This is a genomic window from Bradyrhizobium iriomotense (assembly GCF_018130765.1).
GTDB lineage: Bacteria > Pseudomonadota > Alphaproteobacteria > Rhizobiales > Xanthobacteraceae > Bradyrhizobium > Bradyrhizobium iriomotense_A.
The window spans coordinates 54288-110733 of sequence record NZ_JAFCJZ010000021.1 but is presented as its reverse complement, the minus strand read 5'-3'; the positions used below and the strand labels follow the sequence as shown (position 1 = coordinate 110733).

Annotated in this window: 51 protein-coding genes and 1 pseudogene (2 of these 52 only partly in view); 30 read left to right on the top strand and 22 right to left on the bottom strand. The window is 64.4% G+C overall.

Translation table 11 applies throughout. From position 1 onward, the window contains the following. Positions 1-132: the start of a glutaredoxin 3 gene (gene grxC / locus JQ635_RS29825; RefSeq protein WP_211413421.1), read on the bottom strand. 144 nt of this gene lie to the left of the window's left edge; only the first 132 of its 276 coding nucleotides appear in the window; its start codon is at positions 130-132; its stop codon lies beyond the left edge, outside the window. 47 nt (positions 133-179) lie between these two features. Continuing rightward, the gene (locus JQ635_RS29820; protein ID WP_211413376.1) at positions 180-977 is read right to left on the bottom strand and encodes a ComF family protein; all 798 of its coding nucleotides are present in this window, start codon (positions 975-977) and stop codon (positions 180-182) included. A 147-nt stretch (positions 978-1124) separates the two neighbouring features. Here JQ635_RS29820 and JQ635_RS29815 point away from each other — a divergent pair, with 147 nt between their 5' ends. Then, complete coding sequence (locus JQ635_RS29815) at positions 1125-1973, top strand: methyltransferase domain-containing protein (RefSeq protein ID WP_211413420.1); 849 nt, start codon at positions 1125-1127, stop codon at positions 1971-1973. A 130-nt stretch (positions 1974-2103) separates the two neighbouring features. Here the strand turns inward: JQ635_RS29815 and JQ635_RS29810 are convergent, their stop codons facing one another. Further along, a complete protein-coding gene (locus tag JQ635_RS29810) occupies positions 2104-2514 on the bottom strand; it encodes a (deoxy)nucleoside triphosphate pyrophosphohydrolase (RefSeq protein ID WP_027577055.1) in 411 nt (136 codons plus the stop codon). Positions 2515-2673: 159 nt separating this feature from the next. On the opposite strand from JQ635_RS29810, the gene JQ635_RS29805 reads away from it, so the two are divergent. Continuing rightward, entirely contained in the window at positions 2674-3984 is a 1311-nt protein-coding gene (locus JQ635_RS29805) for a TadE/TadG family type IV pilus assembly protein (protein ID WP_433996580.1), read from the top strand. A 199-nt stretch (positions 3985-4183) separates the two neighbouring features. Here JQ635_RS29805 and argJ read toward each other — a convergent pair whose 3' ends face one another. Both argJ and JQ635_RS29795 read right to left on the bottom strand, forming a co-directional pair. Next, complete coding sequence (gene argJ, locus JQ635_RS29800; protein WP_211413374.1) at positions 4184-5425, bottom strand: bifunctional glutamate N-acetyltransferase/amino-acid acetyltransferase ArgJ; 1242 nt, start codon at positions 5423-5425, stop codon at positions 4184-4186. 101 nt (positions 5426-5526) lie between these two features. After that, positions 5527-6441, bottom strand: coding sequence for a peptidylprolyl isomerase (locus JQ635_RS29795; protein WP_211413373.1), 915 nt, complete (start codon positions 6439-6441; stop codon positions 5527-5529). Positions 6442-6793: 352 nt separating this feature from the next. Between JQ635_RS29795 and secA the strand changes: the two genes are divergently transcribed. Then, complete coding sequence (gene secA, locus JQ635_RS29790; protein ID WP_211413372.1) at positions 6794-9634, top strand: preprotein translocase subunit SecA; 2841 nt, start codon at positions 6794-6796, stop codon at positions 9632-9634. Positions 9635-10038: 404 nt separating this feature from the next. Here secA and JQ635_RS29785 read toward each other — a convergent pair whose 3' ends face one another. Then, positions 10039-10482, bottom strand: coding sequence for a MarR family winged helix-turn-helix transcriptional regulator (locus JQ635_RS29785; protein WP_018643508.1), 444 nt, complete (start codon positions 10480-10482; stop codon positions 10039-10041). Between the two features lie 179 nt (positions 10483-10661). On the opposite strand from JQ635_RS29785, the gene JQ635_RS29780 reads away from it, so the two are divergent. From JQ635_RS29780 to JQ635_RS29750, 7 genes are all read left to right on the top strand, one after another. Continuing rightward, complete coding sequence (locus JQ635_RS29780) at positions 10662-11846, top strand: substrate-binding domain-containing protein (RefSeq protein ID WP_211413371.1); 1185 nt, start codon at positions 10662-10664, stop codon at positions 11844-11846. 165 nt (positions 11847-12011) lie between these two features. Then, positions 12012-13526: an amidase gene (locus JQ635_RS29775; RefSeq protein ID WP_211413370.1), complete on the top strand. Its 1515-nt coding sequence runs from the start codon at positions 12012-12014 to the stop codon at positions 13524-13526. Between the two features lie 36 nt (positions 13527-13562). After that, a complete protein-coding gene (locus JQ635_RS29770; protein WP_027577047.1) occupies positions 13563-14420 on the top strand; it encodes a branched-chain amino acid ABC transporter permease in 858 nt (285 codons plus the stop codon). Between the two features lie 4 nt (positions 14421-14424). Continuing rightward, positions 14425-15642 carry a substrate-binding protein gene (locus tag JQ635_RS29765; RefSeq protein WP_211413369.1) on the top strand — a complete coding sequence of 406 codons (1218 nt, stop codon included), beginning with the start codon at positions 14425-14427 and terminating at the stop codon, positions 15640-15642. A 6-nt stretch (positions 15643-15648) separates the two neighbouring features. Further along, complete coding sequence (locus tag JQ635_RS29760; RefSeq protein WP_211413368.1) at positions 15649-16752, top strand: branched-chain amino acid ABC transporter permease; 1104 nt, start codon at positions 15649-15651, stop codon at positions 16750-16752. Next, the gene (locus JQ635_RS29755) at positions 16742-17473 is read left to right on the top strand and encodes an ABC transporter ATP-binding protein (protein ID WP_211413367.1); all 732 of its coding nucleotides are present in this window, start codon (positions 16742-16744) and stop codon (positions 17471-17473) included. Before JQ635_RS29760 ends, JQ635_RS29755 begins: the two co-directional genes overlap by 11 nt. Continuing rightward, on the top strand, positions 17466-18161 hold the full coding sequence (locus JQ635_RS29750; RefSeq protein ID WP_211413366.1) for an ABC transporter ATP-binding protein: 696 nt from the start codon (positions 17466-17468) through the stop codon (positions 18159-18161). The genes JQ635_RS29755 and JQ635_RS29750 overlap by 8 nt, the downstream gene beginning before the upstream one ends. A gap of 27 nt (positions 18162-18188) precedes the next feature. On the opposite strand, the gene JQ635_RS29745 is transcribed toward JQ635_RS29750, so the two are convergent. From JQ635_RS29745 to JQ635_RS29720, 6 genes are all read right to left on the bottom strand, one after another. Next, positions 18189-18593 (bottom strand): PIN domain-containing protein, encoded by a 405-nt coding sequence (locus tag JQ635_RS29745; RefSeq protein WP_211413365.1) that lies wholly within the window; start codon positions 18591-18593, stop codon positions 18189-18191. Further along, a complete protein-coding gene (locus tag JQ635_RS29740) occupies positions 18590-18820 on the bottom strand; it encodes an AbrB/MazE/SpoVT family DNA-binding domain-containing protein (RefSeq protein ID WP_211413364.1) in 231 nt (76 codons plus the stop codon). The genes JQ635_RS29745 and JQ635_RS29740 overlap by 4 nt, the downstream gene beginning before the upstream one ends. A gap of 149 nt (positions 18821-18969) precedes the next feature. After that, positions 18970-20496, bottom strand: coding sequence for a L,D-transpeptidase family protein (locus JQ635_RS29735; RefSeq protein WP_246583850.1), 1527 nt, complete (start codon positions 20494-20496; stop codon positions 18970-18972). Between the two features lie 488 nt (positions 20497-20984). Beyond that, on the bottom strand, positions 20985-21947 hold the full coding sequence (locus JQ635_RS29730) for an acetyl-CoA carboxylase carboxyltransferase subunit alpha (protein WP_211413362.1): 963 nt from the start codon (positions 21945-21947) through the stop codon (positions 20985-20987). Positions 21948-22215: 268 nt separating this feature from the next. Next, a complete protein-coding gene (xerD, locus tag JQ635_RS29725; protein WP_211413361.1) occupies positions 22216-23175 on the bottom strand; it encodes a site-specific tyrosine recombinase XerD in 960 nt (319 codons plus the stop codon). Between the two features lie 17 nt (positions 23176-23192). Beyond that, complete coding sequence (locus JQ635_RS29720; protein WP_018643497.1) at positions 23193-23339, bottom strand: hypothetical protein; 147 nt, start codon at positions 23337-23339, stop codon at positions 23193-23195. Positions 23340-23532: 193 nt separating this feature from the next. Between JQ635_RS29720 and JQ635_RS29715 the strand changes: the two genes are divergently transcribed. The 3 genes from JQ635_RS29715 (at position 23533) to JQ635_RS29705 (ending at position 26687) form a co-directional block, all read left to right on the top strand. Beyond that, on the top strand, positions 23533-24156 hold the full coding sequence (locus tag JQ635_RS29715) for a shikimate kinase (protein ID WP_211413419.1): 624 nt from the start codon (positions 23533-23535) through the stop codon (positions 24154-24156). Continuing rightward, the gene (gene aroB, locus JQ635_RS29710; protein ID WP_211413360.1) at positions 24153-25301 is read left to right on the top strand and encodes a 3-dehydroquinate synthase; all 1149 of its coding nucleotides are present in this window, start codon (positions 24153-24155) and stop codon (positions 25299-25301) included. Before JQ635_RS29715 ends, aroB begins: the two co-directional genes overlap by 4 nt. Positions 25302-25382: 81 nt before the next feature. Continuing rightward, the gene (locus JQ635_RS29705; RefSeq protein WP_211413359.1) at positions 25383-26687 is read left to right on the top strand and encodes an HlyC/CorC family transporter; all 1305 of its coding nucleotides are present in this window, start codon (positions 25383-25385) and stop codon (positions 26685-26687) included. 136 nt (positions 26688-26823) lie between these two features. Here the strand turns inward: JQ635_RS29705 and JQ635_RS29700 are convergent, their stop codons facing one another. Next, complete coding sequence (locus tag JQ635_RS29700; protein ID WP_211413358.1) at positions 26824-27102, bottom strand: BolA family protein; 279 nt, start codon at positions 27100-27102, stop codon at positions 26824-26826. Positions 27103-27252: 150 nt separating this feature from the next. Here JQ635_RS29700 and JQ635_RS29695 point away from each other — a divergent pair, with 150 nt between their 5' ends. Continuing rightward, positions 27253-27885, top strand: a complete 633-nt coding sequence (locus JQ635_RS29695; protein WP_211413357.1) for a J domain-containing protein — start codon at positions 27253-27255, stop codon at positions 27883-27885. Positions 27886-28084: 199 nt separating this feature from the next. Here the strand turns inward: JQ635_RS29695 and JQ635_RS29690 are convergent, their stop codons facing one another. Then, on the bottom strand, positions 28085-29179 hold the full coding sequence (locus JQ635_RS29690) for a citrate synthase/methylcitrate synthase (protein ID WP_211413356.1): 1095 nt from the start codon (positions 29177-29179) through the stop codon (positions 28085-28087). A gap of 83 nt (positions 29180-29262) precedes the next feature. Here JQ635_RS29690 and JQ635_RS29685 point away from each other — a divergent pair, with 83 nt between their 5' ends. Next, complete coding sequence (locus JQ635_RS29685; RefSeq protein WP_211413355.1) at positions 29263-30483, top strand: citrate/2-methylcitrate synthase; 1221 nt, start codon at positions 29263-29265, stop codon at positions 30481-30483. Positions 30484-30638: 155 nt separating this feature from the next. Here JQ635_RS29685 and JQ635_RS29680 read toward each other — a convergent pair whose 3' ends face one another. Beyond that, entirely contained in the window at positions 30639-31298 is a 660-nt protein-coding gene (locus tag JQ635_RS29680; RefSeq protein ID WP_211413354.1) for a DedA family protein, read from the bottom strand. A 294-nt stretch (positions 31299-31592) separates the two neighbouring features. On the opposite strand from JQ635_RS29680, the gene cobS reads away from it, so the two are divergent. The 6 genes from cobS (at position 31593) to JQ635_RS29650 (ending at position 38572) form a co-directional block, all read left to right on the top strand. Then, positions 31593-32591 (top strand): cobaltochelatase subunit CobS, encoded by a 999-nt coding sequence (cobS, locus tag JQ635_RS29675; protein WP_018643488.1) that lies wholly within the window; start codon positions 31593-31595, stop codon positions 32589-32591. 142 nt (positions 32592-32733) lie between these two features. Then, on the top strand, positions 32734-34635 hold the full coding sequence (gene cobT, locus JQ635_RS29670) for a cobaltochelatase subunit CobT (RefSeq protein WP_211413353.1): 1902 nt from the start codon (positions 32734-32736) through the stop codon (positions 34633-34635). Beyond that, positions 34632-35702: an esterase-like activity of phytase family protein gene (locus tag JQ635_RS29665; protein ID WP_211413352.1), complete on the top strand. Its 1071-nt coding sequence runs from the start codon at positions 34632-34634 to the stop codon at positions 35700-35702. The genes cobT and JQ635_RS29665 overlap by 4 nt, the downstream gene beginning before the upstream one ends. A gap of 67 nt (positions 35703-35769) precedes the next feature. Then, positions 35770-36465, top strand: a complete 696-nt coding sequence (locus JQ635_RS29660) for a hypothetical protein (RefSeq protein ID WP_211413351.1) — start codon at positions 35770-35772, stop codon at positions 36463-36465. Positions 36466-36744: 279 nt separating this feature from the next. Then, positions 36745-37857, top strand: a complete 1113-nt coding sequence (locus JQ635_RS29655) for an NADH:flavin oxidoreductase/NADH oxidase (RefSeq protein ID WP_211413350.1) — start codon at positions 36745-36747, stop codon at positions 37855-37857. Between the two features lie 307 nt (positions 37858-38164). Continuing rightward, positions 38165-38572, top strand: coding sequence for a hypothetical protein (locus JQ635_RS29650; RefSeq protein ID WP_211413349.1), 408 nt, complete (start codon positions 38165-38167; stop codon positions 38570-38572). Between the two features lie 249 nt (positions 38573-38821). Here JQ635_RS29650 and JQ635_RS29645 read toward each other — a convergent pair whose 3' ends face one another. The 3 genes from JQ635_RS29645 to JQ635_RS39255 form a co-directional block, all read right to left on the bottom strand. Next, positions 38822-39067 (bottom strand): PilZ domain-containing protein, encoded by a 246-nt coding sequence (locus JQ635_RS29645; protein ID WP_026312067.1) that lies wholly within the window; start codon positions 39065-39067, stop codon positions 38822-38824. 368 nt (positions 39068-39435) lie between these two features. Beyond that, positions 39436-40782, bottom strand: coding sequence for a T6SS phospholipase effector Tle1-like catalytic domain-containing protein (locus tag JQ635_RS29640; protein WP_211413348.1), 1347 nt, complete (start codon positions 40780-40782; stop codon positions 39436-39438). A gap of 303 nt (positions 40783-41085) precedes the next feature. After that, positions 41086-41220, bottom strand: coding sequence for a hypothetical protein (locus JQ635_RS39255; protein ID WP_283826909.1), 135 nt, complete (start codon positions 41218-41220; stop codon positions 41086-41088). 247 nt (positions 41221-41467) lie between these two features. Here JQ635_RS39255 and JQ635_RS29635 point away from each other — a divergent pair, with 247 nt between their 5' ends. The 4 genes from JQ635_RS29635 (at position 41468) to JQ635_RS29620 (ending at position 43233) form a co-directional block, all read left to right on the top strand. Then, on the top strand, positions 41468-41737 hold the full coding sequence (locus tag JQ635_RS29635) for a hypothetical protein (protein WP_211413347.1): 270 nt from the start codon (positions 41468-41470) through the stop codon (positions 41735-41737). Next, positions 41730-42026 carry a hypothetical protein gene (locus JQ635_RS29630; RefSeq protein WP_211413346.1) on the top strand — a complete coding sequence of 99 codons (297 nt, stop codon included), beginning with the start codon at positions 41730-41732 and terminating at the stop codon, positions 42024-42026. The genes JQ635_RS29635 and JQ635_RS29630 overlap by 8 nt, the downstream gene beginning before the upstream one ends. A gap of 154 nt (positions 42027-42180) precedes the next feature. After that, positions 42181-42459, top strand: a complete 279-nt coding sequence (locus JQ635_RS29625) for a DUF1488 domain-containing protein (RefSeq protein ID WP_211413345.1) — start codon at positions 42181-42183, stop codon at positions 42457-42459. A gap of 18 nt (positions 42460-42477) precedes the next feature. Further along, positions 42478-43233: a hypothetical protein gene (locus tag JQ635_RS29620; protein WP_246583849.1), complete on the top strand. Its 756-nt coding sequence runs from the start codon at positions 42478-42480 to the stop codon at positions 43231-43233. Positions 43234-43510: 277 nt separating this feature from the next. Here the strand turns inward: JQ635_RS29620 and ftsZ are convergent, their stop codons facing one another. The 4 genes from ftsZ to rpmB all read right to left on the bottom strand — a co-directional run bounded on the left by ftsZ (position 43511) and on the right by rpmB (position 49910). Further along, positions 43511-44770, bottom strand: coding sequence for a cell division protein FtsZ (ftsZ, locus tag JQ635_RS29615; RefSeq protein WP_211413344.1), 1260 nt, complete (start codon positions 44768-44770; stop codon positions 43511-43513). A gap of 55 nt (positions 44771-44825) precedes the next feature. After that, positions 44826-45443: a hypothetical protein gene (locus JQ635_RS29610; protein ID WP_211413343.1), complete on the bottom strand. Its 618-nt coding sequence runs from the start codon at positions 45441-45443 to the stop codon at positions 44826-44828. Positions 45444-45600: 157 nt separating this feature from the next. Continuing rightward, complete coding sequence (locus JQ635_RS29605; protein WP_211413342.1) at positions 45601-49401, bottom strand: SIR2 family protein; 3801 nt, start codon at positions 49399-49401, stop codon at positions 45601-45603. Positions 49402-49601: 200 nt separating this feature from the next. After that, entirely contained in the window at positions 49602-49910 is a 309-nt protein-coding gene (gene rpmB, locus JQ635_RS29600) for a 50S ribosomal protein L28 (RefSeq protein ID WP_018643470.1), read from the bottom strand. Between the two features lie 477 nt (positions 49911-50387). Here rpmB and JQ635_RS29595 point away from each other — a divergent pair, with 477 nt between their 5' ends. From JQ635_RS29595 to JQ635_RS29575, 5 genes and pseudogenes are all read left to right on the top strand, one after another. Next, positions 50388-51251, top strand: a complete 864-nt coding sequence (locus tag JQ635_RS29595) for a DUF3108 domain-containing protein (RefSeq protein WP_211413341.1) — start codon at positions 50388-50390, stop codon at positions 51249-51251. Positions 51252-51956: 705 nt separating this feature from the next. Continuing rightward, a complete protein-coding gene (locus JQ635_RS29590) occupies positions 51957-55346 on the top strand; it encodes a helicase-related protein (protein ID WP_211413340.1) in 3390 nt (1129 codons plus the stop codon). Between the two features lie 10 nt (positions 55347-55356). Next, positions 55357-55626: pseudogene (locus JQ635_RS29585) on the top strand (RNA-binding S4 domain-containing protein); the annotation flags it as partial. A gap of 132 nt (positions 55627-55758) precedes the next feature. Further along, entirely contained in the window at positions 55759-56097 is a 339-nt protein-coding gene (gene fdxA / locus JQ635_RS29580; RefSeq protein WP_018643465.1) for a ferredoxin FdxA, read from the top strand. Between the two features lie 345 nt (positions 56098-56442). Continuing rightward, positions 56443-56446, top strand: partial view of a CarD family transcriptional regulator gene (locus JQ635_RS29575; protein ID WP_080648072.1) — the 5' portion only. It continues 782 nt past the right edge of the window; 4 of the gene's 786 nt are visible here — the first part of the coding sequence; it begins with the start codon at positions 56443-56445; its stop codon lies off the right edge, out of view.

The following is a 56446-nucleotide window of genomic DNA, read 5'->3' as shown; positions in this document are numbered from 1 at the left end:
CTCGTCCCGCCATGACGGGTTCTTGGCGACGTCGAATTCCGTGAAGGTCGCCTTCTTGCGGGTCAAAAGCGACCGGGCCGCGGAACAATAGCCGCAGCCCGGCCTGGTGTAGATCTCGACAGCAGCAGTCATGTTGTCTGGCGCTTTCATGTCATGAATTCATTGAATTATATGGGACTTTACCTGATCTCCACAACCCGGGCGAACACCAGCACGTCGACCTGGGCTGCCTTGGACCGGAGCAAGGCCCGTGCGCAGGCATCCAATGTCGCACCTGAGGTCAGGACATCGTCGATCAGGACGACGCGGCGGCCCTGGACCTCGGCCTGGCGGTCGGGAGATACCTGGAATGCGCCCTGCACATTAGTGGCGCGCTGGGCTCGCGACAGGCCGATCTGCTGCTCGGTGGCACGGACCCGCCGCAGCACGTCGCCCCGCACCTTGACCCCGCTCTGCCGTTCGATGATGCGCGCCAGCGCTCCGGACTGGTTGTAGCGGCGGCGCCAGGCCCGCCGCCAATGCAGGGGCACCGGCACCAACATATCGGCCCCCGTCAGCAACTCGCCGCCCGCGCGCGCCATCCAGCGGCCCATGGCCGGCGCCAGATCGGTGCGGTCCTGGTATTTCAGCGCATGCACCAGCGTGCGCGCGACGTCGTCATAACGCACCGCCGCGCGCGCCCGCTGGTAGGCCGGCGGGCTCGCGATCGCCTCCATCGACAGCATGTCGGGGCCGGGATCATAGACGAAGGGAATGCCGAGCCGCGGACAATAGGGTCGTTCGATGAACGACAGCCGCGCCCAGCACGCCGCGCAAACGCCCTCACCATCGACCGGCTCGCGGCAGGACACGCACAGCGTCGGCAGCGCGATGTCGAGCGCGAGCCGCGCCGCGCGCGACAGCGCATGGCGGCCGGCGGTCCATGCGGCACGCAATGGTGAGGGGATGGAGCGAGAAGGGGCGGCGTCGGCTTCCATAAGGAGAGGCTAGCGTTCTGTTCGATACGGCTCAAGCCACGCTCTCGTGCCCCGGACGCAGCGCAGCAGCGCTAAAGAGAGCTGCTGCGCGTCCGGGACACGCGAGAGGAGATTGCCAGAACCGTGGAGATCGGCGTAACCAGCGGCATGGCTCAGCCCCCGCAGATCCCGCCCGCCCTGTTCGATCGCGCCTTGCTGCACGCACGGCAGCGCCGCGCGCAGGCGCAAGGTGCCGTGAGCTTCCTGCTCGATCGTGTCGCCGAGGACATGTCCGACCGGTTGGCGGCGGTGATGCGGGAGTTTCACGCCCCGGTCGATCTCTGGACGCCCGGTGACGGTCTTGCAGCGCTGCGCGCGCGCCTTCCTTCCATCGAACGGGTCGCGCTCGATGCGGCCGGTGCGGAAAAACTGCCCTTCGCGCCCGAAAGCCTCGACCTCGTCGTCTCGGCGCTGGCGCTGCAATTCGTCAACGACCTTCCCGGCGTGCTCGCGCAGGTCCGGCGCGCGCTGAAGCCGGACGGGCTCTTGCTTGCCGCGATGATCGGCGGCGACAGTTTGACCGAGCTGCGGCAGGCCTTTGCCGCGGCGGAAGCGGAATGCGAGGGCGGTGTGTCGCCGCGCGTCGCGCCGTTCGCTGACCTGCGCGACATCGGTGCGCTGCTGCAGCGGGCAGGCTTCGCGCTGCCGGTGACCGACGTCGACCGCGTCGTGGTGCGCTATGGCAATGCGTTCGCGCTGATGCAGGATCTCCGCCGCATGGGCGCGGCCAACGTGCTGATCGAACGCCGCCGCACACCGAGCCGCCGCGCGACGTTGCTGCGCATGGCCGAGATCTATGCCGAGCGCTTTGCCGATGCCGACGGACGCATCCGCGCGACGTTCGACATCATCTGGCTCTCCGGCTGGGCGCCGCATGCGAGCCAGCAGCAGCCGCTCAAGCCGGGATCGGCGAAAGCGAGCCTCGCGGAAGCGGTGAAGAAGGCGGGGAAGGAGTGAGTCGTGTCCCGGACGCGCTGCAGCGTTCTTACGCTGCTGCGCAGAGCCGGGACCCAGTCTGCCGCTAGCATGGGCCCCGGCTCAGCAGCGCACCGCAAGAGCGCTGCGCTGCGTCCGGGGCACAGCGTGCTCACATCAGCAAATCAATCAGATGCGGGATCAGCGGAATATCCGCGGGCGGCATCGGGTAGTCGCGCAGCTTGTTGGCGCGGACCCATGCGAGGTTCTGGCCCTCGCGCGGCGTCACCAGGCCTTCCCAGCGCCGGCAGATGTAAAGCGGCATCAGGAGGTGGAAGGTCTCGTAGCCGTAGCTGGCGAAGGTCAGCGGTGCCAGGCACGGCTCGGCGACGGTGATGCCGAGCTCCTCGTGCAGCTCGCGGATCAGGCTCTGCTCCGGCCGCTCGCCGGGCTCGAGCTTGCCGCCGGGAAATTCCCAGAGGCCCGCCAGTGCCTTGCCTTCGGGGCGCTGCGCTATCAGGACGCGCTTGTCGGCGTCGACCAGCGCGCAGGCCACCACCAGAGTCAGTTTGAGATCGGCCATGCCTGAAGTCGCTCGCTGAGGATGGACCGTAACGGTTCGTTAACCCCCGTCGCGGACCGCGTTTCTACGGCTTCCATAAGTCATATTTAATCGACGGTTCCTAGAGTGGAAACGATTGAACCATTCCGGGGCCGACCCATGCGCACTGCGATTTGCTCCATGATGCGCCGTCTTGTCCGCGACCGGCGCGGCAATGTCGCAGTGATTTTCGCATTCTGCTGCGTCCCTCTGATCACGGTGGTCGGCTGCGCGGTCGATTATTCCCGTGCGACGCAGGTCCGCTCCAAGCTCCAGGCCGCGGCCGATGCGGCCAGCGTCGGCTCGGTCGCCAAGACCTCGCCGGCGTTCGCCACGGCGGGCTCGATGACCTCGGACGGCGCGATCCCGGCCGGCGTCACCGACGCAACGAACATCTTCAATGCCAACGTCGCCAACCTGAGCGGCTATACGCTGAACAGCGTCACGCCGACGGTGGTCAAGTCCGGCTCGACCGTCACCTCGACGGTCTCGTTCACCGGCACCATCAACACCATGTTCCTCGGCGTGATCGGCAAGACCGCGCTGACCATGAGCGGAACGTCGACCGCGACGGCGAGCATGCCGCTCTATGTCGACTTCTACCTTCTGCTGGATAATTCGCCGTCGATGGGCGTGGCGGCGACGCCGGCGGACGTCAGCAAGATGGTCAACAACACTTCCGACAAATGCGCCTTTGCCTGCCACGACTACAACGACGCGAACAACTACTACAACCTCGCCAAGACGCTCGGGGTGACGACGCGGATCGACGTGCTGCGCAGCGCGACGCAGTCGCTGATGGACACGGCCGGCGCCACCGAGACCTATTCGAACCAGTTCCGTATGGCGATCTACGATTTTGGCGCCTCGTCGAAGACCATCGGCCTGCGCGCGCTGTTCTCGCTGTCGGCCAGCCTGTCGAGCGCGAAGACGGCGGCGGGCGGCATCGATTTGATGGGCGTCTACGGCAACAACGATTCCTACACCGCCGACAAGGATACGCAGTTCAGCACGGTCTTCCCGGCGATCAACAGCGCAATCAGCGCGCCGGGCGCCGGCACCTCGGCGGCGCCGATGAAATATCTGTTCTTCGTCTCCGACGGCGTTGCCGACGAGTACAACACCGGCTGCTCCAAGCCGGTCGTGAGCGGCGGACGCTGCCAGTCGCCGATCGACGTCGCGCTCTGCACCACCATCAAGAACCGCGGCATCAAGATCGCGGTGCTCTACACCACCTATCTGCAGCTGCCGACCAACTCCTGGTACATGACCTACATCGACCCCTTCAACAAGGGACCGTTCGGGCCGTCACCGAACAGCGAGATCGCGCAGAACATGCAGAGCTGTGCTTCGCCGGGGCTGTATTTCGAGGTGAGCCCGACGCAAGGAATCTCGGACGCCATGAACGCGCTGTTCAAGAAGGCGGTCGCCGACGCAAGGATCTCGGGGTGATTTGCTCACCTCTCCCCGCTTGCGGGGAGAGGCATAGGCCGCCTTGGGCAGCCGTCCTGAAGTAACGCCGAAGCCGCGCTTCGGCTATGTCGCTCTTGCGATCCGGGTGAGGGGGTACAGGTCTCTCGGCGATCTCACTCGTGGAGAGAGGCCCCTCACCCCAACCCTCTCCCCGTAAGAACGGGGAGAGGGAGAGGACTCAAGACCTGTAATCCCCGTTGATCGCCACATATTCCTTGGTGAGGTCGCAGGTCATGACGCGGTCGCGGCCCTTGCCGAGGCCGAGCGAGACCTTGATTGCGATCTCCGGCGCCTTCATCGCTTCCGACACCTGCGCCTCGTCATAGTCGGGATCGCGCGCGCCGCTCTTGGCGACACGGATGCCGTTGAAGGAGATCGAGAGCTTGTCGCGATCGGCCGGCTCGCCGGCTTTGCCGACCGCCATCACCACGCGGCCCCAATTGGCGTCCTCGCCGGCGATCGCGGTCTTCACCAGCGGCGAGTTGGCGATCGACATCGCGATCTTGCGGGCCGAGGCCTTGGTCTTGGCGCCCTCGACGGTGATCTCGACCAGCTTGCGCGCGCCTTCGCCGTCGCGCGCCACCTGCTCAGCGAGGTTGGCGAGCACCTGGTTGAAGGCCTTGACGAAGGCCTTCAGGCGCGGATCGCTGGCGCGGCTGATCTTCGGTGCGCCGTGTTCGGCGGCGGCGCCGGTCGCGAACGCCAGCAGTGTGTCGGACGTCGAGGTGTCACCATCGATCGTCACCGCGTTAAAAGTGTCTTCGACGCCAGCCTTGAGCAGGGCCTGCAGCGCGGCGGGCGCGATCGGGGCGTCGGTGAAGATGAAGGACAGCATCGTCGCCATATCGGGGGCGATCATGCCGGCGCCCTTGGCCATGCCGTTGATGGTGACCTTGGCCTTGCCGAGCTTGACGGTCGCGGTCGCGACCTTCGGGAAGGTGTCGGTGGTCATGATCGCCTTGGCCGCGGCAAGGTAATCGCCGGGCTCGGCGGCCTCGGCGAGGCGGCCGAGCACGCCGTCGAACTTGGTGGCGTCCAGCGGCTCGCCGATCACGCCGGTCGAGGCCAGGAAGATTTCGCCCTCGCTGCAGCCGACCGCCTTGGCCGCGATCTTCGCGGTCAGCGCGGTGGAGGCGCGGCCGGTCTTGCCGGTGAAGGCGTTGGCATTACCGGAATTGACGACGAGGGCGCGCGCCTTGCCGCCCTTCAGCTTGGCGCGGCACCATTCGACCGGCGCCGACGGGCATTTCGACTTGGTGAAGACGCCGGCCACCGCCGTGCCCTTGTCCATCACTGCCAGCAGCACGTCGGTGCGGTTCTTGTAGCGGATGCCGGCCTCGGCCGTCGCAAGGCGGATGCCCGCGATCACGGGCATGTCGGGAACGTGTTTCGGGGCGAGGGGAGAGACGGAGGAGGACATCGCGGGTGCCTTGGTGAGGTCTGGATATGCAGATGGCCGGGCATTTGCCCGGCCATTGCGACGTTAGATACTATTGGCGTCCGCGAAGTGACAGCGAATTCTTACTTCTTCGCCGGCGGCGCCATCTTGCTGTCGGAGGGCTTGGCCGCGTCGGCCGGCTTGGCGTCCGCCGCCGGCTGGTCCAGCCGCTCGACCTTGGCCTCGGCGCGCAGCTTGGCGACGTAGTCGGCCTGGGCTTTGCGTGTCACGTAGTTCTCGATCTGGGCCTTGACCTGCTCGAAGTCCGGCGCCTTGCGGTTGCGCTTTTCCTCGACCTTGATGATGTGCCAGCCGAACTGCGACTTCACGGGGTCGGAGATCTTGCCCGGCTCGAGCGCGAACGCCACGGCCGAGAATTCCGGCACCATCTGCTCCTTGGTGAAGAAGCCGAGGTCGCCGCCGTCGGCGGAGCCCGGATCCTTGGACTTCTTCTTGGCGAGCTCGGCGAAATCGGCGCCCTTGTCGAGCTCGGCCTTCACCGCCTTGGCCTCGTCCTCGGTCTCGACCAGGATGTGGCGGGCGCGCACCTCCTGCTCGCCGGTGATCTGCTTGGAGGCCTCCTCGTAGACCTTCTTCATGGCATCCGGGGTGGTGGCGGCCTTGCCCTCGTTGGCCAGCAGGCTGTCCATCAGCAGGCGGTTGCGGGCGAACGCCAGGCGCTTCTTGAACTCCTCGCTGTCGGCAACCTTCTTGTCCTCGGCAGCCTTGCTGACGATCTTCATGTCGATCAGGAAGGACAGGACGTTCTCGTCCTTGGTGGCCGGGTCCATCTGGGCGAGGCTCGGCCCGAGTTCCTCCTCGGCCATGGCGACGTCGCTCTTCTTGATTTCAGCGCCATTGACCTTCGCCAGGACCGGATCGTCGGCAGCCCGGAGCGGGCCGGCGAACGCCAGGGTCAGCGCCAAAGCGAGGCTGCCAGCCAGGGCGGACGCTTGGCGGAGACGCTGGCCGGTGGTTACCGGGAACGAGGTGGTCATGGAAAATCCTTTTGTTGAAGCAGGGGGCTGCTCGAGCGGGGCGGACACTCGCCCAATCAGGGGGGCTTGGCAACGCGAAAAGTCTGTCAAAATGATGAATTAGCGGCAGGGCGGCCGCCGTTGACAAGGCCATGACCGGGCCATATCTCTGCCCGGTCGCGTCCATGGCGATGGCGTTTATTTTGCTGCGTTTTTGGCCGTTGAACCCAGACTTGCCCAATTCCCACCCATATGGCGGATGATCCCCGCAGTCCGGGCTCTGATGCCATCAGGCGTCACGGTGAGTTGATAGGCAGGCGGGTGACAACTTCTTGGCTGCAACGCGGTTGAATCGCGAACACAGGAACTAGGCATGATCGGCGCGCTCGCCCGCAAGTTTTTCGGCTCCGCCAACGACCGGCGGGTGAAGGGATACCAATCCCGCGTCAACGCGATCAACGCGCTGGAGCCCGAGCTCATCAAGCTCTCCGACGACGAGCTTAAGGCCCGCACCGCCGACTTCAGGAAGCAGCTCGCCGAGGGCAAGACCCTGGACGATCTCCTGGTGCCCGCCTTCGCCACGGTGCGCGAGGCCGCCAAGCGCACGCTCGGCCAGCGTCATTTCGACGTCCAGCTGATCGGCGGCATGGTGCTGCACGAGGGCGACATCGCCGAGATGAAGACCGGCGAAGGCAAGACGCTGGTCGCAACGCTGGCGGTCTACCTCAACGCGCTCGCCGGCAAGGGCGTCCACGTCGTCACCGTCAACGACTACCTCGCCCGCCGCGACTCCGGCTGGATGGGCCAGATCTACGGCTTCCTCGGCATGACCACGGGCGTGATCGTGCACGGGCTCGACGATGCCGAGCGCAAGGCGGCCTATGCCTGCGACATCACCTACGGCACCAACAACGAATACGGTTTCGATTATCTGCGCGACAACATGAAGTACCGGCTCGAGGACATGGTCCAGCGGCCGCACTTCTTCGCCATCGTCGACGAGGTCGACTCGATCCTGATCGACGAAGCGCGCACGCCGCTGATCATCTCCGGCCCGCTCGACGACCGCTCGGACTTCTACAACACCATCGACGGCTTCCTGCCCAAGCTCGACAAGACCGATTTCGAGGTCGATGAGAAGCAGCGCACGGTGACGCTGACCGAAGCCGGCATGGAGAAGATCGAGACCCTGCTGCGCGATGCCGGCCAGCTCAAGGGCGAGTCGCTCTACGACGTCGAGAACGTCTCCGTCGTGCACCACATCAACCAGGCGCTGCGCGCGCACACGCTGTTCACGCGCGACAAGGACTACATCGTCCGCGACGACGAGGTCGTCATCATCGACGAGTTCACCGGCCGCATGATGCCGGGCCGACGCTATTCGGAAGGCCTGCACCAGGCGCTGGAGGCCAAGGAGCACGTCCAGGTCCAGCCCGAGAACCAGACGCTGGCCTCGATCACCTTCCAGAACTACTTCCGCATGTACGAGAAGCTGGCGGGCATGACCGGTACGGCCGCGACCGAAGCGGACGAGCTGTTCGACATCTACAAGCTCGAGGTCGTGGAGATCCCGACCAATTTGTCGATCGCGCGCCTCGACGAGGACGACGAGGTCTACCGCACACAGAAGGAAAAATACCAGGCGATCCTCGCCGAGATCGAGCGCGCCAACGCGCGGCTGCAGCCGGTGCTGGTCGGCACCGCCTCGATCGAGAAGTCGGAAGTGCTCGCCGAGTTCCTCAAGCAGAACGGCTACAAGCAGATCGATTTCGGCAAGGAGAACGCGCTCGACAAGCTCTATGCCGCCGCCCGCGCCGGCAAGCCGTCGAAGCTGTTCGCAGTGCTGAACGCGCGCTTCCACGAGCAGGAAGCCTATATCGTCGCCGAAGCCGGCGTGCCCGGCGCGATCACGATCGCGACCAACATGGCCGGCCGCGGCACCGACATCAAGCTCGGCGGCTCGCTGGAGATGCGTCTCCAGCAGGAGACCGCTGGCATCACTGACGAGGCCGACAAGGCGACGAAGATCGAGCAGATCAAGGCCGACATCGCGCATTTCCGCGACATCGTGCTGAAGGCGGAGGAGACCGTCGAGATCGAGCCGGCGAAGGGCAGCAAGCCCGCCAAGACCGTGAAGAAGCCCGGCGGCCTCTACATCATCGGCTCCGAGCGCCACGAATCCCGCCGCATCGACAACCAGCTGCGCGGCCGTTCCGGCCGTCAGGGCGACCCCGGCCGCTCAAAGTTCTTCCTGTCGCTGGAAGACGATCTGATGCGCATCTTCGGCTCGGATCGGCTCGACAGCATGCTCCAGCGTCTCGGCCTGCAGGAGGGCGAGGCGATCATCCATCCCTGGATCAACAAGGCGCTCGAAAAGGCGCAGCAGAAGGTCGAAGCCCGCAACTTCGACATCCGCAAGAACCTGCTCAAGTTCGACAACGTCCAGAACGATCAGCGCAAGGTGATCTTCGACCAGCGCGTCGACCTGATGAAGGACGACAGCGTCGCCGAGACCGTCACCGACATGCGCCACGCCTTCATCGACGACCTCGTCGCCAAGCACGTGCCCGAGCATGCCTATGCCGAGCAGTGGGACGTCGCCGGGCTGAAGGACGAATTGAAGCGCGTGCTCGACCTCGACCTGCCGGTCGACGACTGGGCCAAGGAAGAGGGCATCGCCGACGAGGAGCTGCTCACGCGCATCGAGACCAAGGCCGACGAGCACATGGCGGCCAAGGTCGGGCAATGGGGTCCCGACGTGATGCGCTACGTCGAGAAGACCATCCTGCTGCAGACGCTCGACCATCTCTGGCGCGAGCACCTGATCATGCTCGACCATCTGCGCCAGGTCATTGGCCTCCGCGGCTACGGCCAGCGCGATCCGTTGCAGGAGTACAAGACCGAGGCCTTCAACCTCTTCCAGGAGATGAGCGCGCATCTGCGCGAGGCCGTCACCGCGCAGCTGATGCGGGTCGAGATCGTCCCGCCGGAGCAGGAAGCTCCCATCCTGCCGGCGATGGAAGCGCACAAGTTCGATCCGAACACCGGCGAGGACGAAATGGCGCTCGCCAGCGTCACGCTCGGCGCCCAGGCCACTGACGCCGCGCTGCGCGATCCCAAGAACCCCGCCAGCTGGGGCAAGGTCGGCCGCAACGAGGACTGCCCGTGCGGCTCAGGCAAGAAGTACAAGCACTGCCACGGGCGGTATGCGTAAGGTGTGAGGCGCGACGGCGCTGCGCGCGTTGCGCTGTCGTCCCGGCGAAGGCCGGGACCCATACCGCGGAATCTATCGATAGCGTGCGGTCTTAGTACCACGCGAAGAAGCCCAACTCGCAGTCTTCGCCAAACCCAATCCTGTGGTTATGGGTCCCGGCCTTCGCCGGGACGACACCGTTGGTTGGGTGGGCTATCTCGCAGCTCACTCCGTCGTCGTCCTGGCGAAAGCCAGGACCCATTAGCCCAAGGCGAAGTTGTCGCGTGAAGCTGGCGACCGCGAGTTCTTCGTCAAACCAAATGCCGTGGTAATGGGTCCTGGATCTGCGCTCCGCTCGCGACAACGCTGCGCGTAGTCGCGACCTTCGCTTGTCCAGGACGACGCTGGAATTGAAAACCCGCGCCTCAATTCGAGCTGTCGATCAAGCTCTCCAGCAGCCGCTTGAGCTCGCTCGTCGACTTGTCGCCGTAGCTCTCCAGGATGTGCTCCTCCTGGTCCACCGCGAGCGAGTTGAGCTTCTTGCACAGCACCTTGCCGCGGTCGGAGATGAACATCAAAACCTTGCGGCGATCGTTCGGGTCCTGCACGCGATAGACCAGCGTGTCGGAGACCATGCGGTCGATCATCTTGGTCAGCGTCGGATGGTTGAGCAGCACCGCGTCCGCAAGCTCGCCCATCGAATGGCCGTTGCCATCCGACAGCACTTTCAGGATGCGCCATTGCTCGACCGGAACGCCTTCCTTGCTCAAGCGCAGTTCCAGCTGCCGGTTGATCTCCCGGTTGGCTTGCGCGAGCAGGTAAGCGAGATGTTCGGTGATCGGGGTATTTTCTTTCGACGGTTTTGCCACGGCTAAGACTTCGTCTTGACCCAAATGAGTGAATGTCTTGCAATCAATGCTGCATCTATATGCACTTCAATTCTTGAATATTCAATATTTTCAAAATAGGATCATTGCCCAACAAAAGGGCGGAAGCCGCGGCCGCCTGCTCAATGTGCTTTCAGGTCTGGAGCCAGACAGGAGTTGGCGTGCGCGCGACGGTAAACTTCCCGGCTCACGGCGGTCCGGCGTTGCCGCCGTCCCTGCTGTTCAGGAATCTGTCGTCGGCGGCGGCTGACTTCGACCTGTCTCCGGTCGATGCGCATTTCATGAAGCGCCGCGGCGCGCGCAACAAGCTGCGCATCGGCAATTTCCTCACCTTCACCGGTTCGCCCGGAATCTGGGGCCCGACCTCCACCAACAGCGCGATGCTGGCGGTCGCCGAGATCAACAAGCGCGGCGGCATTCTGGGTCGCGAACTCGAGCTGTCGATCTACGATTCCGGCGGACCGATCGACGAGGTGGTGTGCCGCGCCGAGCAGGCGATCGCCTTCGACGAGGTCGATCTCATCATGGGCTCGCATATCAGCGCCGTCCGCGTCGCGCTGCGCAAGGTCACCGGCAACCGCATCCCCTACATCTACACGCCGGTCTATGAGGGTGGCGAGCGCACGCCGGGCGTGATGGCGATCGGCGAGACGCCGCGCTGGCAGAGCCGCCCCGCCATCCACTGGCTGGCCGACGTCAAGAAGGCCGCGCGCTGGTACCTGATCGGCAGCGACTATGTCTGGCCCTGGCAGTCGCATCGTTCGGTGAAGCGCTACATCAAGGAGGCCGGCGGCCAGGTGGTCGGCGAGGAGTTCGTGCCCGTCGGCGAGGACAATCACGAGCCGCATCTGGCGCGCATCCGCGCCGCCAAGCCTGATGTCGTGCTGATCTCGCTGATCGGCACCGACAGCATCACCTTCAACCGTGCCTTTGCGGAGGCGGGACTTGCCACCTCGACGCTGCGGCTTGCGGGCGCGATGGACGAGACCGTGCTGCTCGGCATCGGCGCCGACAACACCGAGAATTTGTTCTGCGCCTCCGGCTATTTCAACGGCATGGCCTCGCGCGCCAATGACGAGTTCCTCAGTGCCTATCATTCCATGTTCGGTGCCAACGCGCCGCCGGTCGGCTCCGTCGGTCAGTCGAACTATGAGGGGCTGCGCTTCCTGGAATCCGTCGCCAACCGCGCCGGCTCGCTGGCCTTTCGTCCGCTGCTCAAGGCTGCGCGCAACACCGTCTATACGGCGGGCCGCGGCCCCGTGACGCTTCGCGACGGCCGCGCCGAGATGCCGATGTATCTCGCCGAAGCCGACGGTCTCGACTTCAGGATCATCAAGACGCTCTGAGCGGCACCTGCTGATGCGGTTCAGTGGACTTGCGAAATAATACTTGAAAAGGAAAATATTTCCGTCTGTAATATCGAGGCGAAGCCGGTTGGCCCGCGCCGTGCAGGCGCGAGCGAGCGGCTTCCGTCCAAAGCCAGGGATCAAGAAGCCTCAGAGGAGAGCGCCGTGACAGTTGTCCTTCCCACGCCCGCCCAACTTCGCAGTGTCGCAGAGCAATGCGGCCTTTCGCTCACCGACGACGACGTCGCCTCGTTCCGCGGCCTGATGCAGGGCTCGATCGAAGCCTACAATCTCGTTGCCACGATGCCGGACGAGATTCCGGAAGTGAAATATCCGCGCACGCCGGGCTATCGGCCCTCGGCCGAAGAGAACCCGCGCAATGCCTGGTATCGCAAGTCGACCGTGAAGGGCGCTGCCAGCGGCAAGCTCAAGGGCAAGACCGTTGCGCTGAAAGACAACATTATGCTGGCCGGCGTGCCCATGACCAACGGTTCATCGACGCTGGAAGGCTTTGTGCCCGATTTCGACGCTACCATCGTCACGCGCATGCTGGATGCCGGTGCCGAGATCAAGGGCAAGGTGCATTGCGAGCATTTCTGCCTGTCCGGGGGCAGCCACACCGGCTCCTACGGGCCCGTGCATAATCCGCACAAGATGGGATACTCGGCCGGCGGCTCGTCGTCGGGCTCGGGTGTCGTGGTCGCGCTCGGCGAGGTCGACATGGCGATCGGCGGCGATCAGGGCGGTTCGATCCGTATGCCGTCCTCGTTCTGCGGCATTTACGGCATGAAGCCGACCTGGGGCCTCGTGCCCTATACCGGCATCATGCCGATCGAGATCTATGTCGACCATACCGGTCCGATGACCGCGACGGTCGCCGACAACGCGCTGCTGCTTGAAGTGCTCGCCGGCGACGACGGCTACGATCCGCGCATCAAGGCCCCGAAGGTCGATGAATACACCAAGGCGCTCGGCCAGGGCGTCAAGGGCATGAAGATCGGCATCCTCAAGGAAGGTTTTGAGCAGCCGGTCGCCGAGGCTGCGGTGAATGAAAGCGTGCGCGAGGCCGCAAAGCGCTTCAAGGATCTGGGCGCCACCGTCGAGACCGTCTCGATCCCGATGCACCTCCTGGGCGGCGCGATCTGGACCCCGATCGGCACCGAAGGCCTGACCCAGACCATGATGTTCGGCGACGGCTACGGTCTCAGCCGCGGCGATCTCTATTCGACCTCGCTGATGGATTTTCATCGCGGCTGGCGCCGGCAGGCCGACTCGCTGTCCGAGACCACCAAGCTGTTCATGATGCTGGGCACCTACATCAACAACAATTTCGGTCCACGCTTCTACGGCAAGGCGCTCAATATCTCCCGCAGGCTGACCGCGGCCTACGACAAGGCGTTCGGGGATTACGATCTGCTCTTGCTGCCGACCACGCCGATGAAGGCGACCAAGCTGCCGGAGCCCAATGCCAGCCGCGAGGAATACGTCGCGCGCGCGCTCGAGATGATCGGCAACACCGCGCCGTTCGACATCACCCATCACCCCGCGATGTCGCTGCCCTGCGGCATGGTCGACGGCCTGCCGGTCGGCCTGATGCTGGTCGGCCGCATGTTCGAGGAATCCACCATCTACCGCGCCGCCCATGCCTTCGAGCAGATCGGCGACTGGAAGAAGATGTGAGCGAGATAGTGATGCAGATAAGCGGACGACCAACGCATGGCTAACGCGTTCGTCGCGGCGTTCGAGATCCTGAGCTTCGGCGCGATCATCGTCCTGATCGTGCTGGGGCTCGGGATCATCGCCAGCATGATGGGCATCTTCAACTTCGCGCAAGGCGAGTTCGTCCTGCTCGGGGCCTACATCACCTATCTCGCCTACGCCAAGGGCCTGCCGATCTGGGCGGGCATGGTCGCGGCACCCTTCGTGGTCGGCGCGCTCGGCTTCGTACTGGAGGCGCTGATCATCCGCCGCTTCTATGCCGCGCCCATCGTCGCCATGCTCGGCACCTATGCGCTCGGCCTCATCATCCGCGAATCCGTGCGCGGCCTGATCGGCGGCTTCTATCTCACCGTGCCCGAGCCGATCGGCGGCTCGATCGATATCGGCGCCATGCACATCTCGGCCTGGCGCTTCACCATCATCGTCATCACGCTGCTGGTGATGGGCGGCTGCTATTTGCTGCTGTCGCGCACGAGTTTTGGTTTGCGCGTCCGCGCCACGCTGGAGAACCCGTCGCTGGCGCGTGCCTCCGGCATCTCCACGCCGCTGATCTACGGCGCCACCTTCGCGTTCGGTGCCGCGCTCGCCGGCCTTGCCGGCGCTCTGATCGTGCCGGTGTTCAGCCTGTTTGCCGATCTCGGCCTGCGCTTCCTGATCCAGGGCTTTGTCGCGGTCATGGTCGGCGGCGTCGGTTCCTTCATCGGACCGGTCGCGGGCGCAGGCGTCATCGGCACGCTGAGTGCCGCACTGCCATGGGTGATGGCGCCCGTCGTCGCCGACGTCCTCGTCTTCGTGCTCGCCATTGTCTTCATCAAATTCCGCCCGCAGGGCCTCATCGCTGGAAAAGGGGTTTAGCCACATGTTTGATCGCACTCAGCTCACACGCCGCCGTTTCCTCTCCAATTTCGCCTTCACCACCGGCGCGGTTGCGACCGGCGTCGGCAGCTGGGTGATCCCGGCCGACTGGGCCAACGCGGCGGAAGGCCCGATCAAGGTCGGCATCGCCACCGACCTCACCGGCCCGATCGCCTATGCCGGCAATGCCGACGCCAATGTCGCCAAGATGGTGATCAAGGAGATCAACAATTCCGGCGGACTGCTCGGCCGTCCGCTCGAGCTCTACATCGAGGACACCGCCTCCAACGAATCCGTTGCGGTGGGCAACGTGCGAAAGCTGATTCAGCGCGACAAGGTCGACATGGTGCTGGGCGGCATCACCTCCTCGATGCGCAACGCGATCAAGGATCCGATCGTGGCGCGCGGCAAGACGCTCTACATCTATCCGCAGCTCTACGAGGGCAAGGAGTGCACGCCCTATCTGTTCTGCACCGGCCCGACGCCGGCGCAGCAATGCGACGAGTTCATCCCCTGGCTGATCAAGAACGGCGGCAAGAAGTTCGCGCTGCCGAGCGCCAACTATGTCTGGCCGCACACGCTCAACGTCTATGCCCGCAAGGTGATTGAGTCCAACGGCGGCGAGGTCGTGTTCGAGGAATACTATCCGCTCGACCAGGTCGACTTCTCCGCGACCGTCAACCGCATCATCTCCAACAAGGTCGACGTTGTCTTCAACACCGTCATTCCGCCCGGTGTCGGCCCGTTCTTCAAGCAGCTCTATGAAGCGGGCTTCCTCAAGAACGGCGGGCGCCTCGCCTGCGTCTACTACGACGAGAACACGCTCAACATCAATCAGGCCGCCGAAATCGAAGGCCTCGCAAGCTGCCTCGATTATTTCAAGGTGCTGACCAAGGAGAGCCCGTTCGACGCAAAAATCCAGGCGGCCTACGAAAAGGATTTCCCGGGCAACTTCCTGTTCGCAGCCGGCAGCGCCGCCACCGGCACCTATCGCGGCCTGAAGCTGTGGGAAGCCGCCGTGAAGGAAGCCGGCAAGATCGACCGTGAATCGGTCGCCGCCACCCTCGACCATGCCAAGATCGCCGAAGGTCCGGGTGGACCGGCCGAAATGGTCCCGGGCAAGCGGCACTGCAAGATGAAGATGTACACCGCGGTCGCCAAGGGCGGGAACTACGAAATCGTCGCCCGCAGCAACGGTCTCGTCGATCCCAAGGAATGCTGACGTAGAATGCCGAAAGCGATGGGCGCAGTGAAGCAGGCGATCCCCGCCGAGATCGGCGGGGACGTGGATGCCGCGGTGGCTGGCGGTGGAACGGCGGCTAAAGCTGCCGCGGGACGAAAAGTCCTGCCGATCGTGGAGGGCGTCGTGCTGGTCGCGGCGCTGCTCGCGCCGCTGGTGCTGCAGGACTATCTCACGGTGTTCGCGACGCGCGTGATCATCCTCGCGCTGTTCGCGCTGTCGTTCGACCTGGTCTGGGGCTATGCCGGCATCATGAGCTTCGGCCAGGCCCTGTTCTTCGGTTCGGCCGGCTATGGCGTGGCGCTGCTCGCGCGCGACCTCGACATCACCAACATCTTCCTGGTGCTACCCGCGGGCACGCTGATCGGCCTCACCTTCGCGCTCCTGCTCGGCGGCTTCCTGTTGCTGGGCCGGCATCCCTCCAGCGTGATCTTCGTGTCGCTGGGCACGCTCACCGGCTCCTACGCCGCCGATCGCCTCGCGCGCGGCTGGTACTATCTCGGCGGCCAGAACGGCATTCCCTCGATCGCGCCAATGACGCTCGGCGGTTACGAATTCTCGGAAGGTCCGGCCTTCTACTATCTCGTGCTCGGCATTCTCATCGCCGTCTATCTGCTCTGCCGCTTCCTGGTGCGCTCGCAGTTCGGGCTTGCGCTCGCCGGCCTGCGCGAGAACGAGCAGCGCATCGCCTTCTTCGGCTACAAGGCGCAACATCTGAAAGCGATCATCTTCGCCATCGGCGGCGCCATCGCAGGGCTCGCCGGAAGCCTCTATGCCTTCCACGAAGGCTTCGTCTGGCCCAACATGGTCGGCGTCGTGGTCTCGACGCAGGTCGTGCTCTACGTCCTGTTCGGCGGCTCCGGCACGTTGATCGGCGCGGTCATCGGCACCGTGATCGTCGAGGGCGTCAGCTTCTGGCTGTCGGACAATTACCGCGACATCTGGCCGATCATTCTGGGCCTGCTGCTGCTGCTCGTGATCCTGTTCCGGCCGCTTGGCCTGATCAGCTTTGTGCTGGGCGAGCGCGAGCGGGTCGGAAGCTTTGGCGCCAGGGTCAAGGAAAACGTCAAGGAGAAGCGCAATGCTCCTTGAGGCCGCAGGGATCAAGAAAGTCTTCGGCAAGCTCACTGCCCTCGATGGTGCCGCGCTCACCGTCGGCGAGAACGAGTTTCACGGCCTGATCGGCCCGAACGGCTCCGGCAAGAGCACGCTGATGAAGTGCATCGCCGGTGCCGAAGTGCCGACACAAGGAAAAGTCTCCTTCGTCAACACCGACATCACCGCGTTCACGCCGACCGAGCGGGCCCGGGCCGGCATGAGCCTGAAGTTCCAGATCACCAGCGTGCTGCCGACGCTGACGCTCTACGACAACATCCTGCTGGCGCTGCAGGCGCAGTCCTCGCTGTTCGACCTCGTGTTCTCGCGCACGCGCGGTGCGCTGCACGACCAGGTCATGACCATGCTGACGCTGTTCCGTCTCGCCGACCGCGCCTTCGATGCCGCGGCCGCGTTGTCGCACGGCCAGCAGCAATGGCTGGAGATCGCCATGGCGCTCGCCGGCAAGCCGAAATTGCTTTTGCTCGACGAGCCGACCGGCGGCATGAGCCTGGAGGAGCGCCGCGTCACCGGCGAATTGCTGCAGCCGATCAAGAAACACTGCTCGCTGGTCATCGTCGAGCACGACCTCGATTTCATCCGCGACATTTGCGACCGCCTGACTGTGCTCGACCAGGGCAAGGTGCTGGCCTCAGGCACGGTGTCCGAGATCCAGGCCAACAAATCCGTCCAGGAGATTTATCTGCGCCGTGCCTGAATTTTTGGACATCAAGCATCTCGACGCCGGCTATGGCCGCAGCCAGGTCCTGTTCGACGTCACGCTCGGCATCCCCTGGCGCGGCGGCGTCGCGGTGCTCGGGCGCAACGGCGCCGGCAAGACCACGCTGATGAAGACCATCGTCGGCGAGCTGCCGGCGTGGAAGGGCGAGGTCGCCTTCGATGGCCGCGACATCAGCCGCCGCGCCACCCAGGAGCGCGTCCGCGCCGGCATCGGCTACGTCCCGCAGGAGCATTCGGTGTTCGCGCGCCTGTCGGTGCGCGACAATCTTGCCGTCGGCTCGCTCGCGAGCAAGGACACCTCTGCCGTCGACCGCGTGCTGACCATCTTCCCGAAACTCGGCCAGCGCCTCGACCAGCCCGCCGGCACGCTCTCCGGCGGCGAGCGCAAGATGCTCGCCATCGGTCGCGCCATGTTAGGGGATCCAAAACTGCTGCTGCTGGACGAGCCGACGGAGGGCGTCTGGATCGGCGTCATCGAGGAGATCACCGAGCGCCTGATCGAGCTCGCGAAAGAGATCGCCGTCATCATCGTCGAGCAGCATCTCGATTTGGCGCTGCGCGTTGCCGACTACGCCTATGTGCTGGACCGCGGCAGGGTCGCGTTGCAGGGGCAGGCAGGCGAGGTGAGGGGCAATCCGGAGCTGATGCGGTATCTGGCGCCGTAGGGGCAGTTGTCAGACCGCTCGCTTTGCTCAGGGGGCGCTCGCAAGAAACGGATTGATGATCGTGAGCCCGCCGATGCTGCGGCCGTGCTGCATGTCTTCGCTGTAAAGTGAGTCGCAGCCTGCCTCGATCGCGGTAGCGACGATCAACGCGTCATAGAATGCGAGGTTGTGATCACGGGCGAGCGTGAGCGCTGCAGCGTGCGTGTCGGCTGTGAGTGGCACGATGTCGGGGAAGCGGAAACGAATCGAGCGCACGGCGGCCTCGATGATCGACCAGTCCTGTTTCTGTTTCTTGCGCAGCACGTTGGTGAACTCGTTCAGCACCTGTGTGCTGATGACGCCGCCGCTGGCAATCGTGTTCAGCGCGCGGTCCCGCCGGATGTCGGTCGAGTAGGCATAAATCAGGATATTGCTGTCGAAGAACGCGCTCACCGCTCGTTGGCTTCGTCGCGGTCGAACTTATAGCCCTCGGGCAGGGGAAACCGGAACTGCTCGACTTGCTTGAGAAACTCGGCCCGCTTGTCGACCTTTTCCACCGCGATCTGGCCCTTCGAGGCATCGACAACGTTGAGCTCGTCGCCGGGTGAGAGATTGAGGGCCTCGACGAGCGCCTTGGGCAACCGGACCGCGAGGCTGTTACCCCATTTGGAAACCAGCATGCTTGCCTCCATGATATCCAGCCTGGAGACGTATATCATAGGCAGGATATTATTCGAGACAAGTGATCCGGAGCGCTTGCGGGCGCGCGGACATTCCTACTCCGACCTATCCTGAAAGGAACCGGACGCCTGGCGGAGAACGTAGCCCGCTACTTCATCGCCCCAAAGCGGCTGTCGAACGAGTTCGACGACACCACCGGCGCGGCCCCCGCCATCTGCCCGCTGTCACCTGCACCGTCGTTCACCGACGGCTTCAGCGCGGGGCGGGTCTGGGCGAGGCGCGTGTCGGGCTGCGGCTTCGGCGGTTCTGCCGGCTTGGCGGCGGCCACTGCCGGCTTCGGCGTGTCCTTCGCGGCGTCCTTGGACTTGTCATGCCCTGGCACGAAGCGCGTCACCGCGGCTTTCAGCCGCGATGCCGCGGTCGGCGGCGTCGTGGAGGCAGCGGCCGGAGCGACAGACGCGGTGGCCTGCGGCGGCGGAGGCGTGGTCGTCGCCGTGGTGTCGGCGGTGCCGAGGCCCATCTTGCGGCCGAGGTTGGAGAAGAAGCCGCCGCCTTGCGATTTCTCGGCGGGCTGAGCTGCGGCGACGCGCGTGTTGGTCGCGGGCGCGCTAACGGCGACGACCGGCTCTTCCTGCGGCGCAGGCGCGGTCGCGACCGCGTCGAGATTCGGCTTCGGCGGATTGACGTGTCCGGGGATCGTGCCCGGCGCCTTCGCCATCGCCAGCATCTGCAGCGTGGTGCCTTCGGCGCCTTCCGACAGGCCCGTCGAGCCTTCCGGAATCTTGGCGGCGAAGATCTTGTTCATGCCGCCGTCGATGCCGGTGTTCATACGCGCCACCGGGGTGCCCTTGGCGACCAGCTTGGCGTATTCGGCTTCGTCGCGCGACTGCCTCTCGCGCACGGCGCTGGCGACGTCCTCGGGGATCACATAGGCCGGGCATTTTGCCGAGGCGTCGAACACCGGATCGCGCTTGGCGTCGGCCGGCTTCGTGGCGTCGAAGACGTACTTCTTCTCGCAGAAATCGACCTTCGGCTCCTGCCGCGTCACCTCGAAATGATCGTAGCCTTCCTTGATCATCTTCCAGAAGGCCATGTTCGGATTGTTCCGGTGCTTGGCCATGTTCACCGGCGTCATCTTGAACGGATAGGCCTGCAGCTGGAACGCCTTCTGGCCGCCGAAGAAGGATTCGCGGCCCAGCGAATAGATCTCCGCGATCTGCTCGTCCGTCATCGCGTAGCAGCCGCGCGAGGAGCAGTCGCCGTGCACCATCAGCTGCGAGCCGGTGCGGCCCAGCGCCTTGTCGAACGCGTTCGGGTAACCCGTGTTGAACGACAGGTAGTACGCCGATTGCGGATTCATCTGGCTCGGATTGATCGAGTAGAATCCTTCCGGCGCCTGGCGGTCGCCTTCGCGCACCTTGGGGCCGAGGTCACCGGACCAGCGGCAGATCGGATAGGTCTTGAGCAGCGCGAACTGGCCGTTGCGGGTCTGCTTCCAGACCTCGAGCTCGGCCTCCTGCTTGAACAGGCGCACCAGGATCGGCGATTGCAGATCCATGTCCTTCTCGACCATCGCGGCGAGAAGCTTTGGCGGCACCGGCTGGTTGGCCTTGGCGTTGGTCGCGAGCGAGACCTGGTCGGTGTCGCAGCCGGCCAGCAGGACGCTGGCCGTCATCAGCGCAACCGAAGCCAAGAGCGCGCGAGCAAGCGAACGAGAAATCAAGATGGACCCCACACCGTGCCGGGCAAGGAGCGCGAACCCCAATTCTTTTGGCGCATGATCCGACCGGAAAACCACCCGCCGCGGCGGGCTCGTTCAGACCACGCTCCAGCGCTTATGCCCTGAAGCCATTGATTAAAATTCTAACCTCTGGGTCATGTGGTCGCAACCCGAGCGGGGATCACGAGGGCGTTGGCCCAAAGGTGTGGTCAACAGAGACTTAAACTGGCGTAACTTGAAACTGGGCCGGAACTTGGGCCTTGCGGCCAAACCGTCACTGAGATCGCCGATTTGGGCAAAAAAAGGGTTAACGCGGGGTTACCGGGGGCGCTTCGTAGGGTGGGTTAGCGCAGCGTAACCCACCTCTTTTGGTTCCGCGGGGACGGGCAGTGGTGGGTTACGCCTTCGGCTAACCCACCCTACGGCACCGGAATCGGCCCGAATCAGCCCAGTTTCCGGCCGATATCGAGGAATTTCTGCCGCCGCTGCTTGCGGATGGCGTCGCCGTCCATGCCTCGGAGCTCGTCAAAGGCCTTGGCGATGGCATCGCCGGTGGTGGCGATCATGGCGGCGGGATCGCGGTGGGCGCCGCCGACCGGCTCTTTCAGGATCTGGTCGATCACCCCGAAGCGGAGCATGTCCTGGGCGGTGATCTTCATGTTGTTGGCGGCTTCCTGCGCCTTGGTGCCGTCGCGCCAGAGGATGGAGGACGCCGCCTCCGGCGAGATCACACTGTAGATCGCGTGCTCCAGCATCAGCACCTTGTTGGCGGTGGTGATGGCGATGGCTCCGCCCGACATGCCCTCGCCGGTGATGATGGCGACGTTCGGCACGGTCAGCGCCATGCAGGCATCGGTCGAGCGCGCGATCGCTTCGGCCTGGCCGCGCTCCTCGGCGCCGATGCCGGGATAGGCGCCGGCGGAATCGGCGAGCGACAGCACCGGCAGGCCGAACCGCTCGGCCATCTCCATCAATCGCACGCATTTGCGATAGCCTTCAGGCCGCGCCATGCCGAAATTGTGCCGGATGCGGCTCTCGGTGGAATCGCCCTTCTCCTGGCCCATCACGCAGATCGGCTCGCCGCGGAAGCGGCCGAAGCCGGCGACCAGCGCCTCGTCCTCGCCGAACTTGCGGTCGCCGGCGAGCGGGGTGAATTCGGTGATCAGCCCCTTGATGAAGTCGTTGAAATGCGGCCGCTGCGGATGCCGCGCGACCAGCGTCTTCTGCCACGGCGTCAGGTTCGTATAGAGGTCCGCCAGCGCCTGCGCCGCCTTGTCCTCGATCCGGCCGACCTCGTCGCTGATGTCGGTGCCGGTGGCGGCGAGCGCGCGCAATTCGTCGACCTTGGAGTCGAGCTCGGCGACGGGCTTTTCGAAGTCGAGATAGCTGCGCATCTGGTCTTGCATCAACTCAGTATAGGGGGACGGGGCGAAAGAAGCGAAGCGAGGTTGGGGTCGCGGAAAGAAGTGTAGCTTCTTCAACGAGTTGGCTTGTGTGCTCGTGGCCGGGAGCCAAATCAGTCGTGAGGCCCCGGCTCTTTCTGCGGAGATGTGGCCGAAGTCAAGGCGGTTTCATGGGTTGCCCGTAGCCCGGATGAGCGAAGCGATATCCGGGGCTGGTCGTGCCTCAGCCACCAATCCCGGATGTCGCTTCGCTCATCCGGGCTACGAGGCCTCACTTCTCCGCCAGCGGGTGCAGATCGCGCACCAGGCTCTTCAGCCGCTCCTCGACCACATGGGTGTAGATCTGGGTTGTCGAGATGTCGGTGTGGCCCAGCAGCGTCTGCACGATGCGCAGGTCCGCGCCGTTGTGCAGCAGGTGGCTGGCGAAGGCGTGGCGCAGCACGTGCGGGGAGACCAGCCGGGCCTGCAGGCCCGAGGCGACCGCGAGCTCCTTGAGGTCGCGGGCAAAGTGCTGCCGCGTCAGATGTCCGCTCTCGCCGAAGGAAGGGAACAGCCATTTCGAGGTGGCGAGGCTGTCTTTCTTCTTCTCTGTCTTCGCGGCCTCCGTCGCGCCGAGATAATCCGCCATCGCCTGCCGCGAGGCGTCGTTGAGCGGCACCAGGCGCTCCTTGTTGCCCTTGCCGCGTACCACGATCATGCGCGCATCGCGCTTGGCCGCCGAGCGCGGCAGCGCCACCAGCTCGGAGACGCGCAGGCCGGTGGCGTAGAGCACCTCGAGCAGGCAATAGAGCCGCAAAGCCCGCAGCCGTTTCGACGGTGAGGCATCGTCCGCCTCGCTCAATTCCTTGGCGCGGCGGAGCATGCGGTCGACATCCGCGATCGACAGCACCTTTGGCAGGCCGCGGCCGCGCTTCGGGCCTGATAGTATCGCCGCGGGATCGTCGCCGCGAATGCGCTCGTTCAGCAGGAAGCGGTAGAGATGCCGCATCGCCGACAGCCGCCGCGCGACGCTGGTGGATTTGAAGCCGCGCGTGTCGAGATCGGCAAGGTAGTCGCGCAGGACTTGCGTCTCCGCGTCCGCAAAACTATGGCCGACCCGGCCCAGAAACTCCGAGAAATCGGTGAGGTCGCGGCGATAGGCATCGAGCGTGTTGGGGCCGGCGCCCTGTTCCGCCGCGAGCATGTCGAGGAACAGGCCGGTGAGCTTGCTATCGGAGGGCTTTGCGCGCATGCCCCGGAGCCTAGCTGCTATTTCTTGAGAAACTTATCCGGCGGGATCGTCACCGTCATTTCCCGCGGCTTCGGATTGACGAAGTTCGCCAGCGCGAAGATCACGCCATAGACGATGCCGGCGATCACGGCGACGACCGTCAGGAAGCGGAACAGGCTGGGCATCGGTCTGGGGTCTCTGCAGGGGACTTGATATTGGACTTGATAGTGGGCTTGGCAGCCAAATTAACCAATGAAATCATCCAACATGTTCGCCGTTTCGTGGCAAGAGTCCTCTGGCGAGGGCCCCTGTGGGGTCGTATAGGTGGCCAAACCTGCCGCCTTTGGCGGCAAATCGAGCGAGATCCAGAGCGAGATTATGTCCGACGCCGCGTTGCCGATTCCCGCTTCGCCTGAGGCCGACATCCTGTCGGCCCTGGGCGCGCGCTCGATCGTGCTCGTCGGCATGATGGGGGTGGGCAAATCCACCATCGGTCGCCGCATGGCTATCAGACTCAAGCTGCCCTTCGTCGATGCTGATACCGAGATCGAGGCGGCGGCCGGCATGACCATACCGGAAATCTTCGAGCGCCACGGCGAGCAGCATTTCCGTGACGGCGAGGCCCGCGTGATCGCGCGCCTGCTCGAGGGCGGCCCGGTGGTGCTGGCGACCGGCGGCGGCGCCTTCATGCGCGAGGAGACGCGGACCCGCATCGCCGCCAAGGCGATCTCGATCTGGCTCAGGGCGGACCACGACGTCATCATGCGCCGCGTCCGCCGCCGCGCCGACCGCCCGCTGCTCCAGACCGCCGATCCGGAAGGGACCGTGACACGCCTCCTCACCGAGCGCGAGCCCGTCTACGGCAAGGCCGACCTCACCATCGCCTCGCGTGACGTGCCGCACGACAAGATCGTCGAGGAGTGCATCGAGACGCTGCACGCCCATCTCTGCGGCGAGCAGTCCGCCCCACCACCTGCTGATGTTGCGAGTGCCGGACGATGACTGCGCCGTTGAAACATTCCGATCCCATCAACGTCGACGTCGCGCTCGGCGATCGCGCCTATGACATCGTCATCGGCCGCGGCATGCTGTCTTCGCTCGGGGAGCGCGTCGCCGCCTTGCGCCCCGGCGTCCGCACGGCGATCGTGACGGATCGTACCGTCGCCAAATACTGGCTCGAGCCGACCGAAGCATCCCTTGCTGCCGTCGGCATCCCGACCTCGCGCATCGTGGTCGAGGAAGGCGAGATCTCGAAAACCTATTCCGGCCTCGAAAAGGTCAGCGAAGCCCTGATCGCCGCGAAGATCGAGCGCAACGATCTCGTTATCGCGCTTGGCGGCGGCGTGGTCGGCGATCTCGCCGGCTTTGCCGCGGCAATCCTGCGCCGCGGCGTCGATTTCGTGCAGGTGCCGACCTCGCTGCTGGCGCAGGTCGATTCCAGCGTCGGCGGCAAGACCGGCATCAATTCGCCGCAGGGCAAGAATCTGCTCGGCGCCTTCCACCAGCCGGTGCTTGTCATCGCCGACACCGCCGTGCTCGACACGCTGTCGCCGCGCCAGTTCCGCGCCGGCTATGCCGAGGTCGCCAAATACGGCGTGCTCGGCGACGAGGCCTTCTTCAGCTGGCTGGAAAAGAACCATTCCGACATCTTCAAGGGCGGCTCGGCGCGCGAGCATGCGATCGCGACCTCCTGCCGCGCCAAGGCCGGCGTTGTCTCGCGCGACGAGCGCGAGACCGGCGAGCGCGCGCTGCTCAATCTCGGCCACACCTTCGGTCACGCGCTGGAAGCGGCGACCGGTTTCTCCGACCGCCTGTTCCACGGCGAGGGCGTCGCCATCGGCATGACGCTGGCGGCGCAGTTTTCGGCAAAACTCGGCATGATCGGCGAAGCCGATGCAGCGCGCGTCGAGCGCCATCTCATTGAGGCGGGCTTGCCGACGCGCCTGCAGGATATCGCGGGATTCGCGCAGGAAGGTCTTGCCGACGCCGACGCGCTGATGGCCCTGATGGCGCAGGACAAGAAGGTCAAGCGCGGCAAGCTCACCTTCATCCTGCTGGAGGCCGTCGGCCGCGCGGTCATCGCGAAGGACGTCGAGCCGGCGCCGGTGCGCGATTTCCTGAAAGAGAAGCTGGCGCAGAAGGCCTGATACGCGGCGCCAAGGCGTTTTTGAGCGAAGTGGATGCCGGTTCGCGTCAGGAAAGCGCGTCAAAAGTAACTCGAGTGGTGCATGGACTGGCTCGGATTCACCATCGTCGTCCTCTGCCTCCTGGTCTCGGCGTTCTTCGCCGCGAGCGAGACCGCGCTGACCGGCGCCTCGCGCGCCAGCATGCTCAGGCTCTCCAAGCAGGGTAACCGCGACGCCGACGTGGTCTCGCAGCTGCTCGACATGCGCGAGCGCCTGATCGGCGCGCTGCTGCTCGGCAACAACATCGCCAATATCGGCGCATCCGCGCTCGCCACCGGCATCTTCACGTCGTGGTTCGGCGATGTCGGCGTGCTCTATGCGACCGGCGTGATGACCGCCCTGGTCGTGATCTTCGCCGAGGTGCTGCCGAAAACCATCGCGATCAACGCGCCCGACCGCATGGCGCTCGCGGTCGCGCGCCCGATGCGGCTGACGATGTACGTCCTGGGGCCGCTGCTCAGGATCGTCGAAGTCATCGTCCGCTTGTTGATGCGCCTGTTCGGCCTCGCCGGGGAGCACCAGGCGATCCTGTCGCCGACCGAGCGCCTGCGCGGTGCGGTGGACCTCTTGCACCACGAGGGCAAGGTCGAGAAGCAGGACCGCGACATGCTCGGCGGCCTGCTCGATTTGCGCGAGCTCCAGGTCTCCGACGTCATGATTCATCGCACCGAGATGATGATGATCAATGCCGACATGCCGCCGGACGATCTGGTGCGCGAGGTGCTGGCGACCGAATACACCCGCATTCCACTCTGGCGCGAGAAGCCGGAGAACATCATCGGTGTGCTTCACGCCAAGGATCTGTTGCGCGCGATCCGCGCCGCCGACGGCGACACCTCGCGCATTGACGTCTCCACCATCGCGCTGCCGCCCTGGTTCGTGCCGGAGATGCGGCCGCTCGCCGAGCAGCTCAAGGCGTTCCGCCGCCGCAAGACCCATTTCGCGCTCGTCGTCGACGAGTACGGCGAAGTTGAAGGTCTTGTGACACTGGAAGACATTCTGGAGGAGATCGTCGGTGATATCTCCGACGAGCACGACGTCGTGGTCGCCGGCGTGCGCGCCCAGCCGGACGGCTCGGTCGTGGTCGACGGCTCGGTGCCGATCCGCGATCTCAACCGCGCCATGGACTGGCATCTGCCCGATGAAGAGGCAACCACGGTCGCAGGCCTCGTCATTCACGAGGCGCGCTCGATCCCGGACCGCGGCCAGAGCTTCACCTTCCACGGCTTCCGTTTCCGCGTCCTTCGCCGCGAGCGCAACCGCATCACCGCGCTCCGTATTTCACCGGTGCCGCGCGAGGCGGAGTTGGAAGAACCCAAGCCGAGACGGGCCGGGACGTCGTTCTAGCCATCACCACAGGTGTCATCGCCCGCGCAGGCGGGCGATCCAGTACGCCGCAGCCCATCGATTGAATCTCGACAGCAGTGTTTACTGGATGCCCCGCCCCCGTGCGCAATTGCGCACTGGGCGGGCATGACGACCGCTAGCCTTCCCCCGGCGCCTGCGCGTGGATCGCGAGCGCGTGCACGCTGCCGGAAAGTTCCGCAGCCAGCGCCGAATTTATCATGCGGTGGCGCTCGACCCGGGTCTTCCCTTTGAAGGCATCAGACACGATATAAACCCGAAAATGCGTCTCGCCGCTCGGCCGATGACCGGCGTGACCCTCATGCAGATGTGACTCGTCGACGACTCGCAGGCTTTCCGGGGTGAAAGCTTCCTGCAACTTGTTGCTGATAGTGTCTTTCATAGCCATGAGTGCCATTAAGGGACGCGATCGTACCCCGTCAATGCCGTAGGCCGCCTACGGGCGGCCGTCCTTCAAAGACGCCGAAGTGAAACTTCGGCTACGGGTCTTACGCTAATTGCAATGTCAAGACTTGAAGGTTTTTGCATTGCGTAGTCAAAGTCAGCCATGCCGATCGATTCATCAAAGTTCTTCGACTCCATCCGCGTGAAGCCGCGAGGCAAGCAGCCGGAAGTGAAGCCGCGCGACACCGTGGTCAACTGCGAGTGGGCGGGCTGCGCGAACAAGGGCGCGCATCGTGCGCCGAAGGGGCGCGAGAACCAGCGCGAGTACTGGCACTTCTGCCTCGACCATGTGCGCGAGTACAACCAGAACTACAATTTCTTCTCCGGCATGAATGCCGAAGCCGTCGCGCGCTACCAGAAGGACGCGCTGACCGGCCACCGCCCGACCTGGAAGATGGGCGCCAATGGCGGCAAGAAGGGTGCGGAAGCCGAGATCGATATGGCGTCCGATCCGTTCAGCATGTTCAGCGAGATCAACGGCCGCGCCAACTGGCGCAAGGGCCCGGACGCCCAGCCCAAGGCCGAGACGCGCAAGGTGATGAACGCCGAGCGCAAGGCGCTCCAGGTCATGGGCCTCGGCCCGGACGCCACGCTCGCCGACGTCAAGAGCAAGTACAAGGCGCTGGTCAAGCAGCACCATCCTGACGCAAATGGCGGCGACCGCTCAACCGAAGACCGCCTGATCGAGATCATCAAGGCGTATAATTATCTGAAGACGGTGGTGCGGGAGGCGTAGTGCCTCGCACTTTCTTCCTTCTCCCCTTGTGGGAGAAGGTGGCGCGAAGCGCCGGATGAGGGGTTGCCTCAGCAAGCGCTAATGTCGATGGGTGTGCTCGGAGAGAACCCCTCACCCGTCTCGCCGCTTCGCGGCGAGCCACCCTCTCCCACAAGGGGAGAGGGTAAACACGCAGCGTTCGCCTGATATCCGCGATCCCTCACGCCGCCGGCATCGCCCCCACATAGGACGAGCTCGGCCGGATCAACCGCCCCGTGCGCTGCTGCTCGCGCGCATGCGCGGTCCATCCCGCTGAACGTGCCACGGCGAAGATCGGCGTGAACGCCTGCCGTGGAATCGCCAGCGCATCGAGCAGGATCGCGGTGAAGAACTCGACATTGGTCTCCAGCGGCCGGTCCGGGTTCTTCTTGCGCAGCGCTGCGCGGATGTAAGCTTCGACCTCGCCAGCGAACGGCAGATCGGTGCCGTTGGAGGCCAGTGCCTCGACCGCGGTCTTGAGCACATCGGCGCGCGGGTCGCGCACGCGATAGACGCGGTGGCCAAATCCCATCATCCGCTCGCCGCGCGCCAGCGCCGCATCCACCCAGGGCTGGATGCGCTCGCGCGAGCCGATCGCGTCGAGCATTTCCAGCACCGGCTCCGGCGCGCCGCCATGCAGCGGACCCGTGAGTGCGCAATAGCCCGCGGTCACGGCCGCGAACAAATCGGCCTGCGTCGAAGCCACCACGCGCGCGGTGAAGGTCGAGGCGTTCATGCCGTGGTCGCTGGCGGTGACGAGATAGGCATCCAGCGCCGTGACCTCGCGTGTTGCAGGCGAGCGCCCGTGCAGCATGCGCAGCGTGTCGGCGGCATGGCTCACGTTCGGATCGGGCGCGACCGGCTCGAGCCCCTTGGCGCGCCGGACCAGCGCGCCCGCGATCACCGGAAACGCGCCGACGATGGTCGCTTCATGTTCGAGCCCGTGCTCGGCGCGAAGCCCCGCCACCGCCGCACGGAACCCGTCGACAATGCCCATTCCGCGCGTTGCCGGCAGCAACTCGTCCAGCCGCGCAAAGGCGCGCTCGCGCGCGGCGCCCAGGCTCGCGCGCACATTGGCTTCGCTTAAGGTCGTCTTGCTGGCGCCATTCCAGAGCCGGGCGGTGACGCCCTCAAAGCTCGATTTGGCGGCGAGGCGGCCGACATGCTCGCCAGCGATGATCAGCTCGCCGCGCTCGCCGTCGACATGGCTCAGCACGGTTTCCGCCGCGGGAACGCCGTCCAGCCCGATCTGGCTTTTGGTGAGGTGGATGTTCATGGCCCAATCTCCCTTTTGCATTGCACGCAGGGGAAAGGTCGGGCCTCTCGACAGATTGATCAATCTTGATTACATAAATCAATATGAAAAATTCGGAAGGCCTCTACCTCTCCGCCCGGGAGGCCGCCGCCGAGCTCGCGATCTCGCCGGCCACCCTTTACGCCTATGTCAGCCGCGGCCTGATCCGCTCCGAGCCGACGCCGGACTCGCGCAAGAACCGCTACCGCGCCGAGGACGTCCGCGCCCTGAAGGAGCGCCGCGTCCCGTCGCCGGAGCCGCGCGGCCTGCGCAGTTTTGATGCCGACCTGCCGGTGATGGATACAGAGATCTCGACCATCACCGAGGACGGCGCGATCTATCGCGGGGTCAATTGCGTCGATCTCGCCGAGAACGACACGCTGGAGCACACCGCGACGTTGCTCTGGGACGTCGCCGGTGTCGATCCCTTCGCGCCCGGCAACCAGCCGGAGATTTCCGTGGAGATGCGCACGATCGCAGAGGCCGCGCGCCGCGCCGCGCCGATCGATCGCGCCATCGCCGTGCTCGCGCTTGCTACCAGCGCCGATCCCCGCGCTTTCACCCGCGCGCCCGATGGCCGCGCCATGGTCGGCGCGCGCATCGTCCGCCTGCTGGTCGCGACCATGCTCAATGCGGAAGCCTCGGCCGAGCCACTGCATCAGCAGGTCGCGCGCGCCTGGGCGCCGGACAACAAGCACGCGCCCGATCTGATCCGCCGCGCGCTTGTATTGCTCGCAGATCACGAGCTGAATGCTTCGACCTTCACCGCGCGCTGCGCGGCCTCGACCGGTCTCAACCTCTACGACTCCGTCATCGCCGGTCTCGCCGCGCTGAAGGGGCCGAAGCACGGCGGTGCCGGCGTTCTGGCTTCTCAGCTCGTCAAGACGCTGGTCGACCGCGATGTCGCGCCCGTGGTGCGCGAGCGCGTCGCGCTCGGCGAGCGCTTTGCTGGCTTCGGCCATGGTGTCTACAAGCGCGGCGATCCTCGCGCGCAATCGCTGCTGAATGCCCTGTCGCGCGCCGGCGCGCCGCGCAAATTCACCAAGGAAGTGCCCGAGCGGATCGTCGAGGCGACCGGTGAGCTCGTCAACATCGACTACGCGCTCGCCGTGCTTGTGCATGCGCTGCGCCTGCCGGCAGGCAGCGAGCTGGCGCTGTTCGCCATGGCCCGCAGCGTCGGCTGGATCGCCCATGCCAGCGAGCAATTGCAGTTCGGCAAGCTGATCAGGCCAAGGGCAAGGTATGTAGGGCCGGCGCCGGGGCGGAGGTTGGGGGCGGCTAGTTAGCGCTGCTCTCTCCGTCGTCGTCCTGGCGAAAGCCAGGACCCATACCGCGAGGTCTATCGGTAGGGGACGGTGGGAGTACCGATTGACGAGTCTTCGCCAAACCACTGCCTGAGGTAATGGGTCCTGGCTTTCGCCAGGACGACTCGAGGGTGGACCTAGCCCCGCGGCTTCGCCGTCGCGACACCACCACCATTCCGCCGGCGATAGATCCAGACTGCCACCCCGCCCACGATCGCAACCCCGACCACCGTCAAAATCCAGATATGCTTGCCGACATGCTCATGATGGTGCAGCCCGGCATATTCATGCAGCGCCGACACCGCCAGCACGCCCGGCAGCACGTGGGCGGGGGCCCAGACCAGGATCGCCGGGATATTCACCGTATAGAATCTTGCGGGCGTCATCCCCAGCGCGCCGGCGGTCACGGGCACGAAGGCGCGGATCGGCGGCACGAAGCGGGCGAAGAACACGGCCCAGGTGCCGAAGCGGTGGAAGAAGCTCTCGCTCTCCTCGACCACGCGCGGATAGTTGGTCATCGGCCAGGTGTTGAGGATCTCGCGCTGCTGCCGGTGCCCGACCCAGTAGGCCGAGCCATCGCCGAGCATCGCGCCGAGGGCGGCCGCCAGCAGCACCCATGGCAACTTCAGCTCGCCGCCCGGAACCAGGGCGCTCAGCGCCAGGATGATGGTCGAGCCGGGGATCACCGATCCCACCACCGGCACGGCCTCCAGAAGGGCCGCCAGGAACAGGGTCAAATAGGCCAGCCACGCATGGGCCGAGACGAAAGCGATGAGGGGATCGAGAAAGGACGTCACGTCGTCTCTGTGGCGGGCTGGGGTTTTTCGGTTCGGACCCTACATAAGTAGGGAGAGGCGGCGAAAGTGCCATTTGCGTGGGCAGCCCGTTACCCCGCCCGAAATTCGAGCGTGATTCGCAAGGCAGCCCTCCAAAAACTGCGTTCCTCACCTATCTAAATGAAAAGACAACGGAACTTTGATTGAGGGGCGGGCTTCTGCCGGCACGTTGTCTCTGATAGGTTCGAAAGTGCACCCAGCCGCAGCCAACGTGCAATAACTGGTCTCGGGATCGCCCGGGGCCTCGGAGGATTGATGACGACCGCCGCCATGTCAAAAGTTGAGGAAGTTTCCGGTCTGCCCGACATGAAGGTGTCGGTGCGCCAGGTGTTCGGGATCGACAGCGATCTCGAAGTGCCGGCCTATTCCGAAGTCGATCCTCATGTGCCCGAAGTCGATTCCGACTATCGCTTCGATCGCGCCACCACGCTCGCCATTCTCGCCGGCTTTGCACGCAACCGCCGCGTGATGGTGACCGGCTATCACGGCACCGGTAAATCCACCCATATCGAGCAGGTCGCCGCCCGGCTGAACTGGCCCTGCGTGCGCGTCAACCTCGACAGCCACATCAGCCGTATCGACCTCGTCGGCAAGGACTCGATCGTGGTCCGCGACGGCAAGCAGGTCACCGAATTCCGTGACGGCATTTTGCCCTGGGCGCTGCAGAACAACGTCGCGCTGGTGTTCGACGAATACGACGCCGGCCGCCCGGACGTGATGTTCGTGATCCAGCGCGTGCTGGAAGTCTCCGGACGCCTGACGCTGCTCGACCAGAACAAGGTGATCAAGCCGCATCCGGCGTTCCGCCTGTTCGCCACGGCGAACACCGTTGGCCTCGGCGACACCTCCGGCCTCTATCACGGCACCCAGCAGATCAACCAGGGCCAGATGGACCGCTGGTCGATCGTCACCACGCTGAACTACCTCAGCCACGACGAGGAAGTTGAGATCGTGCTGGCCAAGGCCAAGCACTATCGCACCCAGGAAGGCCGCGACATCGTCAACAAGATGGTCCGTCTCGCTGATCTCACCCGCAACGCCTTCGCTAATGGCGATCTGTCGACGGTGATGAGCCCGCGCACGGTGATCACCTGGGCGGAAAACTCCGATATCTTCGGCGATATCGGCTTCGCCTTCCGCGTCACCTTCCTCAACAAGTGCGACGAGCTCGAGCGTCCCCTGGTCGCCGAGTTCTACCAGCGCTGCTTCAACGCGGAGCTGCCGGAATCGGCGGTCAACGTGGCGCTCAGCTGATCTCTCCCGGTGTGTCGTCCCGGCGAAAGCCGGGACCCATACCGCGTGATGTTTCGGTGATGCGACGCTGATAGTTTTTCTGACTCTACGACGGCCGGTGGTTATGGGCCCCGGCTTTCGCCGGGGCGACGGATAGGGCGAGATGACCACCTCCAACTCCAAATTCCGTAACAGCAAGGAAGCGCCGACCGAGCCGTTCAAGCGCTCGGTCGCCTCCTGCCTGAAGGCGATCGCGAAATCGCCCGAGCTCGACGTCTCCTTCGCCGCCGAGCGCCCGGGCCTTGCGCCGGGCAAGGCGCGGCTGCCGGAGCCGGCGCGCAAGATGACCAAGCGCGACGCCGCCATCGTGCGCGGCCACGCCGATTCCATCGCGCTCAAGATCGCCTGTCACGATCCCAAGGTTCATCGCAAGCTGATGCCCGGCAATCCGCAGGCGCGCGGCGTGTTCGAGGCGGTGGAGCAGGCGAGGGTCGAGGCGATCGGTGCGCGCCGCATGGCGGGCGTTGCCAAGAACCTCACCGCGATGCTCGACGACCATTTCCACCGCGGCAAGTTCGACGAAATCACCGACCGCGCCGATGCGCCGCTGGCGGACGCGCTGGCGATGCTGGTGCGCGAGCGCCTCACCGGCATGGCGCCGCCGACGGCGGCGAAGAAGATGGTCGATCTCTGGCGGCCCATTCTCGAAGACAAGATCGGCAGGCGGCTCGACCGGCTCGACGGCGTGGTCGAGGACCAGGCCAGGTTCGGCGATGCCGTGCATGATCTGTTGTCGGCGCTCGAGCTCGGCGACGAGCGCAGCGCCGACAGTGAGGACAATGAGGACAACGACGAGAACCAGGACGGCGACAACGACCAGTCCGGCGCCGAAGGCTCGCCCGATTCCGATGCCGCCCAGGAGATGAGCGCCGACCAGGCGCAGGCGACCTCGGAGGAGATGAGCGAGAGCGCGATGGAAAGCGCGCAGGCCTCGACCTCCGACACCTTCGACGACGGCGAGCTCGGCGACGACGAGACGCCGGGCGAGGCGACGCGTCCGAACGCGCATGGCAGGAACGAGCCGCGCGGGCCGGAATATCACGCCTTCGCGCCCAAGTTCGACGAGGTCATCGCGGCCGAGGATCTCTGCGACCATGACGAGCTGGAGCGGCTGCGCGCCTATCTCGACAAGCAGCTTGCGCATCTGCAGGGCATCGTCGCCCGCCTCGCCAACCGGCTGCAGCGCCGCCTGATGGCGCAGCAGAACCGCGCCTGGGAGTTCGATCTCGAAGAGGGCATCCTCGACCCCGCGCGCCTGTCGCGCGTGGTGACCGATCCCTATCACCCGCTGTCCTTCATGCACGAGAAGGAGGCGACATTCCGTGACACCGTGGTGACGCTGCTGCTCGACAATTCCGGCTCGATGCGCGGACGCCCGATCACGGTCGCCGCGACCTGTGCCGACATCCTCGCCCGCACGCTGGAGCGTTGCGGCGTCAAGGTCGAGATTTTGGGCTTCACCACGCGCGCCTGGAAGGGTGGGCAATCGCGCGAGGCGTGGCTTGCCGCCGGCAAGCCGGCCAATCCCGGCCGTCTCAACGATCTCCGCCACATCATCTACAAGTCGGCGGATGCGCCGTGGCGCCGTGCGCGAAAGAATCTCGGCCTGATGATGCGCGAGGGTCTCCTGAAGGAGAACATCGACGGCGAGGCGCTGGACTGGGCGCACAAGCGCCTGCTCGGCCGGCCCGAGCAGCGCAAGATCCTGATGATGATCTCGGACGGTGCGCCGGTCGACGATTCCACGCTGTCGGTCAATCCCGGCAACTATCTCGAGCGGCACCTGCGCCACATCATCGAGGAGATCGAGACCCGCTCGCCGGTCGAGCTGATCGCGATCGGCATCGGCCATGACGTCACGCGCTACTACCGCCGCGCGGTGACGATCGTGGATGCGGAAGAACTCGGCGGCGCCATCACCGAAAAGCTCGCCGAGCTGTTCAGCGAGACCAACACCGCACCAACCCAGCCGGCCGGTCGCCCGCGACGCAAACTGCATTCGTGAGCACGCAATCATCCCGCCGCAGCTTTCTTGGCCACGCGGCGGCGGGATTTTCCACTCTTGCACTCTCGCGCCTTGCGCAGGCGCAAGCCACGACCGAGCCGCCGCCGCGCCCGCTCCAGGTCGAGCACGCCGTCACTGATCCCGTCAGCCTCGAGGTCAATGCGCGCCCGATTCCGAATTTCGAGCCGCGCGACCGCTCGCGCACGCGCTTCGGCTCGCTGGACTATCGCAGCGGCCTGGTGCTGACCTCGCCCTTTCGCGGCTTCGGCGGCCTGTCCGGCATCCGGCTCGATGCCAAGGGCGAGCGCTTCCTCGCGATCTCCGACCAGGGCGGCTGGTTCACCGGCCGCATCCGCTATTCCGGCCGCAACATGGCCGGGCTCGACGACGTCGAGGCCGCGCCGCTGCTGGGCGCGGAGGGGCGGCCGATCACTGAAAAGCGCATGTGGTGGGATTCGGAATCGCTGACGCGCGACGGCAACCTCGTCTATGTCGGGCTCGAGCGCGTCAACCAGATCCTGCGCTACGATTTTGCCAAGGGCGGCATCCGCGCCCGCGGCGAGCCGATCCCGGTGCCGCCAGCGTTGCGCAAGCTGCCGCACAACAAGGGGCTGGAAGCGCTGATCCTGGTGCCGAAGGGCCAGCCGCTCGCCGGCACCCTGATCGCGTTCTCCGAGCGCGGGCTGGACGCCGACGGCAACCTGGTCGCGTTCCTGATCGGCGGCCCGACGCCCGGCCAGTTCAGCGTCCGCCGCACCGAGAAATTCGACATCAGCGACGCGGTGCTGTTGCCCTCCGGCGAGCTCCTGATCCTCGAACGCAAATTCTCCTGGTTCACCGGCGTCGACATCCGCATCCGCTCGATCCCCCTGAAATCCATCGCGCCGGGCGCGGTCGTCGATGGTCCCGCGCTGTTCAAGGCCGATCTCGGCCAGGAGATCGACAACATGGAAGGCATCGACGTCCACGTCACGGCGGAGGGCGAGACCGTGCTGACCCTCGTCTCCGACGACAATTTCTCCATGCTCCAGCGCACGCTGCTGCTGCAGTTCACGCTGGTGGAGTAGGGGCAGGGTATCTCCCTTCGCCAGGACGACGAGTGAACGTCCGCGCATCATGCCGCGACAAACCGTCATGCAACTCCGCCGCGCCATCGTTGCCGCGCTCTTCGTCCTGCTTGCCGCGACGCCGCAGGCGCGCGCCACGGCCGAGCACACCTATGCGAAGGGCGAGTACGGCATCATCACGGGTGGGTGGGCGCCGAACAAGCGGCTCGCCATCGCCGTCCATGGCGAGGGCGACGGCGCGCATGACAAGTTTCACGCCTATCTGATGTCGGAGCCGAAGCATCGCAGGCTGGCCGTGCTCGACAACATCAGCCACGAGAACAATCTCGACACCGACCCCGATGCCTATTACGCGGAGTGGTCGCCCGACTCGCGCTATGTCGCGGTCTCCTTCCGCACCGAGCGTCACATCATGACGCTGAACGTCTATGCGATCGAAGGCCATCGCGCGCGGCTGATCGAGACGCCGGACCTGTTTCGCAAGGCGACGGGCCGCACCGTCGTCGTCAAGACTGACGGCGACATGCGCACCTATTTTCCATCCGTGAAGTGGCGGGGGCCGCGCCGCTACGATCTCAACGACTACCGTCTGTTCGTCGAGGACGACAAGACGCTGGCCGAGAAGTTCGGCGAACTCTGCAGCCTGACCAAGATGGAAGACGGCCGCTACACGATCGAGTTCGCCGCCCACACCACCGTCACGATCGGGCGAGGGAAGCGCAACCGCGTCGGCAAGCTGCGGCTTGGGGTTTTCGAGCGGTGATGTCGTCCCGGCGAACGCCGGGACCCATAACCCCAGGGAGAAGTTTGGCGAAGATTGGTTGTTCGGGATCAATACCAGTCGCAATCGGTGGATCACGCGGTATGGGTCCCGGCGTTCGCCGGGACGACGGCGGAGGGGGTGGACAACCACCCGTGATCATATGACGCGCGCAATGCATGGCGCCGCGAGCCGCTATGCCGCCTGCGCAACTGGCAATTCGCGTTTCCGCGACTAAACTTCATGCAATCGCTTTCATCCCCTATCCCCGGAACTTCCCGCATGAGCGCCCTGTTTTCCCCGATCAAGCTGCGCGGCCTGACGTTGAAGAACCGCGTCGTGGTGTCGCCGATGTGCCAGTATTCGGCCGACGACGGCGTCGCCACCGACTGGCACTTCACCCACATCAACAATCTCAGCCTGTCGGGCGCGTCGATGTTCTGCATCGAGGCGACCCATGTCGAGGCGATCGGCCGCATCACGCCGGGCTGTCTCGGGCTCTACAGCGATGCCTGCGAGGCCGCGCTGAAGCAGATCCTCGCCTCGGTGCGCAAGCATTCCTCCACCGCGATCGGCATGCAGCTCGCCCATGCCGGGCGCAAGGCCTCCAGCGCGCGGCCCTGGGACGGCGGCCAGCTCATTCCGGCGAGCGCAGGCGGCTGGCAGACGGTCGCGCCGTCGGCGCTGCCGCACAAGGAGGGCGAGGCCGCCCCGCTCGCGCTGGATAGCGCGGGCTTGAAGCGCATCCGCGACGCCTTCGTCGACTGCGCCAGGCGCGCCGACCGGCTCGGCATCGATGCCATCGAGCTGCACGGCGCGCACGGCTATCTCATGCATCAGTTCCTGTCGCCGATCTCGAACCGGCGCACCGACGAGTATGGCGGCAGCTTGCAAAACCGCATGCGCTTCCCGCTCGAAATCTACGACGCCGTGCGCGCCGTGTTCCCGCACGACAAGCCGATCGGCATGCGGGTGTCGTCGACCGACTGGGTCGAGGGCGGCTGGGATCTCACGCAGACCATCGAATTCGTCAATGCGCTGAAGGCGCGCGGCATCGACTGGATCGATGCCTCCTCCGGCGGCGTCTCGCCGCTGCAGAAGATTCCGCTCGGCCCCGGCTATCAGGTGCCGTTTGCCGAAGCCATCAAGCGCGAGACGGGAGTAACCACCATCGCCGTCGGCCTGATCTCCGAGGCAAAGCACGCCGAGGAGATCGTCGCCTCCGGCAAGGCCGACATGGTCGCGCTCGCCCGCGGCATGCTCTATGATCCGCGCTGGGCCTGGCACGCCGCCGCCGAGCTCGGCGGCGAAGTCGAGGCCCCGCCGCAATATTGGCGCTCGCAGCCCTCGACGCAAAAGGCGCTGTTCGGCAAGACCACGTTCGGGGCGAGGTGAGGGGCGCGATGACGGCGCGACAACCACCGCTGTCGTCCCGGCGTAGGCCGGGACCCATACCGCGTGATCTATCGATGATGCGCGGTGCGCGTTGACACCTTAACTAAGAGCCTTCGCCAAACTGCTTCCTGTGGTTATGGGTCCCGGCTTTCGCCGGGACGACGGCTGAGTGTGTTGCGCTCGCTCGCTCCTCCGTAAGAACGGCGAGAAAGAGTTACCCCTCACGCATCCGTAAACCTCCTCACCTTCCACGCACCCCGAAACTGGCCTAACCTCTCCGATAGTCAATGCCTCGCGGAGGCCGGTAATGCGGTTTGGTGTTCGTAAAGCTGCCCACGTGTTCGAGCGCGTGGGGCTCGCGATGGCGGGGGCCGCGTGCGGGCTGTTCGTCGGCGCCTATGTCGGATCGGCGATTGCGCCGCTGACCACGCAGGGGTTCCTGCTGATGATGATGCTGCTCGGCGCGGTCGGCTTCTATCTCGGCATCGACACGCCGCAGCTGCCGTTTGACGATGCCCACAGCAGCATCGATGCCGCCGAATTTCTGAGCTCGGCCGGCACGCTCTGCGCCACGCTCACCGCGCTCGCCTCCGTCGCCGTCATCGTGCTCCGCCTCGACCCGCACATGGTCTGGACCTGGCTCGCGCTGTTCGGCTGGACCGCCGGCGTCGCCATGCAGATTGTCGCCGGCACAAAGGCGCGGATGCGGAAGTAGCTTCGCCAATTGTTGGAAGAGATCGTTCCACAAGCACGCTGCGTTCCCTCCCCCCTTGCGGGGGAGGGCTAGGGAGAGGGGTAGCCACACGACGAGCTCTTGCGAGTTGCGCGACGCTCTGTGGCCGCCACCTCGCATGCGACCAACACCCTTTGCTGGGTCACCCCTCTCCCCAACCCTCCCCCGCAAGGGGGGAGGGAGCGGAGCGGAGTGCTTGGCGAGACTTTTTCTTACCAGCTACAGCACTTGTCAAAACACCACGCCAACCCGCGTACCGCGCTTCCACGCAATCCGGCAGCGCTTCTTGGTGTTCACGTGCAACAGCTCGAAGCGGTCGGGTATCTGCACCTGGCCGCCGAGATCGACGCAGGCGCCGCCCGGCGAATAGTCGATCAGCGTGCAGGGAATCACCGGTGCGCGCGGGTCGGTGATGATCTTGGCCTGGCGGGACACCAGGCCTGCGGGTTTCACGCGGGCATATTTACGCGGATGCATTGGCACATCTCCTCCAACTCCGCTGTCGGCATGATCCGGAAAAGTGTGAAGCGGTTTTCCGAAATGATCATGCCGAACCAAAAAAGGCTTGCGGCGGGCTCTGTGCAGGATGATGCAAGGGAGTTGATGCGATCCGGCTAAGGTCGGCGGGAGAATTTTAATGAAAAGTGGCGGCGACCGGAGAAAGCGGCGGTAGCGGGGTGCGGTGCCTTCCCCTCTCCCCCTGTGGGAGAGGGTGGATCGCCGCGCAAGCGGCGAGACGGGTGAGGGGTCTCGCGCGGCATACGCACCTCCCGAGTTTGTGGACGCAACCCCTCATCCGGCGCTTCGCGCCACCTTCTCCCACAAGGGGAGAAGGGAAGTGCACCTCACCCCGTCACCCCCTCCTCCACCCCAGCCCCCGCCGCCACATCCTCCCCCGGCGGCGCCGGCATCGGCACGGTCACATAATCCTTCGGCAGGTTCACCGGCCGGTAGTCCGGCTCCACCGCCATCCGCTTCAGCACGCTCTCATGCACATGCGCGCCGTCGGGGATGAGGCGCGGCTCGCAATCGGGGATGTAGAAGCCGAAAGTGACCTTCCGCTCCGGCCATTCCCGGTACTTCGCGCGCTTCGGCAAATACTCCAGCACGCGCCAGGCCGCATTCATCGAATTGTGCAATTCGCCCGACTTCCCCTCGTAGGCGGGCGGCACATATCTAAAGGGCGAGTTCTTGCGCTGGACGCCCCAGGCGAGCTGGTTCACGGTGCGCGGGTTGAAGTTCAGCCCGGCCTTCTCGGCCTCCTCGATCATCCAGATCAGCGGATATTTCGATTCCCCGCTTTCCGCCTCCGCATAGCCGCCGCCGACGTCGCAATGCACGCCGGCGAACCACACCTGCAGAATGTCCTGCGGCACCTTCTTCTCGTCCGGGACGTAGCGGTTGCTCCAATATTCCTGCGGCTCCCAGTACTTGTTGAGGCGGAACATGCGGCGCCGCTCGTCGATGGCGATCGCCTGCCGGAAGATGTTGACGCTCGGATTGCGCCGCGTGAAGGCGAGCTCCTCCAGGCTGAACACGAAGAAGAAATTGTCGCGCCGCGGCACGATCACGCTCGCCACCGTGTCCCACACGCCGATGAAGTGGATAGTCGGCCAGCGCGTCGAGGTGATGCGCGCGAACTGCGCGGCGAGGTCGAATTCGTCCTTCGGCAGCGGCCCCTGGTCGTCCACGGCGACGTCCTTGAGGTCCTCGACATCGTTGCCGCGCCCGGTGCCGGAATATTGCTTGTAGGCGACCATGCCACTTCCTGCGAGGTTCACCTGCTCCGGCGAGATCAGCCCGATCTTGTGGATCAGCCCCGCCAGCACCCGCACCGTGTAAGCGCCGCGCGAAAAACCGAACAGATAGATCTTGTCATCAGGCGCATAATGCTCGACCAGGAAGCAATAGGCGCTGAGCACGTTGTCATCGAGCCCGTAGCCGGTGGCGAGCCCCAGCACCAGGTTGACGTCGGCCTTGATCCGGTGCCACGTCGTCGGCTCCGTCACCGTGCCGACCCCGGGATCGTAGAACACCATCTGCCGCGGCTTCGTCTTGTCCGTCTTGCGCAGGCAGCGATAGAGCTTCAGGACGTTGGAGATGTTCTCCGAGATCTCGTTGCCGGTCCCGTCACAGCAGATGACGAGGTTTTTCGGCTCTGGCTTGCGGTCGGTGTCGCGCGCGTGCTCCACGGGATGTGCCTCCGGGTGATGCTACCCGGGCGAGTATAGCCGAAAAGCGCGACGGAGAAGAGACGATGGTGTTCTTACCCTCTCCCCTTGTGGGAGAGGGTGGCATAGGCGGCCTTCGGCCGCCGTTCTTAAGAACGCCGATGCTTTGCATCGGCTATGGCGAAGCGGCGAGACGGGTGAGGGGTCTCTCTCCGCGCATTCATCTCTCTCTACGAATTCCCGGAGAGAGACCCCTCATCCGCCTTGCCTCGGCAAGGCACCTTCTCCCACAAGGGGAGAAGGGAAGGCGGCGCTCGCCGCCGCCTACTTCTTCTTCGCCGGCCCAAAATCCGGCTGCCAGGTCGCCTCCTTGCGGCTTGGTGCCGCGGCGATCACCTTGGCCTTGTCCTTCTTCGGTTTCTTGGCTTCGCGATTGCTGCGTTGCTGTCCCTTGGCCATGACGTCCGTCTCCTCTTGGGGTTCGAATTCGTCCAGTTGCGCGGCGGGCGCGCAAATGACCTTCAGTCACCGGTCGATGTCGTTGAACGCGCGGTGGTGCGACAGCGTACGCCTGCACCACGCCGATAGCGAGCCATAAAGCCGAAGCGTGCGCGGATGCCGCGGCAGAAAGCGTTGGCTATTGCCGCCAAAGGGGCGCATGCTTTGCACTGCGGCGTGGGCTCCTCTTTTCGAAAGGCAGGCGCGCATGACCATCCGTTCGCGGCACGAAACCGTCACGTTCAGGCATCCGTTCCACATCCGCGGCATCGCGCGCGAATTGCCGGCGGGCGCCTATGAGGTCGTCACCGACGAGGAGACGATCGAGGGCCTGTCGTTCGAGGTATGGCGCCGTGTCGCCACCATGATCACGGTGCCCGCCGAGGGCGGGCGCGGTGGCATGATGGAGATGCATGCGATCGGCTCGGTCGACCTTGCGGATGCGCAAGCGGCCGACGCGAGCGTCGCCAATGACTGACAAGCCCGTCGAGCTCGACAAGCATCGCGGCATGGCCGCGCAGAAGGCGACCGATCTGCGCCGCGTGCTGGCCGAGGTCGAGAGCAATGTCAGGCAGCTGCGCGACCGCGAGGCCGATCTCGAAAACCGCATGATGATGGTGCCCGCGATGTCGTGGCCCGAGGCCGCGGTGAAGGCCCGCCATCTGCTCAACCTCTACGCCGCCAGCCTGCCCAGCGAAGACACCCGCCACCGCGCGCTGGTGGCCGCCCTGTTCGACGATTTCGCGAGGCTTGGCGGGGAGGGTTGAGGGGCGGCCGGGGCCGTCTGCGGCAGCGAAGGCTCGCGCGCGGAAACAAGTGTCGTCCCGGCGAAGGCCGGGACCCATAACCACCAAAGCGAGTTGTTGCAGATGATTGTGCCACAGCGTGCTTCGACGCGACGCACAATGAAGGAGTCCCCCCGTGACCCTCACCAGCGGCCGCTACATCGGCTATGAACAGGACCGCGGCATCGTCCAGTTCCTGATGCAGGACGGCGCCAAGGAGATCCCCTGCGCGATCTCCACTTCCGCGATGGACGACCTCGAACGCGGCCCGAAGGCGAGGCCCGAACATCGCGAAGCCCAGTTCACCCGCCTGCGCGACCGCATCGAAGCCTGCGCCGCCAGCAAATACCGCGCCTGCGAGTTCGAAGGCACCCCACCCGGCATCGTGCTGCGGAGCATTGATTTTCGAGGGTAGGGGAGAGCACCCAGCCCCATGGCCGCATCGTCTGTTAACATTAACCGTCTGTTAACCATGCGGTTGCCTAATGTTGACGATGGGGGGATCACCATGTCGGCCCATGTGACGCGACTGAGGCTGATGCCTGTTTCGGCCGATCCGGCCATCCGGTCGGTGGCGAGGCTGGCGGTTCGCGCCAAGGCCGTCCTACAGGGCAAAGCGCCTGTCCTACGGAGCAAAGCCATGTTCGGAAAGGACGACTTAGTGGACAATCTCAGCCGCGATCTCGATCGCGCGCGCGGAAGACGAGATGCGCTCGCATCCGAAGCCACGACCCTGGCGGCCCAGATCGCCGAAATTGAAGCCCGTCTTTCGGAGGAAAAGAAGAGGCGGGAGCGTGAGCGCGTCTTGAGCGAGGTCGAAGCGATCAAGACGCGAATCAAGCAAGCCGCCGGCGCGTTTGCGCCGGTCGTCGATGGTCTCTCGAGGGCGATCGAGCAGGCTGCGGCGGTTGTGCCCGAGGCGCGCGAGCTCAATAGTTTCCTGGTGTCGGTGGCGACCGAGATCGACAGCGTGCTCGATCCCCTGCTCCGCGAACTGGATCAGCGCGCGGATGCGGTACGAATCGGACACGCAGCGCTGGACCTGCCGAGTTCGGCCATTGAAGCGCCGCCCATCGAGCTGCCAAAGGACACCAACGAGCGCCTGCTTCGTTTTCCGGCGTGGCTGTCCCGCGACAGGGAGACGGACAAGAAGGACACCGCCGAGAGCCCGCGCAGCACGGCGGCTTGACCACAATTGTCGTCCCGGCGAAGGCCGGGACCCATAACCACAGGGAGAAGTTGTGGCGCGAGACTCCCACTCCGAGTCTTCGCAAAACTACTCCCTGTGGGTATGGGTCCCGGATCTGCGCGCGCTTGAGGCGCGCTTGTCCGGGACGACGACGGAGTTTAGTCGCCTATAGGTAAGTTGCCGCCTCGACAATCGGCGCACAGCGCACGCCAAGAAGCTCACGCAGCATCGGTCCAATTTCGTATTGGAGACAGGTAACTCCCCCGCTCGCCACCGCTCAGTTGGCGGCGCGGCGCAGGAAGGCCGGGATATCGAGAAGGGCCTCGTCGGGCGCATTGCGCGCAGGGGCGCGGCCGTAAGGATCGAGCGGCTGAAGCGCCGCCTGCGGCGCATAGTCCAGACCCGGCCTTGCCGGTGGCCCCACGGGGTGGTGCGGCTGCGGGCGGAGCGGCGGGCTTCCCGCTTGCGGAAGGGGGGCACTCCGCTCGATGCGATCGGCGATGCGACGGCCGTCGTTGCGCAGCCTGCCGGCGAGCTGCGTGAGGGCGGTTTCCACCGGGTGCGCCTGCTGCGCCGGATCGAGATTATCGATTCCGGTCGCCACCACCGAAACGCGGACGATGCCTTCGAGGCTTTCGTCAAACGACGCACCGACGATGATGTTGGCGTCCGGGTCGGCCTCGTCGCGAATGCGGGTCGCGGCTTCGTCGACCTCGTACAGCATCAGATCCTTGCCGCCGGTGATGGAGATGATGAGGCCACTGGCACGCTTGATCGAGGGATTCTCGATCAGCGGATTGGAGATCGCAGCCACGGCGGCGGCGAGCACGCGCTTCTCGCCGGAAGCCTCGCCCCGTCCCATCATGGCCTTGCCCTTCTCCTTCATGACGGAGAGGACGTCGGCAAAATCGAGATTGATCAGGCCTTCCTTGACGATGAGGTCGCTGATGCAGGCCACGCCCGAATAAAGCACCTGGTCGGCAAGGGCGAAGGCATCGGCGAACGTGGTCTTCTCGCTGGCCACCCGGAACAGGTTCTGGTTCGGGATGATCAAGAGGGTGTCGACCGTCTTCAGCAGCTCCTCGATGCCGGCTTCGGCAAAGCGCATGCGGCGCTGGCCCTCGAAGTAGAACGGCTTGGTGACCACGCCGATGGTGAGAATGCCGAGCTCGCGCGCGGTTCTGGCGACGATGGGTGCAGCCCCGGTGCCGGTGCCGCCGCCCATGCCGGCCGTCACGAACACCATGTGCGCGCCGGTCAGGTGATCGCGGATCGTATCGATGGCCTCTTCGGCTGCGGCGCGTCCCAGTTCGGGCTGCGAGCCGGCGCCGAGGCCTGCGGTGACCGTTGTGCCGAGCTGGATGAGGCGCGTCGCCTTCGACATCGCAAGCGCCTGCGCGTCGGTGTTGGCGACCACGAACTCGACCCCTTGCAGTCCGGCCGTGATCATGTTGTTGACGGCATTGCCGCCGGCGCCGCCGACGCCAAAGACGACGATGCGGGCCTTCATTTCATGGATATCGGTGCTGCCAGTCATTCTTCCCTCGCGATTGCTCCGGCAAGCCGGGGATTAAAGAAAGTCTCGAGTGATCTCATCGCGCTCTAGCCGCGCGGTCTGCTTGCACGATGGAAGCGGCCAGATGTCCCAATCGACGCGCGGCGTATCCTGCGATCGCCCCGCCAGCGCGGCGATCGTTCCGCAGCGCCGTCACTTCGTCTTCCAGTCGCGCCGCCCACGCATTGGCTGCCGTCGTCTCGGCGGCCGCCTGCGTCAGCTCGACGGCGAGGCGATCGGCACGCTCGCGCTCGCGCTCGAACACGGCCCTGTAGGCGGTTGCGACGTCTTCGAGCCGCGCGATCTCCGCCTTGAAGGCCCCGATCTCCAGAGCGTTTTCGAGCGAAGTGGATACCGGTTCGCGTGAAGAAAACGCGTCAGAATAAGAATCTGGAGCCCCGTTCCGACTCCGTCGGAACGGAAATGGCTCCAACGCCTCGATCTTTGCCATGGAGGCATCGACGGGATCTGCCCGGCGGCCCTTTCGTGGGCGGGGCGTGTAGCGGAGCGCGGAGAGATCAACGCTCACCAGGGCTTTGCCGTCCTCCGAGCGCGAGCGCGGCAGGCGGCGACGTCTCGCCAGCGACCGCGCGGCCTCGCGCGAGATATTGAGGCGGGCACTGAGATCGGCATACGTCAACAACTCAACGCACATCGGCGCTTCTCCTGGAGCGAACCGGGAAGACATTTCGAGCTAATGATGGCTGGACGATTACCGCAGGCTAGGGTGCGTTGGTTAACGGAGGGTTAACGCGCGCGCGGTGCTGTTTACGGGTGGCGTCGCCGTGCCGGCCGGTTTGCATTTCGGGTGACTAGCGAGTGTGTGCGATGCGATTCAAGCGCCTCCACTTCGCATCTTGCCGCAAAGCGGGGCTAGCCTCAGCGAGAGTCGTCACAAGCCCCGCAAGATCATAAGGAGCGAGAGCAGGGTCCTCCGGAATCAGCCGGCTAAGTAGGGCGACCATATCGCTTGGAAACCTTCGAGGCAGACTTGCCGAACCATTACTCTCGTCTTCTCGTTCTCGTGCTCGATAGACAAACAAATCAAGCTGACTAGTTGGTACTAGTAACGGCGATATAGTCCGAACAACGTCGGGAAAATCATCTCCGGAATTCTCCGCAATTGTTGCGAACTGACGGGATGTTTGCGGTGTCTGATAGACGGTTTCGCGCGGCCATGCCTTTAAGATGAACAGCTTGCCAAATGAGTGCCAAGCTTTCTGATCAGCGATTATTGAATTGAGAAGCGAGATGGCTTCGGACCTGCCGTCGTCACTAGAGCGTTGAAGGGCGAGGCGCGCTTCTGCGAATTCCACGTATTGATTTGAATTGGTGTTCCAATAGCAGGCAATAACAAGAAATTCGTGTAGACGTTCGATAGGTTGATTGTCCCATCTCCAGTCTTGAAAGATTTCGAAGAGCTCTAAAAAATCGGCTTTTAGCAAAGCAAAAAGCTCCGGTACCCCGAGATTCTGATTATGAAGAAAGCCGTTCCAGGCGGGCTGTGCTAGATCATGGGTGAGTGAGAAGAAGGGTATTATCTGATCCCTTACCCAATTTGGATCGAGATAGTGAAGCCATGCTAGGCGGATCGTCGTTTCACAAGTGGCATGATCTCTACCTTCGCCCGCAACATTGAGGGCAACCTTGATCCGGGACCGGATGTCGGTAGGAATACCTGCGCTAGCTCCAATCTTCCGATCGTCCAATATCTCATACAGAATTTCGGTCATCTGACCAATCGGGCCATTGATCGCGTGATCATATGTTCGCCGCGAATAACCCTGTGGCTCTCCTTCAACAAAAGTTTCTCCAAGTCCACTTTGGAGGGTTTCGGGTTCTCCAGCCGTCAAGCCAGTCAACACCGAATCCCAAATACGTAGCGCTCTGCGGGCATCCAGGCTCGCAAGCTGAGGGAGGGCTTTTTTCAGCCACCGTGGGGCGTAGTGAGCTAGCTTACCAATCACCTCGTTGGGCAGTCGCGAAAGACGCTCCGCGAACAACCACTGAAGTCTGGATGGCAACGAGGTCGGCCATTCGGACAACGCGGTTTGCCAGTGACGTATCGGAAACTTGCCGAGCCTCGCTTCAAAAGCTAACGCGGCGAGTGCGCGTTGAGGCTTCTGTTTAACGAGCCCCTCAAATGGACGGTATTCAGCAAACTCCATAGAAGGACGCGTAGAATTTTGCTCGGCGGCAGCAATAACCTGAGAAATCGGAAGGTCGATGATACTTTTCGGATCATCTTTGACCGAAACCCATCCTGTCCTTCCATCTAAACTATAATCGGCAGTTACCTCCCACTTATCATTCCAATCTGGATCCTGGGCTCGTAGCTCCGGAAGATGGCTCAACGTGGCTTCTGAGAGATTGCACCCGTTGCGGCTCAACCAGCCGAGCATTCCGGCCGCGGTCCCGGCACGGTGCTTTCTTTCAGCGAGAGGGTCTTCGTCGGAGCGCGGGCGCGATCCGGCTATTATGCGCCTCTCGATCTCTTCGCGGGAAGCTTGAGGGAGATCGTTCCAGCGGCTCCTAAGTAAATGGAGTAGCTCTCTGCGATTGTATCCATTCCAGAAACTTAGCTCTTGGAGCCCGAGTACGCCGTCCGCGACTTCCTTGCCGATAAATAGGGATTTAGTCCAGGCGTGGAGTTTCAATTTATCGAAGAAATATTCTTCAGTTTGCGGCCACAGAAGAACATCAGCGTGCGCGCGAATGGGATCAGTGATCGTCAGTTTATCGAAGAGGCGCCGCGCCCATTGAAGGTATCGATCGGAACCACCAAGATATCGTTCGCCCGGTCTTGAATCAGTCTCGAAGCTTGCTGTTCGCCAATAGCGTGCACCCAAAGCTCCGAGGAGCGCAGCGCCGCATTCCAATCCGCTCCGCACCGCTCGGAAATGGCGATAGAGCTGTTCTGGCGCAACTTCGAGATCGTCGACTCCCTGTGCCGGAAACTTGACGTCAAGGGCTACAACTGCGCCGTCGCTTAACTCGCTCCAACTGTCCGCTGGCGGAATTGAACTCGACCTAAAGGGCCTCTTGCTTGCAAGGAAAGGTCTAATGGATTCTTCGAACTCAAATTGAAGTAGCGTTGACCAACCTCTCGTCTTGATCTTTGCGGTGCTTTGATACTGAGCGTGTTCGCTCTTGGGTGAGTTGGAGAACTTGTACAGAAGCAAGCTCCATAGGCGATTAGCTTCGGAGCTCCTATTCGCGTCGGTTTGATTCAGATACCATTCGATCTGAGAGATTAGCCCCGGGTGAAGCGAAAAGTAGCCGCCCGCCCACCAAACGGATGCGGGTTGATCCATAACTCTTGCAAACCATCGAGCAATAAAGAACAGACGTGGGGGAAGGCGGGTTGTTTCGAACTCGTGAATGCCGGCGAGTCTTGCATTTTGCCGACCTTGCTCCTCAAGAAAAGAAGAGGAAAGAACATCGACGACTTGTCGGCCATCATTTTCTCTGTCGCTTCTTGGGCGAGGTGGGTCGTCGTCGGTCCCATAAAGTTGGAGAGGATCTACGGTTTCCTCTTCGCCGTATCCCTGTTGCGGTTTTGCGTAGCGAACGTTGCGGTCAAATACGCAAATCCACTCTGCAGGAGGAGTGGCCGCTGATTCCGCGAAAAGTCGAGCGCCTTCAGTAGTTCTGACAAGCGAAACAACTTGGCCTCTCTCATGCGCGCGTAATTGCCGCGGGCTCTTTGACGCCAGATCCAAGACTGAACGGCGCCATTTTTCCGGATCGTCAGATCTGTCTGCCCACGCGCGTAGTGTGTCCCACAATGCGGAATGCGCTGGGGATTTTGGATAGGCTAGAGCCGTAACGCCGCGATCCCGCCATCTGTTTAGCACCTCACTCTCGGTGCCTTGGTCGAAGGCAAAGATTCTCGCGGGGTTGTTGGTGCCCTTCGCATGGAGTCCTTCCAACAAATAGCGGACTGGAGGGTCGTTCGCGGAATAGCCAAGCAATACGATTACATAGTTGTTCAGGAGATCGCGAACAAAGCGAGTTGCCCACCCATCGGCCAAATACGCACGGCCGAAGTCAGAGCTGCTCAATATCAATTGAAGCTGCTCAGCGGAGTCGGGTTGAGAGCCTAGTCGTCCGTGAAGATATACGAGCCCTGTCAAGGGTTGACCGCTGGACAGGTCGGGCAGAGCCGGCGCGACGTGGCGTCGGATGTCACTCTCTGCGCGTTCAAACAGCAAGTCGAAATTTGTCGTTACTATTTGAAGATTACGTGCGGGATTTCTGGATAGTCGCAGGATCGTTGAATGGTAATCTAAGCTCGCTGATGGAGCTGGGCTGAGGAGCTTACCAACGATCTCCTGAACGTTGTCTGTTCCATAGTCGCGCTGAAGGAGGCTGAAGACTTGATCGAGAGATATTGCTCCATCCGGCTCCTCTCTCGCGCGAGCAACCATTTCCCGCACTTTAGCTTCGGGAGGCGGGCCAAGTTCCTCCAGAACCTGTTCGGCTAGTTCGATGAAGCCGGGCAAGCCAGCCGGACGCGAAATTCCCGCACCACAGAAGAAGACGACGTTTCCGTTATCTCGATCTTCAATCAGTGTTTCCGGGATACTTGGACCGTCGGCAAAGAACCGCATGTGTCGTACAGCAATGCGCGTTTCAATTGTATCCGAGGATACTCAATGATTCTTAGGTGTGCTTCAACGTGCAGACTTTTGATCTGCTCATCCACAAACAAAAACGGCCGGATCTTCCGATCCGGCCGTCACGCAAAACTCAACTGGCTAAGCTTACGCCACGCGACGCTACTTAGCCCCCGCCCTAACGGTAAATCTTCTTAGCTGGCCTTCTTGACCGGCGCGGTGGTGCCGACCTTCTTCTGGATGGCGCGCTTGAGCTCGAGGGCGCGCGGCGACAGGGCGTCGGCGCTGGCCTTGAGCAGGAAGGCGTCGAGACCGCCATTGTGATCCACGCTCTTCACCGCGTTGGTGGAGACGCGCAGGCGCACGTTGCGCTCCAGGGCTTCCGAGATGAACGTCACGTTGACGAGGTTCGGCAGGAAGCGGCGCTTGGTCTTGATGTTGGAGTGGCTGACCTTGTGGCCGACGAGGGGGCCCTTGGCCGTCAGTTCGCAGCGGCGAGACATGTCACAAATCCTTAAGTTCGAGCCCCAAACGAGTTGCGGCCGCCATTCGGGGCGCCACAGGGGCAAATTCTCTGTCCTTGCAGGGAGCGGGCGGACGTATAGGGGGGAAGGGGCGGGTAGTCAAGGATTTGGGCGGTGTTTCATGCCCCGCGCCGGCGGCGGTGCGCTCCCTCCCCCGCTCGCGGGGGAGGGGTGGGGAGAGGGTGCTTCCGCGGCGGGACAATAGCGAGCCCCCCAGAGGAGAAAACCCTCACCCGCGCTTCGCGCGACCTCTCCCGCAAGCGGGAGAGGTGTTGGAGCCCCTGGCTACCTCCCGATCACCAAAACGGCAATGATTGAAACGCCTTACCATCACATAAAGGGCGCATTCGCGACCGAGATATCCGGTGGAGTTCCCGGTGTTTTGCACCCGGACCGATTGCTTGCCGCGATTTTTGGCTTAACTAACATGGCCTGACGGCCCCATTGGATGGCTTCGTGACGACCCTGACCCCTTACCTGCCCCGGCTGCGTGCGGCCGGCCGGCTGGCCTTCGCGGCTCTTTGCGGGCTCGTCCTGGCGTGGGGGGCGAGGCCTGCGGCCGCGCAGGGCAAGCTCGAGGCGCAGTATGAGGCGACGCTGGCGGGCATTCCCGTCGGCAGGGGCGCCTGGAACATCGACATCCAGGACGACGTGTTCGCGGCCGCGGCCTCCGGCGGCACGACGGGGCTGCTGAAGTCGTTCGCGGGCGGATCCGGCACCGGCGCCTCGCAGGGCCGCGTCGTCAACGGCGCGCTGGTTGCGACCGGCTACCAGGCCTCCACCACCACCTCGAAGAAGACGGAAAACATCCACATCACCCTCGACAAGGGCAATGTGAAGGAGTTCGGCATCGAGCCGGAGCCGCCGGTCGATCCTGACCGTATCGTCGTCACCGACGCGCATCGCCGCGGCGTCTGGGATCCGATGACGGCCTCGCTCTTGCGCGTGCCCGGCACCGGCGATCCCGTCGCGCCGGAGGCCTGCCACAACGCAGCGCCCGTGTTCGACGGCCGCATGCGCTACGACCTAAAACTCGATTTCAAGCGCATGGAGACGGTGAAGGCGGAGAAGGGCTATCGGGGCCCGGTCGTGGTCTGCGCGCTCTATTTCGTGCCCGTCGCCGGCTACATCCCCGATCGCCCCGTGATCAAATACCTCGCCGCCCAGCGCAACATCGAGATCGCCTTCGCGCCGGTCGCGGGCACGCGCATCCTGGTTCCCTTCTGGCTGAAAGTGCCGACGCCCTTGGGACCGGCGATGCTGGAAGCGACGAGCTTCATCACCTCGCCCCAGCCGCCGCGGGTGGCGAAGACGCAGTAAGCCGCGGTCGTCCCGTCCCCACCGCCGTCATTCCGGGGCGCGCCCCTGGGCGCGAGCCCGGAATCCATCGAGCCGCAGAGACGGTCCTCACTCGCGACTGCGTCGCGCTCCGGGAAAGAATGTCAGTCAAAAAAGTATAATGATTTCAACGGCTCTCTACTGTGCATGGGGTTGTTTTCGCAGTTTTTGTTTTGGCACCCCTGGATCCGGGAATCCATTTGACTCCTCCCCGATTCTGATTCGACTCCGCGCCGTCCCCAATTTTAAGGAACTCGCCATCGAAACGTCGCTTGTGCGGCCGGGCAAAACTCCATCTAGTGCGCAACTAACACGAGTCCCGCGACATGTTGCGTGAACGGAACAGGACTCTGGCGGGAGTCAGCGATTCGGCCGCGATTCGTTCTAGAGTCGTTCCGAAACTTAAAAAGAACGGAAAAAGCGTCGCAAAGTGAAACAGTTGCGCGAGGTTTGGGGAGTGCGGTCGGACACATGGCGGACACATGAGCGCCCCATCACCGCTGCTTGATCCCCTCACCCTGAGGAGGCCGCATCGGCGGCCGTCTCGAAGGGCGAGGGGCCCGGCTCCCTCAACGGCATCAGCCGGGCCTTCATCCTTCGAGACGCGCTGGCGCGCTCCTCAGGATGAGGGGCAACCTCTGACAGCACTGACATTCGCCCAAATCGGCACTACCTAATCCCCCAGACATGGCCTTCTCTCCCTCCTCCTTCGCCTCCGAGCGCGCCCTTCACGATCGAGTGCCTGGCGCGGGCGTCACTGCGGTGCTCGGGCCGACCAACACCGGCAAGACCCATCTCGCCATCGAGCGGATGCTGGCGCATCCCTCGGGCATGATCGGGCTGCCGCTGCGCCTCTTGGCGCGCGAGGTCTACAACAAGATCGCCGATCGCACGGGTGTGGAGAGCGTCGCGCTGGTGACCGGCGAAGAGAAGATCAAGCCGAAGAACCCGCGTTACTGGGTCTCCACAGTCGAGGCGATGCCGCGCGATCTCGATCTGTCCTTCCTCGCCGTCGACGAGGTCCAGATCGCCTCCGATCTCGAACGCGGCCACGTCTTCACCGACCGCATCCTCAACCGCCGCGGCCGCGACGAGACGTTGCTCTTGGGCGCTGCGACCATGCGCCCGATCATCGAGCGCCTGCTGCCCGGCGTGTCCATGATCACGCGGCCGCGCCTGTCCACCCTCGAATTCGCCGGCGATCGCAAGATCACGCGCCAGCCGCGCCGCACCGCCATCGTCGCCTTCTCGGCCGACGAGGTCTATGCCATCGCCGAGCTGATCCGCCGCCAGCATGGCGGCGCTGCCGTTGTTCTCGGCTCGCTGTCGCCGCGCACGCGCAACGCGCAAGTGGCGATGTTCCAGAACGGCGATGTCGATTACCTCGTCGCCACCGATGCCGTCGGCATGGGCCTCAATCTCGACGTCGACCATGTCGCGTTCGCCTCCGACCGCAAGTTCGACGGCTACCAGTTCCGCCGGCTGACGCCGTCCGAATTCGCGCAGATCGCCGGCCGCGCCGGCCGCGCCACGCGCAACGGCACCTTCGGCACCACGGGCCGCTGCGCGCCGTTCGAGCCCGAGCTCGTCAACGCGCTGCAGAACCACACCTTCGACGCCGTGAAGATGCTGCAATGGCGCAATTCGAAGCTGGATTTCGCCTCGCTCGGCGCGCTCCAGGTGTCGCTGAACCTCGCCCCCGGCCATGAGGCGCTGACGCGCGCGCCGATCGCCGAGGACATGCGCGTGCTGGACCACGCCGCCCGCGACGCCGAGGTGCGCGATATCGCGCATGGCAAGGCCGCGGTGGAACGGCTCTGGGAGGCCTGCCAGGTCCCCGATTACCGGAAACTGTCGCCGGCCGCCCATGCCGAGCTGGTGACCACGCTGTACGGCTTCCTGATGCGGAAGGGATGCATTCCCGACGCCTGGTTCGCCGCCCAGGTCGAGCAGGCCGACCGCATCGACGGCGACATCGACACGCTGTCGGCCCGGATCGCGCAGATCCGCACCTGGACCTTCGTCGCCAACCGCCCGGACTGGCTGAAAGACCCCGAACGCTGGCAGGGGATCACGCGGGAGGTCGAAAATAAATTATCGGATGCGCTCCATGAACGCTTGACTGAGCGTTTCGTTGATCGTCGGACCAGTGTATTGATGCGCCGCCTGCGGGAGAACACGAGCTTGAATACTGAAATCGGCAAGACCGGCGAAGTCATCGTCGAAGGCCACGTCATCGGCCGCCTCGACGGCTTCACCTTTGCACCGGATGCGGCGGAGGCCGGCTCCGATGCGAAAGCCTTGCAGGCTGCAGCGCAAGCGGTGCTCGCCGGCGAGATCAATACGCGCGCCGAAAAACTGGGCAACGCGCCGGACGAGCAGTTCGTGCTGACCTCGGAAGGCACCATCCGCTGGACCGGCGATGCCGTGGCGCGGCTGTCTGCCGCAGAGGACGCGCTGCATCCGCGCATCCGCATCATCTCCGACGAGCGCCTCACCGGCGGCCCCCGCGAGAAGGTGCAGGCGCGGCTCGACCTCTGGCTCAAGACGCACATCGAAAAGCTGCTCGGGCCGATGTTCGAGCTCAGCAAGGCCGAGGACGTCACCGGCATTGCCCGCGGCATCGCCTATCAGCTGGTCGAGGCGCTCGGCGTGCTCGAGCGTCCCAGAATCGCGAACGAGCTGAAGGATCTCGACCAGCCCTCGCGCGCCACCTTGCGCAAATACGGCGTCCGCTTCGGCGCCTATCACCTCTATTTCCCCGGCCTCCTCAAGCCCGCCGCGCGTGCGCTCGCCGCGCTGCTGTGGGCGCTGAAGCAGGACAATGTCGATCTGTCCGCGCTCTCGGGCGCGCAGCATCTGGCTTCTTCCGGCCGCACCTCGTTCCCGGTCGACAAGGCTCTGCCGCGCGATGCCTATCGCGTGCTCGGCTACAAGCAGGCCGGCGAGCGCGCCGTGCGCGTCGACATCCTGGAGCGCCTTGCCGATCTGATCCGCCCGGCGCTGGCCTGGCGCGAGAACTCGCCCGGCGAAAAGCCCGCCGGCGCCTTCGATGGCCGCAGTTTTGTGGTGACGCAGGCGATGACCTCGCTCACCGGTTCCGCCGGCGAGGACTTTGCGTCCGTGCTGCGCGCGCTCGGCTATCGCATGGAGAAGCGCCCGCCGCTGCCGGTGAAGCCTGTGGCGCCTGTTGCCGAGACGGTCGCGGCCGAGACGCCGCCCGCCGAGGGCAGCGCGGATACGTCAACCGAGACTGCCGCTGAAGCGGTCGCCGGTCTGCCGGAGGAGGCGACTGTGTCCGCCGAAGCGGTCACCGTCGAAGACGCGCCCGGCATGGAGCAGCATGACGAGCCCGCCCATGAGGAGCCGGCGCTCGAAGCTTCTCCTGACGCGCCCGTCACGCCCGAAGACGCCCCCGGCATCGCGCCGCCGGCCGAAGAGGCTGCTGCGCCAACGGAGGCTGCCGGCCTGGAAGCCGCACCTGCCGAGATCGCCGCGACCGAAGCTGCCGCATCGCCCGACGCTGCCGCACCTGTCGAGGCAGCAGCCACGCCCGCCGAGCCCGAGCTGGTCGAGGTCTGGCGTCCCGGTGGCCGTCACGAGGATCGCAAGCCGCGCCACGAGCGCCATCGCCACCAGCGTCACCATCATCAGCCGCGTGCGCAGGCCGGTGCCGAAGCGGGCGCTGCGCCCGCGGAGGCTGCGTCCGGCGAAGCCGCCGAAGGCGCAAAGCCGGGCGAGCGCCATCGTCATGGCGGACATCGCAAGGATTTCCGCAAGGGCCGCGAAGAGGGCGGCGAACGCCGCGAGCAGCGCGACAACAATCGCCGCTTCGAGGGCAAGGATCGTGATCGCGGTAAGGGCGGCAAGCCCGGCGATCGCGACGGCGGCCGCGAGCACCGCGGGGGCCGCGACCGCGACAAGGGCCGCGATCGTCGCGATCGCGAGTCGGGTCCCTCGCTGCGGCCCTACGCCTCGAGCGCGAACCCGCGCGAGCGCGATCGTCCGATCGATCCGAACTCGCCCTTCGCCAAGCTCGCCGCGCTGAAAGAGCAGCTGTCCGGTCGGAAGGAGTGATCCCACGACCGAGCGGCAGCGCCTCGACAAATGGCTGTGGCACGCGCGGGTGGTGAAGGCGCGCACCTCGGCCGCTGAGCTGGTCGAGTCCGGCCATGTCCGCGTCAACGGCACCCGTGAGAAATCGCCCGGCCATGCGATTAAGATCGGTGACGTGATCACGGTGGCACTCGACCGCACCGTGCGCGTGTTGAAGGTCACCGGTTTCAACGAGCGCCGCGGCGATGCCGCCTCGGCGCGCGTGCTCTACGAGGAGCTGAGTGAAGCGAAACGCAATTAATTGCGCTTCGAATTCATTTCTTGGTCGATCAAACACACAAAGCCGTCATGATCGGGCCTTCCCGACCTTGCGGCGCCGGGCCATCCGCGCTACGCAAGCCGCGACTTCTAAAAGAGCTTTTCGGAGCGTTGGATGACTTACGTCGTCACTGAAAACTGCATCAAGTGCAAGTACACCGACTGCGTCGAGGTCTGCCCGGTCGACTGCTTCTACGAGGGTGACAACATGCTCGTCATCCACCCCGATGAGTGCATCGACTGCGGCGTGTGCGAGCCGGAATGCCCCGCCGACGCCATCAAGCCGGATACGGAACCGGGCCTGGAAAAGTGGCTCCAGGTCAACGCCGACTACGCCAAGAGCTGGCCGAACATCACCCAGAAGAAAGAATCACCCGCCGACGCGAAGGAATTCGACGGCATGGAAGGCAAGTTCGAGAAATATTTTTCTCCGAACCCCGGCTCCGGAGACTAATCCGCGCCCAAACTTAACCCTAATACCTTCGTTGCGGCCGAAAACCAGGCCTCAAGACCCCTAAATCATTGATTTTTGCGGGAAATGTGCTATATTGGGCACATTAAGCCGAACCCTCGTCAGCCCAGTTGGCCCCGCCGGGTTCCCGTGAAACCAAATGTCGAACAGGGGCGTGGCAGTTTCCGCGCGCAGGCTGTGTCACAGAAAACGCGTAAAAAGAGTACTTCAGCGAGGGCTTCCCATAAGGAGGCCAAAAAAGTCGCCGCGGCCAGCCGTAGCGCATCCAAGGGTCGGACCGCGACGAAGGCGCCGGCTGCAAAGTCCTCGAAGAACAAAAGAAGCGCAATGC

Bases quoted from the DNA above. Each gene is read 5' to 3' on its own strand.
- JQ635_RS29820 (WP_211413376.1), bottom strand. From the start codon at position 977: ATGGAAGCCGACGCCGCCCCTTCTCGCTCCATCCCCTCACCATTGCGT.
- JQ635_RS29815 (WP_211413420.1), top strand. From the start codon at position 1,125: ATGGCTCAGCCCCCGCAGATCCCGCCCGCCCTGTTCGATCGCGCCTTG.
- JQ635_RS29810 (WP_027577055.1), bottom strand. From the start codon at position 2,514: ATGGCCGATCTCAAACTGACTCTGGTGGTGGCCTGCGCGCTGGTCGAC.
- JQ635_RS29805 (WP_433996580.1), top strand. From the start codon at position 2,674: ATGATGCGCCGTCTTGTCCGCGACCGGCGCGGCAATGTCGCAGTGATT.
- argJ (WP_211413374.1), bottom strand. From the start codon at position 5,425: ATGTCCTCCTCCGTCTCTCCCCTCGCCCCGAAACACGTTCCCGACATG.
- JQ635_RS29795 (WP_211413373.1), bottom strand. From the start codon at position 6,441: ATGACCACCTCGTTCCCGGTAACCACCGGCCAGCGTCTCCGCCAAGCG.
- secA (WP_211413372.1), top strand. From the start codon at position 6,794: ATGATCGGCGCGCTCGCCCGCAAGTTTTTCGGCTCCGCCAACGACCGG.
- JQ635_RS29770 (WP_027577047.1), top strand. From the start codon at position 13,563: ATGGCTAACGCGTTCGTCGCGGCGTTCGAGATCCTGAGCTTCGGCGCG.
- JQ635_RS29765 (WP_211413369.1), top strand. From the start codon at position 14,425: ATGTTTGATCGCACTCAGCTCACACGCCGCCGTTTCCTCTCCAATTTC.
- JQ635_RS29760 (WP_211413368.1), top strand. From the start codon at position 15,649: ATGCCGAAAGCGATGGGCGCAGTGAAGCAGGCGATCCCCGCCGAGATC.
- JQ635_RS29755 (WP_211413367.1), top strand. From the start codon at position 16,742: ATGCTCCTTGAGGCCGCAGGGATCAAGAAAGTCTTCGGCAAGCTCACT.
- JQ635_RS29740 (WP_211413364.1), bottom strand. From the start codon at position 18,820: ATGCTGGTTTCCAAATGGGGTAACAGCCTCGCGGTCCGGTTGCCCAAG.
- JQ635_RS29735 (WP_246583850.1), bottom strand. From the start codon at position 20,496: ATGACGGCCAGCGTCCTGCTGGCCGGCTGCGACACCGACCAGGTCTCG.
- JQ635_RS29730 (WP_211413362.1), bottom strand. From the start codon at position 21,947: ATGCAAGACCAGATGCGCAGCTATCTCGACTTCGAAAAGCCCGTCGCC.
- xerD (WP_211413361.1), bottom strand. From the start codon at position 23,175: ATGCGCGCAAAGCCCTCCGATAGCAAGCTCACCGGCCTGTTCCTCGAC.
- JQ635_RS29720 (WP_018643497.1), bottom strand. From the start codon at position 23,339: ATGCCCAGCCTGTTCCGCTTCCTGACGGTCGTCGCCGTGATCGCCGGC.
- JQ635_RS29715 (WP_211413419.1), top strand. From the start codon at position 23,533: ATGTCCGACGCCGCGTTGCCGATTCCCGCTTCGCCTGAGGCCGACATC.
- aroB (WP_211413360.1), top strand. From the start codon at position 24,153: ATGACTGCGCCGTTGAAACATTCCGATCCCATCAACGTCGACGTCGCG.
- JQ635_RS29705 (WP_211413359.1), top strand. From the start codon at position 25,383: ATGGACTGGCTCGGATTCACCATCGTCGTCCTCTGCCTCCTGGTCTCG.
- JQ635_RS29700 (WP_211413358.1), bottom strand. From the start codon at position 27,102: ATGGCACTCATGGCTATGAAAGACACTATCAGCAACAAGTTGCAGGAA.
- JQ635_RS29695 (WP_211413357.1), top strand. From the start codon at position 27,253: ATGCCGATCGATTCATCAAAGTTCTTCGACTCCATCCGCGTGAAGCCG.
- JQ635_RS29690 (WP_211413356.1), bottom strand. From the start codon at position 29,179: ATGAACATCCACCTCACCAAAAGCCAGATCGGGCTGGACGGCGTTCCC.
- JQ635_RS29685 (WP_211413355.1), top strand. From the start codon at position 29,263: ATGAAAAATTCGGAAGGCCTCTACCTCTCCGCCCGGGAGGCCGCCGCC.
- cobS (WP_018643488.1), top strand. From the start codon at position 31,593: ATGACGACCGCCGCCATGTCAAAAGTTGAGGAAGTTTCCGGTCTGCCC.
- cobT (WP_211413353.1), top strand. From the start codon at position 32,734: ATGACCACCTCCAACTCCAAATTCCGTAACAGCAAGGAAGCGCCGACC.
- JQ635_RS29660 (WP_211413351.1), top strand. From the start codon at position 35,770: ATGCAACTCCGCCGCGCCATCGTTGCCGCGCTCTTCGTCCTGCTTGCC.
- JQ635_RS29655 (WP_211413350.1), top strand. From the start codon at position 36,745: ATGAGCGCCCTGTTTTCCCCGATCAAGCTGCGCGGCCTGACGTTGAAG.
- JQ635_RS29650 (WP_211413349.1), top strand. From the start codon at position 38,165: ATGCGGTTTGGTGTTCGTAAAGCTGCCCACGTGTTCGAGCGCGTGGGG.
- JQ635_RS29645 (WP_026312067.1), bottom strand. From the start codon at position 39,067: ATGCATCCGCGTAAATATGCCCGCGTGAAACCCGCAGGCCTGGTGTCC.
- JQ635_RS39255 (WP_283826909.1), bottom strand. From the start codon at position 41,220: ATGGCCAAGGGACAGCAACGCAGCAATCGCGAAGCCAAGAAACCGAAG.
- JQ635_RS29635 (WP_211413347.1), top strand. From the start codon at position 41,468: ATGACCATCCGTTCGCGGCACGAAACCGTCACGTTCAGGCATCCGTTC.
- JQ635_RS29630 (WP_211413346.1), top strand. From the start codon at position 41,730: ATGACTGACAAGCCCGTCGAGCTCGACAAGCATCGCGGCATGGCCGCG.
- JQ635_RS29620 (WP_246583849.1), top strand. From the start codon at position 42,478: ATGGCCGCATCGTCTGTTAACATTAACCGTCTGTTAACCATGCGGTTG.
- ftsZ (WP_211413344.1), bottom strand. From the start codon at position 44,770: ATGACTGGCAGCACCGATATCCATGAAATGAAGGCCCGCATCGTCGTC.
- JQ635_RS29610 (WP_211413343.1), bottom strand. From the start codon at position 45,443: ATGTGCGTTGAGTTGTTGACGTATGCCGATCTCAGTGCCCGCCTCAAT.
- JQ635_RS29605 (WP_211413342.1), bottom strand. From the start codon at position 49,401: ATGCGGTTCTTTGCCGACGGTCCAAGTATCCCGGAAACACTGATTGAA.
- rpmB (WP_018643470.1), bottom strand. From the start codon at position 49,910: ATGTCTCGCCGCTGCGAACTGACGGCCAAGGGCCCCCTCGTCGGCCAC.
- JQ635_RS29590 (WP_211413340.1), top strand. From the start codon at position 51,957: ATGGCCTTCTCTCCCTCCTCCTTCGCCTCCGAGCGCGCCCTTCACGAT.
- fdxA (WP_018643465.1), top strand. From the start codon at position 55,759: ATGACTTACGTCGTCACTGAAAACTGCATCAAGTGCAAGTACACCGAC.